This is a genomic window from Comamonas antarctica, assembly GCF_013363755.1.
Taxonomy (GTDB): domain Bacteria; phylum Pseudomonadota; class Gammaproteobacteria; order Burkholderiales; family Burkholderiaceae_C; genus Comamonas; species Comamonas antarctica.
In genome coordinates this window covers 3447840-3504311 of record NZ_CP054840.1, presented here as the reverse complement: position 1 = coordinate 3504311, position 56472 = coordinate 3447840, and the positions used below count along the sequence as shown (strand labels likewise).

Annotated in this window: 51 protein-coding genes (2 of these 51 running past the window's edge); 28 read left to right on the top strand and 23 right to left on the bottom strand. The window is 66.1% G+C overall.

Annotated features, from left to right (window positions below):
- The 3 genes in view from HUK68_RS16255 to ilvA are tightly spaced (at most 13 nt apart) and all read right to left on the bottom strand, a layout consistent with a single transcriptional unit that may run on beyond the window.
- Window positions 1-437 carry the 5' portion of a histidine phosphatase family protein gene (locus tag HUK68_RS16255; RefSeq protein WP_175505133.1) on the bottom strand. Its footprint begins 109 nt before the window's first position, so 437 of the gene's 546 nt are visible here — the first part of the coding sequence; it begins with the start codon at window positions 435-437; its stop codon lies beyond the left edge, outside the window.
- A complete protein-coding gene (gene cobS / locus HUK68_RS16250; RefSeq protein ID WP_175505132.1) occupies window positions 434-1246 on the bottom strand; it encodes an adenosylcobinamide-GDP ribazoletransferase in 813 nt (270 codons plus the stop codon). Before cobS ends, HUK68_RS16255 begins: the two co-directional genes overlap by 4 nt.
- 13 nt (window positions 1247-1259) lie before the next feature.
- Window positions 1260-2813 carry a threonine ammonia-lyase, biosynthetic gene (ilvA, locus tag HUK68_RS16245; protein WP_175505131.1) on the bottom strand — a complete coding sequence of 518 codons (1554 nt, stop codon included), beginning with the start codon at window positions 2811-2813 and terminating at the stop codon, window positions 1260-1262.
- A 352-nt stretch (window positions 2814-3165) separates the two neighbouring features.
- Between ilvA and HUK68_RS16240 the strand changes: the two genes are divergently transcribed.
- The gene (locus HUK68_RS16240) at window positions 3166-3615 is read left to right on the top strand and encodes an OsmC family protein (RefSeq protein WP_175505130.1); all 450 of its coding nucleotides are present in this window, start codon (window positions 3166-3168) and stop codon (window positions 3613-3615) included.
- An 8-nt stretch (window positions 3616-3623) separates the two neighbouring features.
- Here the strand turns inward: HUK68_RS16240 and coq7 are convergent, their stop codons facing one another.
- Complete coding sequence (coq7, locus tag HUK68_RS16235) at window positions 3624-4241, bottom strand: 2-polyprenyl-3-methyl-6-methoxy-1,4-benzoquinone monooxygenase (protein ID WP_175505129.1); 618 nt, start codon at window positions 4239-4241, stop codon at window positions 3624-3626.
- A 302-nt stretch (window positions 4242-4543) separates the two neighbouring features.
- On the opposite strand from coq7, the gene HUK68_RS16230 reads away from it, so the two are divergent.
- Together HUK68_RS16230 and HUK68_RS16225 are read left to right on the top strand one after the other, a co-directional pair.
- The gene (locus HUK68_RS16230) at window positions 4544-5608 is read left to right on the top strand and encodes a porin (RefSeq protein ID WP_175505128.1); all 1065 of its coding nucleotides are present in this window, start codon (window positions 4544-4546) and stop codon (window positions 5606-5608) included.
- 220 nt (window positions 5609-5828) lie between these two features.
- Window positions 5829-6938 carry a porin gene (locus HUK68_RS16225; protein WP_175505127.1) on the top strand — a complete coding sequence of 370 codons (1110 nt, stop codon included), beginning with the start codon at window positions 5829-5831 and terminating at the stop codon, window positions 6936-6938.
- A gap of 116 nt (window positions 6939-7054) precedes the next feature.
- Here HUK68_RS16225 and HUK68_RS16220 read toward each other — a convergent pair whose 3' ends face one another.
- Window positions 7055-7900, bottom strand: coding sequence for a MurR/RpiR family transcriptional regulator (locus tag HUK68_RS16220; RefSeq protein ID WP_175505126.1), 846 nt, complete (start codon window positions 7898-7900; stop codon window positions 7055-7057).
- A 162-nt stretch (window positions 7901-8062) separates the two neighbouring features.
- Here HUK68_RS16220 and tal point away from each other — a divergent pair, with 162 nt between their 5' ends.
- Both tal and pgi read left to right on the top strand, forming a co-directional pair.
- Window positions 8063-9016, top strand: coding sequence for a transaldolase (gene tal, locus HUK68_RS16215; protein ID WP_175505125.1), 954 nt, complete (start codon window positions 8063-8065; stop codon window positions 9014-9016).
- Between the two features lies 1 nt (window position 9017).
- Window positions 9018-10628 (top strand): glucose-6-phosphate isomerase, encoded by a 1611-nt coding sequence (gene pgi, locus HUK68_RS16210; protein ID WP_175505124.1) that lies wholly within the window; start codon window positions 9018-9020, stop codon window positions 10626-10628.
- A gap of 110 nt (window positions 10629-10738) precedes the next feature.
- Here the strand turns inward: pgi and groL are convergent, their stop codons facing one another.
- From groL to HUK68_RS16190, 4 genes are all read right to left on the bottom strand, one after another.
- Window positions 10739-12394, bottom strand: coding sequence for a chaperonin GroEL (gene groL / locus HUK68_RS16205; RefSeq protein WP_175505123.1), 1656 nt, complete (start codon window positions 12392-12394; stop codon window positions 10739-10741).
- Between the two features lie 45 nt (window positions 12395-12439).
- Window positions 12440-12730, bottom strand: a complete 291-nt coding sequence (groES, locus tag HUK68_RS16200) for a co-chaperone GroES (protein ID WP_175505122.1) — start codon at window positions 12728-12730, stop codon at window positions 12440-12442.
- 211 nt (window positions 12731-12941) lie between these two features.
- Window positions 12942-15353, bottom strand: coding sequence for a DUF3772 domain-containing protein (locus HUK68_RS16195; protein WP_175505121.1), 2412 nt, complete (start codon window positions 15351-15353; stop codon window positions 12942-12944).
- A gap of 137 nt (window positions 15354-15490) precedes the next feature.
- Complete coding sequence (locus HUK68_RS16190) at window positions 15491-15919, bottom strand: YbaN family protein (RefSeq protein WP_244146189.1); 429 nt, start codon at window positions 15917-15919, stop codon at window positions 15491-15493.
- 348 nt (window positions 15920-16267) lie between these two features.
- Here HUK68_RS16190 and HUK68_RS16185 point away from each other — a divergent pair, with 348 nt between their 5' ends.
- On the top strand, window positions 16268-18442 hold the full coding sequence (locus HUK68_RS16185; protein ID WP_175505120.1) for a TonB-dependent receptor: 2175 nt from the start codon (window positions 16268-16270) through the stop codon (window positions 18440-18442).
- 8 nt (window positions 18443-18450) lie between these two features.
- The gene (locus tag HUK68_RS16180; RefSeq protein ID WP_175505119.1) at window positions 18451-19710 is read left to right on the top strand and encodes a PepSY-associated TM helix domain-containing protein; all 1260 of its coding nucleotides are present in this window, start codon (window positions 18451-18453) and stop codon (window positions 19708-19710) included.
- Between the two features lie 37 nt (window positions 19711-19747).
- Here the strand turns inward: HUK68_RS16180 and HUK68_RS16175 are convergent, their stop codons facing one another.
- Window positions 19748-20665 (bottom strand): LysR family transcriptional regulator, encoded by a 918-nt coding sequence (locus HUK68_RS16175; RefSeq protein WP_208458704.1) that lies wholly within the window; start codon window positions 20663-20665, stop codon window positions 19748-19750.
- 157 nt (window positions 20666-20822) lie between these two features.
- Here HUK68_RS16175 and HUK68_RS16170 point away from each other — a divergent pair, with 157 nt between their 5' ends.
- From HUK68_RS16170 to hglS, 3 genes are read left to right on the top strand one after another with little or no spacing between them, the layout of a single operon-like run.
- The gene (locus tag HUK68_RS16170; RefSeq protein WP_175505118.1) at window positions 20823-21809 is read left to right on the top strand and encodes a Bug family tripartite tricarboxylate transporter substrate binding protein; all 987 of its coding nucleotides are present in this window, start codon (window positions 20823-20825) and stop codon (window positions 21807-21809) included.
- A complete protein-coding gene (locus HUK68_RS16165) occupies window positions 21806-23230 on the top strand; it encodes an FAD-binding oxidoreductase (protein WP_175505117.1) in 1425 nt (474 codons plus the stop codon). Before HUK68_RS16170 ends, HUK68_RS16165 begins: the two co-directional genes overlap by 4 nt.
- A 32-nt stretch (window positions 23231-23262) precedes the next feature.
- Window positions 23263-24645 (top strand): 2-oxoadipate dioxygenase/decarboxylase HglS, encoded by a 1383-nt coding sequence (gene hglS, locus HUK68_RS16160; protein WP_175505116.1) that lies wholly within the window; start codon window positions 23263-23265, stop codon window positions 24643-24645.
- A gap of 77 nt (window positions 24646-24722) precedes the next feature.
- Here hglS and HUK68_RS16155 read toward each other — a convergent pair whose 3' ends face one another.
- The 8 genes from HUK68_RS16155 to metK form a co-directional block, all read right to left on the bottom strand.
- Window positions 24723-24902 (bottom strand): hypothetical protein, encoded by a 180-nt coding sequence (locus HUK68_RS16155; protein WP_175505115.1) that lies wholly within the window; start codon window positions 24900-24902, stop codon window positions 24723-24725.
- 171 nt (window positions 24903-25073) lie between these two features.
- Window positions 25074-25562: a GNAT family N-acetyltransferase gene (locus tag HUK68_RS16150; protein WP_175505114.1), complete on the bottom strand. Its 489-nt coding sequence runs from the start codon at window positions 25560-25562 to the stop codon at window positions 25074-25076.
- A gap of 40 nt (window positions 25563-25602) precedes the next feature.
- The gene (locus HUK68_RS16145; RefSeq protein WP_175505113.1) at window positions 25603-26682 is read right to left on the bottom strand and encodes a bifunctional nicotinamide-nucleotide adenylyltransferase/Nudix hydroxylase; all 1080 of its coding nucleotides are present in this window, start codon (window positions 26680-26682) and stop codon (window positions 25603-25605) included.
- Window positions 26683-26754: 72 nt separating this feature from the next.
- Window positions 26755-28455 (bottom strand): NAD+ synthase, encoded by a 1701-nt coding sequence (locus HUK68_RS16140; protein WP_175505112.1) that lies wholly within the window; start codon window positions 28453-28455, stop codon window positions 26755-26757.
- A 17-nt stretch (window positions 28456-28472) separates the two neighbouring features.
- Window positions 28473-29687 (bottom strand): nicotinate phosphoribosyltransferase, encoded by a 1215-nt coding sequence (gene pncB, locus HUK68_RS16135; RefSeq protein ID WP_175505111.1) that lies wholly within the window; start codon window positions 29685-29687, stop codon window positions 28473-28475.
- A gap of 7 nt (window positions 29688-29694) precedes the next feature.
- The gene (locus HUK68_RS16130) at window positions 29695-30528 is read right to left on the bottom strand and encodes a cysteine hydrolase family protein (RefSeq protein WP_175505110.1); all 834 of its coding nucleotides are present in this window, start codon (window positions 30526-30528) and stop codon (window positions 29695-29697) included.
- Window positions 30529-30618: 90 nt separating this feature from the next.
- Window positions 30619-30804 (bottom strand): DUF1328 domain-containing protein, encoded by a 186-nt coding sequence (locus tag HUK68_RS16125; protein ID WP_175505109.1) that lies wholly within the window; start codon window positions 30802-30804, stop codon window positions 30619-30621.
- A gap of 194 nt (window positions 30805-30998) precedes the next feature.
- The gene (gene metK, locus HUK68_RS16120) at window positions 30999-32183 is read right to left on the bottom strand and encodes a methionine adenosyltransferase (RefSeq protein WP_175505108.1); all 1185 of its coding nucleotides are present in this window, start codon (window positions 32181-32183) and stop codon (window positions 30999-31001) included.
- 129 nt (window positions 32184-32312) lie between these two features.
- Here metK and HUK68_RS16115 point away from each other — a divergent pair, with 129 nt between their 5' ends.
- On the top strand, window positions 32313-33185 hold the full coding sequence (locus tag HUK68_RS16115; RefSeq protein ID WP_175505107.1) for a lysophospholipid acyltransferase family protein: 873 nt from the start codon (window positions 32313-32315) through the stop codon (window positions 33183-33185).
- Entirely contained in the window at window positions 33182-34051 is an 870-nt protein-coding gene (locus HUK68_RS16110; RefSeq protein WP_175505106.1) for a lysophospholipid acyltransferase family protein, read from the top strand. The genes HUK68_RS16115 and HUK68_RS16110 overlap by 4 nt, the downstream gene beginning before the upstream one ends.
- Here the strand turns inward: HUK68_RS16110 and HUK68_RS16105 are convergent, their stop codons facing one another.
- Window positions 34052-34984, bottom strand: a complete 933-nt coding sequence (locus HUK68_RS16105) for an alpha/beta hydrolase (RefSeq protein WP_175505105.1) — start codon at window positions 34982-34984, stop codon at window positions 34052-34054.
- 51 nt (window positions 34985-35035) lie between these two features.
- On the bottom strand, window positions 35036-35776 hold the full coding sequence (yihA, locus tag HUK68_RS16100; RefSeq protein ID WP_175505104.1) for a ribosome biogenesis GTP-binding protein YihA/YsxC: 741 nt from the start codon (window positions 35774-35776) through the stop codon (window positions 35036-35038).
- Between the two features lie 73 nt (window positions 35777-35849).
- On the opposite strand from yihA, the gene HUK68_RS16095 reads away from it, so the two are divergent.
- From HUK68_RS16095 to msrQ, 5 genes are all read left to right on the top strand, one after another.
- Window positions 35850-36491: a c-type cytochrome gene (locus HUK68_RS16095; RefSeq protein ID WP_175505103.1), complete on the top strand. Its 642-nt coding sequence runs from the start codon at window positions 35850-35852 to the stop codon at window positions 36489-36491.
- A 130-nt stretch (window positions 36492-36621) separates the two neighbouring features.
- Window positions 36622-38793: a cytochrome c biogenesis protein ResB gene (locus HUK68_RS16090; RefSeq protein ID WP_175505102.1), complete on the top strand. Its 2172-nt coding sequence runs from the start codon at window positions 36622-36624 to the stop codon at window positions 38791-38793.
- Window positions 38790-40136, top strand: coding sequence for a c-type cytochrome biogenesis protein CcsB (ccsB, locus tag HUK68_RS16085; protein WP_175505101.1), 1347 nt, complete (start codon window positions 38790-38792; stop codon window positions 40134-40136). The genes HUK68_RS16090 and ccsB overlap by 4 nt, the downstream gene beginning before the upstream one ends.
- A 142-nt stretch (window positions 40137-40278) precedes the next feature.
- Window positions 40279-41274 carry a protein-methionine-sulfoxide reductase catalytic subunit MsrP gene (gene msrP / locus HUK68_RS16080; protein WP_175505100.1) on the top strand — a complete coding sequence of 332 codons (996 nt, stop codon included), beginning with the start codon at window positions 40279-40281 and terminating at the stop codon, window positions 41272-41274.
- Window positions 41275-41285: 11 nt separating this feature from the next.
- Window positions 41286-41918, top strand: coding sequence for a protein-methionine-sulfoxide reductase heme-binding subunit MsrQ (msrQ, locus tag HUK68_RS16075; RefSeq protein WP_175505871.1), 633 nt, complete (start codon window positions 41286-41288; stop codon window positions 41916-41918).
- Here the strand turns inward: msrQ and HUK68_RS16070 are convergent, their stop codons facing one another.
- Complete coding sequence (locus HUK68_RS16070) at window positions 41919-42746, bottom strand: oxygen-binding di-iron domain-containing protein (RefSeq protein WP_175505099.1); 828 nt, start codon at window positions 42744-42746, stop codon at window positions 41919-41921.
- Between the two features lie 87 nt (window positions 42747-42833).
- Complete coding sequence (gene lptM / locus HUK68_RS16065) at window positions 42834-43049, bottom strand: LPS translocon maturation chaperone LptM (protein ID WP_175505098.1); 216 nt, start codon at window positions 43047-43049, stop codon at window positions 42834-42836.
- A 12-nt stretch (window positions 43050-43061) separates the two neighbouring features.
- Here lptM and cyaY point away from each other — a divergent pair, with 12 nt between their 5' ends.
- A complete protein-coding gene (gene cyaY / locus HUK68_RS16060; protein WP_175505097.1) occupies window positions 43062-43397 on the top strand; it encodes an iron donor protein CyaY in 336 nt (111 codons plus the stop codon).
- A gap of 54 nt (window positions 43398-43451) precedes the next feature.
- Here cyaY and HUK68_RS16055 read toward each other — a convergent pair whose 3' ends face one another.
- A complete protein-coding gene (locus HUK68_RS16055) occupies window positions 43452-45842 on the bottom strand; it encodes a penicillin-binding protein 1A (protein ID WP_175505096.1) in 2391 nt (796 codons plus the stop codon).
- 277 nt (window positions 45843-46119) lie between these two features.
- Here HUK68_RS16055 and HUK68_RS16050 point away from each other — a divergent pair, with 277 nt between their 5' ends.
- From HUK68_RS16050 to HUK68_RS16005, 10 genes are all read left to right on the top strand, one after another.
- The gene (locus tag HUK68_RS16050; protein WP_175505095.1) at window positions 46120-47199 is read left to right on the top strand and encodes a pilus assembly protein PilM; all 1080 of its coding nucleotides are present in this window, start codon (window positions 46120-46122) and stop codon (window positions 47197-47199) included.
- Entirely contained in the window at window positions 47196-47804 is a 609-nt protein-coding gene (locus HUK68_RS16045; protein ID WP_175505094.1) for a PilN domain-containing protein, read from the top strand. Before HUK68_RS16050 ends, HUK68_RS16045 begins: the two co-directional genes overlap by 4 nt.
- Window positions 47805-47806: 2 nt before the next feature.
- Entirely contained in the window at window positions 47807-48481 is a 675-nt protein-coding gene (locus tag HUK68_RS16040) for a type IV pilus inner membrane component PilO (protein ID WP_175505093.1), read from the top strand.
- A complete protein-coding gene (locus tag HUK68_RS16035) occupies window positions 48481-49026 on the top strand; it encodes a pilus assembly protein PilP (RefSeq protein ID WP_175505092.1) in 546 nt (181 codons plus the stop codon). Before HUK68_RS16040 ends, HUK68_RS16035 begins: the two co-directional genes overlap by 1 nt.
- Complete coding sequence (locus HUK68_RS16030) at window positions 49026-51161, top strand: type IV pilus secretin PilQ (protein ID WP_390887759.1); 2136 nt, start codon at window positions 49026-49028, stop codon at window positions 51159-51161. The genes HUK68_RS16035 and HUK68_RS16030 overlap by 1 nt, the downstream gene beginning before the upstream one ends.
- Window positions 51162-51184: 23 nt before the next feature.
- Window positions 51185-52786 (top strand): Ig-like domain-containing protein, encoded by a 1602-nt coding sequence (locus HUK68_RS16025; RefSeq protein ID WP_175505090.1) that lies wholly within the window; start codon window positions 51185-51187, stop codon window positions 52784-52786.
- Window positions 52787-52896: 110 nt separating this feature from the next.
- Window positions 52897-53451 carry a shikimate kinase gene (locus HUK68_RS16020; protein WP_175505089.1) on the top strand — a complete coding sequence of 185 codons (555 nt, stop codon included), beginning with the start codon at window positions 52897-52899 and terminating at the stop codon, window positions 53449-53451.
- Between the two features lie 101 nt (window positions 53452-53552).
- The gene (gene aroB / locus HUK68_RS16015) at window positions 53553-54671 is read left to right on the top strand and encodes a 3-dehydroquinate synthase (protein WP_175505088.1); all 1119 of its coding nucleotides are present in this window, start codon (window positions 53553-53555) and stop codon (window positions 54669-54671) included.
- Window position 54672: 1 nt separating this feature from the next.
- Complete coding sequence (locus HUK68_RS16010) at window positions 54673-55929, top strand: deoxyguanosinetriphosphate triphosphohydrolase (protein WP_175505870.1); 1257 nt, start codon at window positions 54673-54675, stop codon at window positions 55927-55929.
- A 124-nt stretch (window positions 55930-56053) separates the two neighbouring features.
- Window positions 56054-56472: the 5' portion of a DUF1415 domain-containing protein gene (locus HUK68_RS16005; RefSeq protein WP_175505087.1), read on the top strand. Its footprint extends 199 nt past the window's final position; the window shows 419 of its 618 coding nt (coding positions 1-419); it begins with the start codon at window positions 56054-56056; its stop codon lies beyond the right edge, outside the window.

Sequence of the window (56472 nt, the reverse complement as noted above, 5' to 3'; positions counted from 1 at the left end):
GCATGGGTGATCCACACCATGTCTCCTGGCAGGCCGGCGATTCCCCCCAGTGCGGCCTGCACCCGTTGCAGCATCGCCGATAGCGGCTCGCCGCCGCCGGGCGCATGGCCGTGCAGGTCGCCAGCCCAGGCATCGACCTCGGTGCGCGCCAAGCTCTCCCAGGGCCGGCCTTCCCAGGCGCCGAAATCCATTTCCTGCAGGCGTGCGTCCGGCAGGCTGCGCAGTTCGGGCCGCAGGGCCTGCAAGGCCTGCGCCAGTTGGGCGCAGCGGCGCAGCGGCGAATGCCGCACGCGTGCCTGCGCCGGCAGGGCCTCGGCCAGCGCCTGTGCCGCCCGCTGCGTGGCCAGCGCGTCCGCCTCGACGTCGAGCCGGCCGTAACAGAGGCCGGGCGCCACCAGCGGCGCGGCATGCCGCACCAGCCACAGCCGCGGTGTCATGCGGCGCTGCGCAGCACGCCAATGGCCGCGCCCAGATAGAACGCAATTTCGCAGACCTGCTGGGTCGCGCCCAGGCAGTCGCCGGTAAAGCCCTGCAGGCGCCGCGCAAACCAGCGCGCCATCCACAGCGCCGCGAGCGCGCTGCCCAGCAGGCCCAGGGCAAGCGCCCCCGGCGGCTGGAGCCCGGCGTAAAGCGCGAGCGGCGCCACGCACCACAGGCCGGCCGCGGCCAGCGCGCGCGCCGTGATGCGCTCCGCCAGCGGCTTGCTCTTGGAGCGTGCGGTGTCGCCGACATGCGCCAGCGTGCGCACCAGGCACAGCGGCCAAAAGCGCGAGACCACGTGCGCGAGCGCCAGGGCGGCCGCGGCCGCGGCCAGGCTGTGGCTGCCCAGCACGGCCAGCAGGCTGATCTTGGCCAGCAGCGCCAGCACCAGCGCCAGCGCGCCATAGGCGCCTAGGCGCGAGTCCTTCATGATGTCGAGCGCGCGCTCGCGCTCGGCGCTGCCGCCCAGGCCATCGGCCACATCGGCGAGGCCGTCCTCATGGAATCCACCCGTCATCCACGCCGTGGCCGCGCAGCACAGCACGGCGGCCGCGAGCGGCGCGAACGGGCTGGGCGCGAGCGCCGCATGCGCTGCCGCATAGCTCCCCGCACCGGCGGCCCCCACGATCCAGCCGATGCCGGGAAAATGCGCGGCGCTGGCGCGCAGCATGTCCGGGCTGAAGCCGACCCAGGCCGCGAGCCGCCCGGTCACCGGAATGCGGGTGAAGAACTGCAGGGCCAGCAGATAGTGGCGCAGGGCTTGCATGCCGCGCGCCGGCCTACTGCAGGAAGAGCCGGTAGGCGGGATTGTGCGTTTCCTCGACCCAGGGGTAGCCCACCGAGGCCAGGAAGGCGTCGAAGGCCTGCGCATCCTCGGCCGGCACCTGCATGCCGACCAGGATGCGGCCATAGTCCGCGCCCTGGTTGCGGTAATGGAACAGCGAGATGTTCCAGGTCGGCGCCATCATGCTCAGGAACTTGAACAGCGCGCCCGGGCGCTCGGGGAACACGAAGCGCAGCAGGCGCTCATCCTGCGCCAGCGGCGAATGGCCGCCCACCATATGGCGCAGGTGCTCCTTGGCCATCTCGTCGAAGGTCAGGTCCAGCGCATCGAAGCCGTTCTTCTGGAAGTTCTTGGCGATCTTCTCCGACTCGCCCTTGGCCGCCGTGGTCAGGCCGACGAACACATGCGCGCGCTGCTGGTGGCTGATGCGGTAGTTGAACTCGGTCACGTTGCGCTGGCCGCCGGGCAGCCGGCCCACGACCTCGCAAAAGCGCTTGAAGCTGCCGCGCTCCTCGGGAATGGTCACCGCGAACAGCGCCTCGCGCTCCTCGCCGACCTCGGCACGCTCGGCGACGAAGCGCAGCCGGTCGAAATTCATGTTCGCGCCGCAGAGGATGGCGGCATAGGTCTCGCCCTTGGTCTTGTGCGTCGCGACGTACTGCTTGATCGCGGCCACGGCCAGCGCGCCCGAAGGCTCGACGATGGCGCGGGTGTCGACGAACACGTCTTTGATCGCGGCGCAGACCGCGTCGGTATCGACCACCACATATTCGTCGACCAGGTCGCGTGCGATGCGGAAGGTTTCCTCGCCCACCAGCTTCACCGCCGTGCCGTCGGAAAACAGCCCGACGTCGCTCAATTCCACGCGTTCTCCGGTCTGCACCGACTGCGCCATCGCATCCGAGTCGCGCGTCTGCACGCCGATCACCTTGATGTCGGGGCGCACCGCCTTGAGATAGTTCGCCACGCCCGAGATCAGGCCGCCGCCGCCAATGGCGACAAACACCGCATCGAGGCGCTGGCTGCCGAGCTTTTGCAGCTGGCTCAACATTTCCATCGCAATCGTGCCCTGGCCCGCAATGACGTCCGGGTCGTCGAACGGGTGCACGAAGGTCAGGCCCTGCTCCTGCTGCAGTTGCAGCGAGTGCTTGTAGGCATCGGAATAGCTTTCGCCGGCCAGCACCACCTCGCCGCCGAGCGCCTGCACGGCATCGATCTTGACCTGGGGCGTGGTGGTGGGCATCACGATCACCGCGCGGCAGCCGAGCTTGCGCGCGCTCATCGCCACGCCCTGGGCATGGTTGCCGGCCGAGGCACAGATCACGCCGCGCTGCAACTGCTCCTGGCTCAGGTGCGCCATCTTGTTATAGGCGCCGCGCAGCTTGAAGCTGAACACCGGCTGCTGGTCTTCGCGCTTGAACAGCACCTTGTTGTGCAGGCGCCGGCTCAGGTTCCTGGCAGGCTGCAGCTCCGATTCCACGGCCACGTCATAGACGCGGGCGGTCAGGATGCGGGTGAGATAGTCGGCGGGAGTCAGGTGTTTCGTCATGGTCGGCAAAGAGGCAGGCCCGCGGGGAGGTCGGGCCGCCATCATAGGCTTTAGCGCGCGCCGGGGTGCGCGGTCGGACACTGCTGTTCCACTGGCGCCGACGGGGTAGCAGATGGAAAAAGGCAAAAAAAGCCCCAGGCGGTAAGGCCTGGGGCTGAATCCACCATTAGAGGAGGTGGAGGAGACAAAGGGTGCGATGCAGAAAGAATGTCCTGCGGTCCGCCTGAAAAATACAATCACATCAGGTAACGCTTGACGCAATTGTAGCGCAAATCATGCTGCGTTGCAGCAAAATGAGGGTTTACCGGGATGGCGATGCCATTTCGCAACAGTTAATACAAAAGGAAACGACATGGAATGCACAGTGAGTTGGACCGGCGCCAGCGGAACCCGGTCCGGCATGGGCTTTGTGGCCGAGACCGGTAGCGGCCATATCCTGGCCATGGACGGCGCTCCGGATGAAAAGAATCCCGCCAACGGCGGCCGCAATCTTGCGCCGCGCCCCATGGAGGCGCTGCTGGCCGGCACCGGCGGCTGCACCGCCTATGACGTGGTGCTGATTCTCAAGCGCGGCCGCCACGACGTGCGCGGCTGCAGCGTCAAGCTCAGTTCGGAGCGCGCGGACACCGACCCCAAGGTGTTCACCAGGATCCACATGCAGTTCACCGTGACCGGCAAGGGCGTGCCAGCCGGCGCCGTGGAGCGCGCCATCGCCATGAGCCACGAGAAATACTGCTCGGCCAGCATCATGCTGGGCAAGACCGCCGAGATCACGACGGGCTTCGAGATCATCGAAGCCTGAGGCGGGCCTCAGATGTAATGCGCAGTTGTCGTCATGACCTTGGCGGCCGCGCGCATTAGCTGCTGCACCGGCGCGGGCAGCAGCACGGCGCCGGCTTCGAGCGCGTCGGCCGCATGCCGCTCCTCGTCTTCCTTCATGCGCTGCACCACGGCGCGCGAAGCCAGGTCCTGGTCGGGCAGGCGGCCCAGGTGGCTGCCCAGGTGCGCCGATACCTGGTTTTCGGTTTCGACCACAAAGCCCAGGCTGACCTTGTCGCTGACCTTGGCTGCAGCCACGCCGATGGCAAACGCGCCCGCGAACCACAGGGGATTGAGCAGGCTGGGGCGCTGGCCCAGGGCATCGAGCCGGCTGCGGCACCAGGCGAGGTGGTCGGTTTCCTCGCGCGCCGCCTCGATCAGGTGGGCGCGCAGATGGTCGTCGCGCGTGACCATGGCCTGGGCGCTGTAGAGCGCCTGGGCACAGACCTCGCCCACATGGTTGACGCGCATCAGCGCGCCGGACAGGCGCTGCTCGGCCTCGCTCATCGGCGCTTCGGCCAGGCCCTGCGCGGGCGATGGCTGAGAGGCCGCAGGGCGGGCAAACAGGGTGCGGAGCGCAGCGTCCGCTGCCATCAAGATCTTGTCCATAGCGTTAAAAACTTCTGCCTGACGAAAAGCGTGGGTTGGCGGGTGCCGGACCGCGCGCCCCCAGGGCCGAATGGGGTCCTCGTGCATGGATTGTGCCGCGCATTGAAGCGGTGTTGCAACCTAGCAACGAAATCCTCGAATCCGGCCGCTTGTGGGTGAATTGCTTTGCGCATCCGGCGGTGGTCTGTTGCAATAGCAAAAGCTTCCCCACCAGGAGGTTGGCGCGGGTAACCGGCGAATCCAGGGTTTGAACCTGCTTTTCTGCCCCCGACGCCCTCTGTTAAACCTTGGAGTAATTCGCAATGAAAAAATCCCTGATTGCCCTGGCCGTGTTGGCTGCTTCCGGCGCTGCAATGGCTCAATCTTCCGTGTCCCTGTTCGGTATCATCGACACCGGCATCGGCTACATTGACAACGCTACCCCCGCCAACGGCAACAAGTGGGGCGTCGGCACCAGCGGCAACGCTACCAGCCGCATCGGTTTCCGCGGCGTGGAAGACCTGGGTGGTGGCCTGAAGGCTGGCTTCTGGCTCGAAGGCGAAGTGTTCGGCGACGACGGCAATGCCGGCGGCCTGAACTTCCGTCGCCGTTCGACCGTGGGCCTGGAAGGCAACTTCGGTGAAGTGCGCCTGGGCCGCGACCAAGTCGCCGGCTACAACAAGACCAGCTCGTACGACCTGTTCGGTCAAACCGGTGTCGGCCAGTTCATGGGCTGGCGCAACTGGGACGGCGCTGTCAACACCGGCAACGTCGGCGACGAAAACGGCATCCGCGCGAACAACCTGGTCAGCTACTACACCCCCAACTTCAGCGGCTTCAAGGCTGGCATCAGCTACGGCTTCGACGAAGTGCAAGGCGAGTCCAACGCCGGCCGTTACATCGGCGGCAACGTTTCCTATGACAACGGCCCCTTCAGCGTGGCCCTGTCGTATGACCGCCTGGAAATCTCCCAGCCCGCACGTGGCCTGGGCGACCGTGACAACGTCACGCTGGCTGGTTCGTACAACTTCGGCGTGGCCAAGCTGATCGGTATCGCTCAACAGCAACAGTACTCGTACGACGCTGGCGGCGCTGACCGCAAGTTCAACAACTACGCCCTGGGTGTTGCTGCACCTGTCGGCGGCGCTGGCGAAGTCAAGCTGCAATACGCTCGCTACGACCAGAAGGCCACCAGCGGCGAAGCCGACCAGCTGTCGCTGGGCTATGTCCACAACCTGTCGAAGCGCACTGCTGTGTACGGCACCGTTGCTTACCTGAAGAACAAGGACGGCTCGTCGCTGGGTCTGCAGTCCAAGGGTATCAACACCACCGCTGCTGTGAACCAAAAGCAAACCGGCGTGCAAGTCGGCGTGCGCCACTCGTTCTAATGACGGGCTGAGTCCGCTCAGCTTTTCTTAGAAAATAAAAAAGCCAGTCTTCGGACTGGCTTTTTTTTGCCTTTTTCATGCCAAGGGATTGCACTAGCTAGGGAAAATCCGGCAGGGAAAACCTGTGTTGTGATGCTGCACTGGTATCTAGTCGTAATAAAAGTGGCTCCATAAAATGGACTTCCCAGCCACATTTTTATTCATAAAGAGAGACAGCAGCATGCAAAAATCGTTTGTGAAAAGTGCCATTGCCTTGGCCGCCCTGGTGGTTTCTGCGCCCGCGGTATTTGCACAGCAAGGCGGCAGCAGTGTACAGATTTACGGTATTGTCGATGCTGCATTGCGTCATACCAATAATGAAGGCGCGGGCGGTAATTCCTCGCTGACCAAAATGATTGGCGGGGGCATGTCGCAAAGCCGCTGGGGTATCAATGTGACCGAGGACCTGGGCGGCGGCCTGAAGGCCATTGCCAACCTGGAAAACCGTTTCCTCACCGACTCCGGTAATTCGGCCACGACCAATTACTGGCAACAGTCGTGGGTGGGCATGCAGGGCGGCTTCGGGCGCCTGACCATGGGGCGCCAGTACAACGTCCTGTTCGACCTGGTGACCTCGACCTATTCGTCGTTCCCGTATTCGCCCTACATGGAAGCCTACAAGCCGGAAATCGGCATGTCGCTGGGCGCGCGCGCCAACAACATGCTCAAGTACATGGCCGAGGTCGGTGCGTTCCGTGGCGCATTGCAGTATTCGTTCGATGAGAAGGACGGCAATCCCGCCAACGCGCGCACCGCAGGCGGCTATCTGCGCTACTCGGCCAACGGCATTTCCGCCGGCGTGGGCTACCAGAACTACCAGCTGCCGCAAGGCTCGACCATCGAGGCCTGGACCCTGGGCGGCTCCTACCGCATGAACGCGCTGTACCTGAACGTCGGCTATGGCGAGAACAAGATCGACGGCACGCCGGGTGCGATCGATTCGGCGGTCATCGCCAACATGTGGAGCGGCGACACCAACGGCGGCTTCACGCGCGGCCAGGCCAACAAGCGCCAGATGGCCAAGATCGGTTTCGGCTACCAGTTCACGCCGCAGATCAATGCCGGCCTGCACTACTACTATGCCAAGCAGTCGGGCAGCCCGGCGTCGGCCGACAACGGCAATACCAACTTCATCGTCGGCGTGATCGATTACGCGTTCTCCAAGCGCACCGATGCGTATTTCGGCATCGATTACACCAAGATCCGGGACGGTGAGAATGTCGTTCTGGATCCCGTGAGCCGGGCACGCGATCGCACGGGTATTACCGTGGGTCTGCGCCACCGCTTCTAAATAAAAAATCCCCGCGAGGGGATTTACATGATTACCCTTCAATCAGGGTACATATCCGCAGGGCGCAGGGTTCGACGGCTTGTCCATCGAATATCTGCGCCCTGTTTTACTGGTATTCAGGTATATCGCTTGGCATGCAGGCTGTCTTTCATTTGCTGTAAGACGGGTTGCAATGGCTCGCCGATGCGCAGCGCCACGCAGGTGGCCAGCACATCGATGATCAGCAGGTGCATCAGCCGCGAGACCATCGGACTGTAGCGGTCGTAGCCCTCGGGATGGTCGGCAGCCAGCACGATGTCGCAGGCATGGGCCAGCGGCGAACCGCTGGCGGTGATCGCGATGGTCGTGGCGCCGCGCTGGCGCGCAATGCCGGCGGCGTCCATCAGATCGCGCGTGCGGCCCGAGTTCGAGATGATCAGCGCGCAGTCGCCGGGCCCGAGCAGGGTGGCGCTCATCACCTGGATATGGCCGTCGCTGCTCGCCAGGCTGGTCACGCCCAGGCGGAAGAACTTGTGCTGCGCATCCTGCGCGACGATGCCGGAGTTGCCGGCGCCATAGAATTCAATGCGCCGGCCCTGTTGCCAGCTGCTGACCACGGCCAGCGCCGCGCGCTCCAGATCCGCCACTTTCGCGGCATTGCGGTATTGCAGGAAGGCTGCGACTGCGTTGTCGACGACCTTGACCAGCACGTCGCCGGTCTTGTCATCGCTGTCGACGCTGCGGTGGATGAAGGGCACGCCTTCGTTGGCGTTGTTGGCCAGCTTTACCTTGAAGTCGGCCAGGCCGTCATAGCCCATGCTGCGGCAAAAGCGCACCACCGTGGGTTTGCTGACATGCGCACGCTCGGCCAGCAGCCGCACGGGCAGCTGGGCAAAGGCCTGCGGGTCGGCCAGCACGAGGCGCGCCACGCGCTGTTCGGCGGGGGCCAGCGACGGCAGGGAGGCGGTGATGCGATCTAACATGGGAATCCTGGTGGCAAAGGCGCGGGAGCAGCGCCAATGTAACCGCAGTTGCGGGCGCCGCAGCAGCGTGCGCCTACACTGCGCATTTGCAGCGCATGCGCTTGTAAGATAACAAGGCTTCGGCATCCTGCGAGATGGGTGCTTTTCAAGATGGGACAGGTCATGAGTCAGCTCGACGCGCTTCGACAGTTCACCACCGTGGTGGCGGACACCGGCGATTTTCGCCAGATTGCACAATACTTGCCGCAGGATGCGACCACCAACCCGTCGCTGATCCTCAAGGCGGTGCAGATGCCCGAGTATGCGCCGCTGCTCAAGGCCACCGTGGTCCAGCGCCGGGGGCGACCGCTGGACGAGGTCATGGACCGCTTGCTGGTGCGCTTTGGCTGCGAGATCCTGGCGCTGGTGCCCGGACGCGTATCCACCGAAGTCGATGCACGCCTGTCGTTCGACACCGAGGCCACGGTGACACGTGCCGAGCGCATCATCGAGCTGTACCAGGCCGAGGGCGTGGACATCAGCCGCGTGCTGATCAAGATCGCCGCGACCTGGGAGGGCATCGAGGCCGCGCGCCGGCTCGAGCAGCGCGGCATCCATACCAATCTGACCTTGATGTTCTCGCTGTGCCAGGCCGTGGCCTGCGGCCAGGCGAAGGTGCAGCTGGTTTCGCCGTTCGTCGGACGCATCTACGACTGGTACAAGAAGCAGGCCGGCGCCTCCTGGGACGAAGCCGCGATGGCCGGCGCCAACGACCCTGGCGTGCGCTCGGTGCGCGCCATCTACGCGCATTACAAGCGCTTTGGCATCGCCACCGAAGTCATGGGCGCGAGCTTTCGCAATCTGGGCCAGATCACCGCGCTGGCGGGTTGCGATCTGTTGACGATCGCCCCCGACCTACTGGGCCAGCTGGCGGCCAGCGAGGCGCCGCTGGAGCGGGCACTGGCGCCCGAGGCGGTGCAGGCGCTCGACCTGCCCGCACTGCACTATGACGAAGCGGGTTTTCGCTTTGCGCTCAACGAGGATGCAATGGCCACCGAGAAGCTGGCCGAAGGCATACGCGCGTTTGTGGCCGATACGCTGAAGCTCGAATCCTTGATGCAGAAGGCGGCTGCCTAGGATGAGCGAGCTGTGCCATGAAACCGCCGCCTGGCGGGCGCTCGAGCGCCACTACCGGGAGGAAATGGCGGATTTCGATATCGCCGCCGGTTTTGCGGCCGATCCCGGCCGCCTTGCCGCATTGAGCCAGCAGGCGCCGCATGTGTTTGCCGATCTGTCCAAGAACCGCGTCACGCCGCGTACCGAGCAGCTGCTCGTGGCGCTGGCGCAGGAATGCGGCGTTGCAGACCGGCGCGACCAGATGTTCGCGGGGGCGCCGATCAATACCTCCGAGGCGCGTGCCGTCATGCACTGGCTGCTGCGCATGCCGCGCGACGGCGGCCTGCTGCGCGAGCAGGGCGTGGTGACCGCGATGGCCGCGCCGGTGCGCGAAGCCCTGGATGCGGTGCACGTGACGCTGGATGCGATGCTGGAGCTGGCCGCGCAGGTGCGCGCCCGGCCGGAGATCACCGACATCGTCAACATCGGTATCGGCGGCTCGCATCTGGGACCTGAAGTCGTGGTCAATGCGCTCGAGGACTGGTGCGATCCCGGCAAGCGCTTTCATTTCGTCTCGAATGTCGACGGCCATGAGCTGGGCCATGTGCTGTCGCGCGTGCGCCCGCAAAGCACGTTGTTCCTGGTGGCCTCGAAGTCGTTCACCACGGCCGAGACCATGCTCAATGCGCATTCGGCGCGCGCCTGGTTCCTGGCGCAGGGCGGGTCCGAGGACGCGGGTGCGGCATGCCGCATTGCCGACCATTTCATCGCGCTCACGACCAACGTCGCCGCGGCCGCCGAATTTGGCATCGAGCGCACGCTGGGGTTCTGGGACTGGGTGGGCGGGCGCTACTCGCTGTGGTCGGCCATCGGCCTGCCGATCGCGATTGCCGTCGGTCCCGCGCATTTCCGCGCGCTGCTGGCGGGCGCGCATGCGATGGACACGCATTTCGTCACCGCACCGCTGGCGCGCAACCTGCCGGTGCGCCTGGGCCTGATCGACATCTGGTACCGCAACTTCCATGGCTACGGCAGCCGCTGCATCGCGCCCTACAGCCATGGGCTGCGGCGGCTCACGGCCTACCTGCAGCAGCTGGAAATGGAGAGCAATGGCAAGCAGGTCGACGCGCAGGGGCGGCGCCTTACCGCAGCAACTTCGGCCGTGGTGTGGGGCGAGCCCGGCACCAACGGCCAGCATGCGTTCTTCCAGATGCTGCACCAGGGTCCGGACGTGATTCCGGTGGAGTTCATCGCCATGCGCGGCGGCGGCAAGTACCTGGGCGCGCACCAGCAAAGCCTGCTGATCAACGCCGTGGCCCAGGCGCAGGCGCTGATGGTCGGGCGGCGCGAGGAATGCAGCGAGAAGTACTGCCCGGGCAACCGGCCCAGCAGCTTCTTGCTGCTGCAGCAGCTCGACCCGGCATCGCTGGGCGCGCTGATCGCGCTCTATGAACACCGGGTGTTCGTCACGGGCGCGGTCTGGGGCATCAACAGCTTCGACCAGTGGGGCGTCGAGCTGGGCAAGAACCTGGCGCGTGACCTGGCCGCGCGCCAGGACCGCGGCGATTGGCAGGATGTCGACGCGTCGACCGCGGGCCTGATGCGGCGCCTGATCGCGGCCGATCTGCCTTAGCGCCGCCTTGCTGCGCACATGAAAAAACCCGCAGGCCTTTCGGTCTGCGGGTTTTTTCTGGCTGAGGCTGGCAGGCCTTGCGGCCTGCGGGACAGCGGGGACCTGGGCAATTACATGCCCATGCCGCCCATGCCACCCATGCCGCCCATGCCGCCACCCATGCCGCCCATGTCGGGCGCTGCGTCGGCCTTGGGAGCGTCGGCAATCATGCACTCGGTGGTCAGCAGCAGGGCTGCGACGGAAGCGGCGTTCTGCAGCGCAGTGCGTGTGACCTTCGTGGGATCCAGGATACCCATTTCAATCATGTCGCCGTAGGTGTCGTTGGCGGCGTTGAAGCCGAAGTTGCCCTGGCCCTTGAGCACGGCATCGACCACGACCGACGGTTCGCCACCGGCGTTCGACACGATTTCGCGCAGGGGCGCTTCGACAGCCTTCAGGATCAGCTTGATGCCGGCGTCCTGGTCGGCGTTGTCGCCGGTCAGTTGGCCCACAGCCTGCTTGGCGCGCAGCAGTGCCACGCCGCCGCCGGCCACGATGCCTTCTTCCACAGCGGCACGGGTAGCGTGCAGTGCGTCTTCGACACGTGCCTTCTTTTCCTTCATTTCGACTTCGGTGGCAGCGCCGACCTTGATCACGGCAACGCCGCCGGCCAGCTTGGCCACGCGCTCTTGCAGCTTTTCACGGTCGTAGTCCGAAGTGGCTTCTTCGATCTGGATACGGATCTGCTTGACGCGGGCTTCGATTTCAGCAGCCTGGCCAGCACCGTCGATGATGATGGTGTTTTCCTTGCCGATTTCAACGCGCTGCGCCTGGCCCAGGTCTTCCAGCGTGACCTTGTCCAGGGTCAGGCCGACTTCTTCGGCAATGACCTTGCCGCCCGTCAGGATGGCGATGTCTTCCAGCATGGCCTTGCGGCGGTCGCCGAAGCCAGGTGCCTTGACAGCCACGACCTTCAGGATGCCGCGGATGGTGTTGACCACCAGGGTCGCGAGGGCTTCGCCTTCGACGTCTTCGGCAATGATCAGCAGGGGACGGCCAGCCTTGGCGACTTGCTCCAGCGTGGGCAGCAGGTCACGGATGTTGCTGATCTTCTTGTCGAACAGCAGCACGAAGGGGTTGTCCAGGATGGCCGATTGCTTTTCCTGGTTGTTGATGAAGTAGGGCGACAGGTAGCCGCGGTCGAATTGCATGCCTTCGACGACTTCGAGTTCGTTGTCCAGGCTCTTGCCTTCTTCAACGGTGATCACGCCTTCCTTGCCGACCTTGTCCATTGCGTTGGCAATGATCTGGCCCACGGACTCGTCGGAGTTCGCGGAGATCGAGCCGACCTGGGCGATTTCCTTGGAAGTCGTCGTGGCCTTGGATTGCGACTTGAGCTGCTCGACCAGAACGGCCACGGCCTTGTCGATACCGCGCTTCAGGTCCATGGGGTTCAGGCCGGCGGCAACGTACTTCGAGCCTTCGCGCACGATGGCTTGCGCCAGCACGGTGGCGGTCGTGGTGCCGTCACCGGCGATGTCGTTGGTCTTGGAAGCCACTTCCTTCACGAGCTGGGCGCCCATGTTCTGCAGCTTGTCCTTGAGTTCGACTTCCTTGGCCACGGACACACCGTCCTTGGTCACGGTGGGGGCGCCGAACGAGCGCTCGAGCACCACGTTGCGGCCCTTGGGGCCCAGGGTCACCTTGACCGCGTTGGCCAGGATGTTCACGCCTTCAACCATGCGGGCGCGTGCTTCGCCACCGAAAACTACGTCTTTAGCTGCCATTTTGATTCTCCGAATTCGTTAACAGGAATGCTGGGAAGAGAAGATTTACTTCTCGACGACTGCGAACAGGTCGTCTTCCTTCATCACCAGCAGTTCGTCGCCATCGACCTTGACGGTCTGGCCGCTGTACTTGCCGAACAGAACGCGGTCGCCGACCTTGACGTTCAGGGCGATCAGTTCGCCCTTGTCGTTCTTCTTGCCCGGGCCGACGGCCAGGATCTCGCCCTGATCGGGCTTTTCGGCAGCGTTGTCGGGGATATAGATGCCCGAAGCAGTCTTGGTTTCGTTTTCCAGGCGCTTGACGATCACGCGATCGTGCAGAGGACGAAGTTGCATAACATCTCCAAATACATCAACAGGTTGAAACAACACTGCCAAGCCGGAGCTCGGCAGGAAATCATGGGGAACCGTTGCTGTTAGCACTCGGTCCCGCTGAGTGCTAATCATAAGGGGGTTTTTCGCAGTTTCAAGTGTTTTGCGCAAAGAGCCTGGGACTGGATGGGACAGCGGCCTATTGACCATCCGCGCCCTTCCTGCAAGACCAGGCTCAAGCCGCCCCCGGTGCCGGCGGCGGGCTGGCCATCATCATGGTCGGAACGGCCAGCGGCAGGCCGGCGGTCTTGAAGTCATCCAATATCGTGAACAGCAGGTCGCTGCGCACGCCGCTGGCCAGGCGCGGGCTGGAGACATAGGCAATGGCCTGGAAGATCAGGCTGCCGTTCTCTATGCCCTCGAGGCTCAGCGACGGCTCCGGCGTTTCCAGCACGCCGGGATGCGCACGGCACGCGGCCAGCATGAGTTCGCGCACCTGCTTGGCATCGGTCGACAGCGGCAGCGGCAGGCGGATCAGCACGCGGCCCTCGGCGGCGGTCAGCGTCATGTTGCGCACCGTCTTGGTGATGAACTCGGAGTTCGGCACGATGACGGTGGAGCGGTCGCCAAGCTGGATCTCGGTGGCGCGCACGTTGATGCGCTTGATGTCGCCTTCGGTCGTGCCCAGCACCACCCAGTCGCCGACCTTGACGGGCCGCTCGGCCAGCAGGATCAGCCCGGAAATGAAGTTCTGCACGATGGCCTGCAGGCCGAAGCCGATACCCACCGACAGGGCGCTGGCGATCCAGGCGATGCGGTTGATGCCTATGCCCATGGCCGACAGCCCGGCCGCGACCACCAGCACGATGCCCACGTAGTTGAGCAGCGTGGCCAGCGAGCTCTGCATGCCCGGCTCCATGGTGGTGGTGGGCAGGTAGCGTTCGCGCAGCCAGTTGCGGAACACGCGCAGGGCGACGAAACCGCCCACCAGCACCGCCAGCGCGCTGAAGATCGCCGCGGGCTTGATCTGGAATTCGCCGATGGTGAGGCCGGCGCTGATGCGGTCGGTCTGCTGCAGCACCTCCTCGGGCCGCGTGCCCAGCTGCGCGCCCAGCGCGATCAGCATGTAGAGGAACAGCAGCACGCGCGCCAGCGCCGACAGCACCACGGCCGCCTGGTCCAGCGTGGACGGCGCGAAGCCGAAGCTCTTTTGCAGGCGCTGGCCGAAGTCGCCGCGCGAGGAAACCAGCGCCATGAACAGGTCGTCGGCAAACTTGAACAGCACGTAGAAGCTCAGGCCGACGAGGCCGGTCCAGGCCAGCTGCATGGCCACCACGCTGGCCACGCTGATATAGCCGATGACCACCAGCAGCACCACGCCCACCAGCGACAGCGTGACCACCGTCAGCACCAGGCCCTCCCACAGCGGACGCGGCGCAGGCGGCTCTGCCGGGTCGCCGGGCTGCGGCTGGTTCAGGCGCGTGAGCATCGCGGCCATCAGCAGCACCAGCGCCAGCGCGGTGATGCCCTGGCACACGCGCAGCGCGGGCAGGCTGAGCTCGGAGATGGCGGCGACCTGCATGGGCACCCAGACCAGCACGCCGACCAGCGCCACCAGCCAGGGATAGGGCCGCAGCCGCAGCGCCAGCGCATCGGACAGCGGCGCCAGCCGCCATGAGGGCCGGGCATTGGCCAGCAGCGCGCGGCCCAGGCTGGTCACGAAGACGATGTACAGCACCGATTCGTCGACCAGCGCCACGAGCTTGCTCGACTGCGGGCCGAAGTCGGCGTGCGCGCGCAGCGTCTGCAAAAAGCCCTGCAGCGCCAGCGCCACCACGGCCATGTTGACGGCGACGATGGCAATGACCAGCAAGGAGCGCCGCAGCCGCCCGCCGGGCAGCACGCGCTGCGCCAGGCGCGCCAGGCCGCGTTCGGCCAGCAGGTCGCCGACGGTGACCGCCAGCAGCGCCAGCACCAGCGCCAGCAGCACCGGGCCGCGGTGGCCGGGCACGGCCAGGCGCGCGGCCGCATCCTGCATTTCTTCGGCCATGGGCGCGAGCCGCGCACGATCGTCCGGCCAGGACTGACCCAGTTCGCGCCAGAATGCCGCGCTCAGCGGCGACGGTGCGCGGTCGGTGAGCTGCGCCTGCAGCTGGTCGCGTTCGCGCGTGCGCAGCGCCTCGCTGCGCTGCTTCGCATCGACCACGATCAGCCGGGCCAGGCGGATTTCCGCATCCACCGCATTGCGGTCGCGGATCAGCGTCTGGCGCTGGCGCTTGATGTCGGCGTCTTCGCTGGTGCCGGGCGCCGGGGCCGCGCCCAGTTCGCCCAGCCGCGCATTCAGGTCGTTGAGCTCGCCGGTGCGCGCATCGATGATGCGGTTGGCGCCGGCGTTCAGCGCGGCATAGCTGGACTGCAGCGCGCGCACGGCGTCATTTCCCTCGGCCGTCGCGGGCAGCGCGTCAAGCTGGCGGCGCAGCGACTCGACGTCGGGCAGCGGCTCCTCGGCGGCAGGCGCCGTGGCCGGGGTCTGTGTGCCAGTTGCAGCGGGCGCCGGTGCCGCGGCGGCAGGCGCCGCCTGGACGGCGGGCAGTGCGAGGCAGCACAGGAAGGCAAGGGCAAGGGTGCAGCGTTGGATCCAGCTCATCCGCAGCATCATAGGAGGCAGATGGGGTGCGTGATGGCTGAGCGGGGTGGCAGGCGGGACCTATTCCCTGATATCAACACGGGCATCTGGACAGGCCCGGTCGCGGGCCGGCACGCCGATGCGTTCCCGCCGCGCTTTCATGCCTCCGGGTCTGGCGCGGGTTCGGGCCGCAGCCAGAGCCAAGCCAGCACGCAAGCCATGCTCGCCAGCGCCAGCCCCGCCAGCCAGGGCCGGGTGCTGACAAAGACGATCAAGGCGCTGCTGGCGGCCATGCTCAGCGTCGCCATCCATTTGACGCGCCGGCTCACGCGTCCGCCATCATCCCAGTTGCGCAGCATAGGACCGAAGCTCGCATGCGCATAGAGCCAGGCATGCATGCGCGGCGAACTGCGCATCGCAGCCCAGGCCGCCATCAGGATGAACACCGTGGTCGGCATGCCCGGGACCACGGCGCCGATCATGCCCAGCAGCACGCACAGCGCGGAAAACGCCATCAGCAGGCAGCGCACGGGCCACGAGGGAACGCGATAGCCGGGGCGCACCGGTGTGGGAGTCGGGTCGGTCATGGTCAGGAAGCAGGAGGCCGCAGCACATTCCAGGCAACATCGCCGCTGCGGTGGCCAATCAGGTTCAATATATTCGCCAGCACCGATATTGTCCTGATTCTGCGTGCGCCGGGCCGTGAAAACGCCAACGGCCTACAAGCCGCTGGCTCTGCAGGCGCAGTGCACCGGCGGTCGCCGGGTCTTGTCGGGCCACATCGGGCCTCTCACTGAAAACCGGTAGATAACTTCATCGGCTGAAGCAAAAGTCAATAGCCAGCCGCAGACACCGTGCACAGTAAGGTTGCTTGTTACAGAAAGCAAATCAACCAATTATAAAATTTAACGCGAATCGTTTCCAATACCATTTCCATGAAAAAACCCTCGTTTGTCCTGCGCCCGACCGTTGGCGCCATTGCCCTGTGGGCGGTCGCCGCTGCTGCCAATGCCCAGACTGCCGCGCCCACGATGGAGACCGTGACCGTCGAAGCCAGCGCCGATGCATCTTCCGAAGGCCTGGCCAAACCGTTTGCGGGTGGACAGGTCGCGCGCGGCGGACGCGTGGGCCTGCTGGGCCAGCAGGACATCATGGACACGCCGTTCAACCAGACCAGCTATACCAGCACGCTGATCCGCGACCAGCAGGCCAAGAGCGTGGGCGAAGTGCTGCTCAATGATCCGTCGGTGCGCGGCGCGCGCGGTTTCGGCAACTTCCAGGAACTCTATGTGCTGCGCGGCCAGCCCATGTATTCGGACGACCTGGCCTACAACGGCCTTTACGGCCTGCTGCCGCGCCAGTATGTGGCGTCGGAATTCTTCGAGCGCGTCGAGGTGCTGCATGGCGCGAGCGCGTTTCTCAACGGCGCGGCCCCGGGCGGCAGCAACCTCGGCGGTTCGATCAATCTGATGCCAAAGCGCGCGGGCAACGAGCCTTTGAGCCGGGTCGATCTGGGCGTGCAGTCGGGCGGTCAGGGGTCTGCCGCGGTAGACCTGTCGCGCCGTTTCGGCCCGGACAACAACACTGGCGTGCGCCTCAACGCCGTGCGCCGCGATGGCGGCACCGCCATTGACGGCGAAGACCGCAGCCTGACGGCGTTGGGCCTCGGCCTGGACTGGCGCAGCCGCGATGTACGCGTGTCGGCCGACCTCGGCTACCAGAAGGACAAGCTCAAGGCCGCGCGCCCCAGCGTCACGCCAACGACCTTCATCCCTGCCGTACCCGACAACAAGACCAATTACGCCCAGCCCTGGACCTATTCCAATGCGGAAGACGTGTTTGCCACCGCGCGTGCCGAATGGGATCTGAACGACCAGATCACGGCCTGGGCCGCAGGCGGCCTCAAGCGTGGCAAGGAAGACAACTCGCTGACCACTCCGACGGTGCGCGATCCTTCGGGCGCCGCTACCACGACGCGTTTCGACACCAAGCGTGAGGACGACACGGCAACCGGTGAAATCGGCCTGCGTGGACGTTTCGTCACGGGTGCTGTCAAGCATCAGGTCGTGGCTTCGGCCTCGTGGTTCCGCCATGAGGAGCGCAATGCCTGGTCGTACAACTTCACCCAGGTGCCGATCAATATCTACAACCCCGTGGGATCGCCACCGCTGCCCAACACGACGGTCAGCCCGAACATGAACAATCCGCTGCGTTCAGCGGTGGACAACCTGCAAAGCTATGCGCTGGCCGATACGCTGTCGTTCTATGACGACCGCGTGCTGCTGACGCTGGGCCTGCGCCACCAGACCATCGAGCAGACGAGCTACAGCAATGCCACCGATCTGGAAACCGGCAGCTACAAGAAGTCGGCCACCACGCCGGTAGCCGGCCTGGTGTTCAAGGCCACGCCCGAAGTGTCGCTCTATGCGAACTATGTCGAAGGCCTGATCAAGGGTGATGTCGCCCCTGCCACGGCCGGCGGCCTGCCCGTGACCAATGCCGGCGAAGTGTTCTCGCCCTACAAGGCCAAGCAGAAGGAAGTCGGCGTGAAGTGGCAGCAGGGCGGCCTGGGTGCGACTGCCGCGCTCTACACGGTCGACAAGCCGGTCAGCTATGTGCAGAACAACGTCTATGGCCAGTTCGGCACCCAGCGCTACCGCGGCCTGGAGCTGAGCCTCTATGGCGAGGCCGTCAAGGGCCTGCGCCTGCTGGGCGGCATGAGCTTCACGGATGCCAAGTACCAGGAAACGCAAGGTGGCGTGGCCCAGGGCAACGATGTGATCGGCGTGCCGCGCCGCCAGCTGACGCTGGGCGGCGACTGGGACGTGCCCGGCGTGCAGGGCCTGGCATTGAACGCGCGCGTGATCTACACCGGCAGCCAATATGCCAATGCCGCCAATACGCTCAACGTCAAGGCTTGGACGCGTACCGACCTGGGCGTGCGCTACCTGATGGACATCGGCAACGACCGCCTGCTGACGCTGCGCGCGCGTGTCGACAATGTGTTCGACAAGCAGTACTGGGCGTCGGTCGGCGGCTATCCGGGCTCGAACTACCTGGTGCAGTCGGCACCGCGCACGTTCGCCATCAGCGCCAGCGTCGACTTCTGAGGCAGCGCATGCGTGAGTTCTGGACCGTCGTCCACCGCTGGCTGGGCCTGACCGCGGCATTGTTCCTGATCGTCGCCGGCGCGACCGGCGCGGTGATCTCGTGGGACCATGAGATCGACGAATGGCTCAATGCCGACATCATGCACACGCCGGGGCGCGGCGCGCTGCAAAGCCCGCTGGCGCTGGCCGCGGCCGTCGAGGCCGGCGACCCGCGCGTCGACGTGTCGTACATGACGCTGGGCCTGGAAGAGGGGCATGCGGCTTCCTTCCTGGTCCGGCCGAAGAAGGATCCGGCCACGGGCAAGCCCTATGTGCTGGGCTACAACAACGTGTTCGTCGACCCGGTGACGGCGAAGGTGACCGGCCAGCGCGACTCCAAGAGCATTGCGCTCAGCAAGCGCAACCTGATGTCGTGGCTGCGCCATCTGCATGAAAGCCTGCACATGCCGGCATTCTGGGGCAGCGACCGCTGGGGCTTCTGGCTGATGGGCGGCATTGCGCTGATGTGGCTGATCGACAGCTTCGTCGCGCTCTACCTCACGCTGCCGCGGCGCCTGGCCGCGCGCCGCGAGGCCAAGGCCGCGGCGCCCCGGCGCAGCTGGCTCAAGAGGTGGCAGCCGTCGTGGGTCGTGCGCTGGCGCTCGGGCGGCTACAAGCTCAACTTCGACCTGCACCGCGCGGGCGGCCTCTGGGTCTGGCTGATCATCATCGTGGTGTCGTTCACCTCGTTCTCGCTGAACCTCTACCGCGAGGTGTTCTATCCGGTGATGAGCCAGATCTCGACCACCACGCCTGGCCCCTACGAGACCATCAAGCCGGCGCCGTTCGGCAGCTTCATCGAACCGAAGATCTCGTTTGCCGCCGCCATCGATATCGCGCGCGCCGAAGGCCAGCGCCTGGGCTTCGAGTTCCCGCCGGCCGGCATCTGGTATGGCGGCGATTTCCCGTTCTACAACATCTCGTTCTTCGATCCGACCGACGAGATGGGGCCGGCCGGCATGGGCATGTCGAACATCTACGTGAGCGCCGACAACGGCGCGGTGCTGGGCATGCACCGGCCCTGGCATGGCACGGCCGCCGATGTGTTCGTGCAGCTGCAGCTGCCGCTGCATTCGGGCCGCATCCTGGGCCTGACCGGGCGCATCATGATGTCCATCATGGGCGTGTTCGTGGTGATGCTGTCGATCACCGGCATCGTGATCTGGGAGCGCAAGCGGCGCGCGCGCAAAGCCGTGGCCAGCACGCTGGCCGCCAGCGCGGCCGCCTGACAGAAAACCGCCTTCGGGCGGTTTTTTCATTGCAGGTTCAGGTCACGCTCGAAGCAATCGCGGCACTGGCCGCCGCCTGACCCTGGAGCCACTGGCGAAACGCCGTCAGCGGCGGATACCAGGTCTTGGATGCGGCGCAGGCCAGGTAATAGCTGCCCTGGCTGCGGCTGCGCACATCGAGCGCCGATACCAGCTCGCCGCGTTCGAGCTCGGCGCGGAACAGGAATTCCGGCAGCAGCGCCACGCCCAGCCCGGCCGAGGCCGCCTGGGTCACGGTGGCGAACTGGTCGATGCTGGTGCCACCCGCGAGCGGGCCCGCGACGCCCTGCGCGGCAAACCACTGCGCCCAGGCCTGCGGCCGCGAGGCCAGATGCAGCAGCGGCGCCTGCAGCAGGTCCTGCGGCGTTGAAAAACCGTATTGCGCCTTGAGGCCCTGGGAACAGGCGGGAAAGGTGGTTTCCGCGAACAGGAAATCCAGCTCCGCGCGCGGCCATTCGGGGGCGCCGTAATGGATGGCCGCATGCACGTCCTCGGCATCCATGTCGAAGGGTTCGAGCCGCGTGACGAGGTTCAGCGTCACGCCAGGGTGGCGGCGCACGAAGTCGGGCAGCAGCGGCGCGAGCCAGCGCGTGCCCATGGTCGGCAGGATGGCCAGCTTCAGCGTGCCCGTGCCCGGGCTGGCCTTGATGCGCAGCGTCGAGTTCGAGATATCGCGCAGCGCATGGCGGATTTCCTCGGCGTAGATCTCGCCCGCGGGCGTGAGCCGCACCGCCTGGCGCTCGCGCACGAACAGCGCCACGCCGACGATTTCCTCGAGCGCGCGGATCTGCCGGCTGATGGCGCTCTGCGTCAGGCTCAGCTCCTGCGCGGCGGTGGTGAACTTGTGCAGCCGCGCGCAGGCCTCGAAGGCCACGAGCAGCCCCATGGACGGGAGATATTTCCGTGAATTCATGATCGTGGGGAATGCGTTTGGCATTCTATCGAGGGGCACCGCACGCCGCCGTGGGTCCAGGCATTCCATTTGCGAATGCCTGGGTTCCAAACCATTGATTGACGTCAAGAAACCCGCTGCCCATGATGCCCGGCTTGACTACAACTAAAGAGACATGACCGTGCCCCAGATCCTTTCTCGCAAACAATTCCTCGGTTCGCTGGCGCTGCTTGGCGCCGCCATGGCCTTGCCGGCGCTGGCCGACACCTTCCCCAGCCGCCCGATCAAGCTGGTGGTGCCGTTCGCGCCGGGCGGCAACACCGATGTCGTGGCACGGCTGGCCGCGCAAGGCCTCACCGAAGCCCTGGGCCAGCCGGTGATCGTCGAGAACATTCCAGGGGCGAACGGCTCGATCGGCGCGAGCCGCGTGGCCACCTCGGCCAATGACGGCTACACGCTGCTGTTCGGCACCGCGGGCACGCAGGCCATCAACCCCAGCCTCTACAAGAACCAGAGCGAGAAGACGCTCGATGATTTCGAGTACGTGGCGCTGATCACCTCGATCCCCAACGTGCTGGTGGTCAACGAAACCAAGACGCCGGTGAAGTCGGTGGCCGAGCTGGTGGCGCATGCCAAGGAGCGCCGCACCGGCCTGAGCTATGGCTCGCCGGGCACGGGGTCGACCGTGCATCTGTCGGGCGAGCTGTTCAAGAGCGCGGCCGGCCTGGATCTGGTGCATGTGCCCTACAAGGGCAGCGCGCCGGCCCTCACCGACCTGATCGGTGGCCAGATCGACCTGATCTTCGAGAACGTCACGCCGGCACTGCCCTTCATCCAGGGCGGCAAGCTCAAGGCGCTGGCCGTGACCTCGGCCGAGCGCCTGCCGCTGCTGCCCAATGTGCCGACCATGAAGGAAAGCGGCTTTCCTGCGTTCGTGACCGCCACCTGGAACGGCGTGCTCGCGCCCAAGGGCACGCCGCGCGCCGTGGTGCAGAAGGTCGAGACCGCCTTGCTCAAGGTCGCGGCCAGCCCCGAGTTCAAGGCCCGCGTCGCGGCGCTGGGCGGCGAGCCGCGCCAGATGGGCTCGGCGGCGTTCCGTGACTACACGCGCACTGAATTCAAACACTGGGCGGGCATCGTGCAGGCCGCAAAACTGGAAAAGCAATGAGCAAGCCTGCTCCCGAGATCGTTGAAACGCTGGCCGCCATCGTTGGCGCCGGCAATGTGCTGACCGGCGACGACCTCGCCAGCTACGAGCAGGACTGGCGCGGCCGCGCCAGGGGCCGCGCGTTGTGCGTGGTGCGCCCGGGCACGACCGATGAGGTGGCGCGCGTGGTGCAGGCCTGCGCGGCCGCGCGCGTGTCCCTCGTGCCCCAGGGCGGCAACACCGGCCTGGTCGCAGGCTCGGTGCCCGACGCCTCGGGCGCCCAGGTGGTGCTGAGCCTGCGCCGCATGGCCGCGCTGCGTGCCATCGATGCGCAGAACATGACCATCACCGTCGAGGCGGGCTATATCCTGCAGGCGCTGCAGGACACGGCCGACCAGGCCGGCTTCCTGTTCCCGCTGAGCCTGGGCGCCGAGGGCAGCTGCACGATTGGCGGCAACCTGGCGACCAATGCCGGCGGCACCCAGGTGGTGCGCTACGGCAATGCGCGCGAACTGTGCCTGGGCCTGGAAGTGGTCACGGCGCAGGGCGAGGTCTGGGACGGGCTGTCGGGCCTGCGCAAGGACAACACCGGCTACGACCTGCGCGACCTCTATGTCGGCAGCGAAGGCACGCTGGGCGTGATCACCGCGGCCACGCTGCGCCTGTACCCCAAGCCCGCGGCCCAGCTCACGGCCTGGGTGGCGGTGGACTCGCTCGAGCAGGCCTGCACGCTGCTGGGCATGGCGCACCAGCACCTGGCCGCGGGCCTCACCGGCTTCGAGGTCATGAACCAGTTCGCGCTGGGCCTGGTCGACAAGCATTACCCGCATCTGCGGGTGCCGCTGTGGCAGCAGACCGCGTGGTGCGTGCTGATCGAGGTGTCGGACGCCGAATCCGAGGCGCATGCGCGCGGACTGTTCGAGCAGATGCTCGAAGCGGCGATGGAGCAGGGCGTGATTGCCGATGCCATCATTGCCGAGAACATGCGCCAGGCGCACGACCTCTGGCACATCCGCGAGAGCATCACGCTGGCGCAGGTCGAGGAGGGCTTCAACGTCAAGCATGACGTCTCGATTCCGATTTCGCTGATTCCCGAATTCGTGCGTGCCGCCGATGCCGCGCTGAGCGCCGCGTTCGAAGGCATACGCTTCGTCAACTTCGGCCATCTGGGCGACGGCAACCTGCACTACAACATCCAGGCGCCGCCGGGCATCGATGCCAAGGCCTTTGTCGCCCAGCATGAAGACCAGGTCAGCGCCATCGTCTACGACACCGTGAGCCAATACCGCGGCTCGATCTCGGCCGAGCATGGCATCGGCGAGCTCAAGCTGCACAAGCTGCCGCAGCACAAATCGGCGACGGCGCTGGCGCTGATGCGCAGCATCAAGACCGCGCTCGATCCGCACAACACCTTGAATCCGGGCCGCGTGCTGAGCGCCTGACCCGTCCATTGCCAAGCATTCCCACGACCACCATGTCTTCCCTTGTGAACTCCGACCAGATCCGCGCCCAGTTCTCCCAGTCCATGTCGGCGATGTACCGGCAGGAAGTGCCGCAATACGGCACGCTGCTGGACCTGGTCGCGGACATCAACCGCGCCACGCTGGAGCAGAACCCCGAACTGCGCCGCCAGCTCGAAGAAGCCGGCGAACTCGAACGCATCGATCTCGAGCGCCACGGCGCCATCCGCCTGGGCACGCCCGAGGAGCTGGCCACCATGCGCCGCGTCTTCCGCATCATGGGCATGCATCCGGTGGGTTACTACGACCTGTCGGTGGCCGGTGTTCCGGTGCATTCGACGGCCTTCCGGCCCATCGACGACGCCGCGCTGCGCGTCAACCCGTTCCGCGTGTTCACCTCGCTGCTGCGCCTGGAGCTGATCGCCGACCCGGAGCTGCGCGACCAGGCCCGGCAGATCCTCGCGCGCCGGCGCATCTTCACGCCGCGCGCGCTGGAGCTGACGCAGCTGGCCGAATCCGCGGGCGGCCTCGACGCGCCGCAAGCCGCCGAGTTCGTGCGCGAAGTCACGCAGACCTTCCGCTGGCATGCCGAGGCCACCGTGAGCCACGACACCCACCAGCAGCTCAACGCCGCGCACCGGCTGGTGGCCGATGTGGTGTCTTTCAAGGGCCCGCACATCAACCACCTGACCCCGCGCACGCTGGACATCGACGCGGCGCAGGCCGAGATGCCGCGCCGCGGCGTGGCCGCCAAGGATGTGGTCGAAGGGCCGCCGCGCCGGCGCCATCCCATCCTGCTGCGCCAGACCAGCTTCAAGGCGCTCGAAGAAGCCATCGTTTTTGCAGGCGACGGCACGCCGGGCGCGCATACCGCGCGCTTTGGCGAGATCGAGCAGCGCGGCGCGGCGTTGACCCGCGCCGGGCGCGCGCTCTATGACCGCCTGCTGGGCCAGGTGCGCTCGATGGCCAGCGCCGGCAGCACGGCCGGCGACTACCAGGCGCGGCTCGAAGCGGCGTTTGCCGAATTTCCCGACGACCTCGATGCGTTGCACGACCAGCAGCTGGCTTTCTTCCACTACCGCGTGCGCGATGCGGCGGCCTTTGACCAGGCCGCGGGCAGCGGTGCGGCGTTCGACCTGGCGGCATTGCGCCGCGCCGGCATCGTCGAGGCCCATCCCATCGTCTATGAGGACTTCCTGCCGGTGAGCGCGGCTGGCATCTTCCAGTCCAACCTGGGCGGCGCCGAGCAAAAAAGCTATGCGGCCAATGCCGCCCAGGAACTGTTCGAAGCCGCGCTGCAGGCGCCCGTGGCCGACGAGATCGCGCTGTATGCGCAGAGCCAGCAGGCTTCGATCGACGCGCTGCGCCAGCGCTACGCGGCGCTGCAACCGGCCTGAGTGCTCAGCGCGCGGGCGCAAAAAAGGGCTCCGCAGAGCCCTTTGTCAGCAGAGCCTCAGCCCTGATCTTGCCGGAATCAGCGTTGCTGCTTGCCGGAAGAAGGGTTGGATTGCTGCTGTTGCCCCGCGGAGGAGCTTTTGCCACCAGTCTGCTGGTTCTGGCCGCTTTGCTGCTCTTGCTGCTTTTGCGACTTGTTCGAAGCCTGGTTCTGGTTTTGATTCTTTTGGTTGCTGTCTTGGTTGTGTTGCTGAACCATAGTCATATCTCCAAAAAGTTAAACCGCTGACTGGACATCAATCAACGCCATTGCATGGTGCCCCCCTGGAAAACCCTGGGACGTAGGACTTGGCCGACCACAGGCGTTTTTTGGTTAGTGAGTGCAAGCTATGTTGCAGGTGGTTGAATGTCCTACAGCCACCACCCGGTCTCAATGCGCCGGCGCCGCAAGCCGGCGCAAGGCATCGCCCGTCAGGCGATAGCGCACCCACTCGCTTTGCGCCTCGGCGCCCAGGCTTTCATAGAAAGCAATCGACGGCGCATTCCAGTCCAGCACGCTCCACTCGAAACGGCCGCAGTCGTTGTCCAGCGCAATCCGGGCCAAGTGGCGCAGCAAGGCCTTGCCCGCGCCCGCGCCGCGCTGCTCGGGCGCGACATAGAGGTCCTCGAGGTAGAGGCCGTGCCGGCCCTGCCAGGTGGAATAGTTGAAGAAATACACCGCAAAGCCCACCGGCCGGTCGCCCGCCAGGCACATCAGGCCGTGTACCTTGGGCTCGGGGCAAAACAGCGTGCGCTGAATGTGCTCCGGCGTGGCCAGCACCTCGTGCTCGGCTTTCTCGTAGATCGCGAGATCGCGGATGAAGCGCAGGATCTGGTCGGTGTCTTCCAGGGCGGCGGGGCGGATATGCAGATCGGACATGAGGCAACAGGGGGAAACAGGCCGCGGCGCGGCCGGGAAATCAGACCGGCAGGCGGATGGCGCAGAAGCGCTCGAGGCAGCTCTGCACCACATGGAAGTGGTCTTCGAAAAAGCGCGTCTCGAGCGCCGGCACCTGCGCCAGCGGCACCCAGCGCGCGAGCGCCGCGTCATCGCCGCCCTGCACGGCAGGCAGTTGCGTGCGGTCGCCCAGGTCGAAAACATGCACATGGGTGATGGCGCGCCCGCGCAGGCTGCGGTCGGGGTGGTCGAACACCAGTACGCCCTGCAGCGCGGCGGCCAGCGTGGGCGCATCGATGGCGCAGGCGGTTTCCTCTTCCAGCTCGCGCAGGCAGGACTGCCACAAGGTATCGCGCGGCTCGACGAAGCCGCCGGGCAGCGCCCACAGGCCCTTGCCGGGTGCATGGCCGCGCTCGATCAGCAGCAGATGGCCGTTGCACAGGATGACCGCGTCGACCGTGACCAGCACGGGTGGATAAGGAGCGCTGGCCCAGGAGGCGTGGTAGTTGCGCAGCACCGCGGCTTCTTCCTGCATCGCGGCGTAATCGGGCGTGTCCATCCAGGATGCGAGGAAATCCAGCACCGGCGCGGGCAGTTGCGCCGCGAGCTGCGCCAGCACTTCGGCGCGCGGCGCGCCCGCGGCATTCCAGTAGATTTCGCGCAGCGGCGTGGCGTCGAACGCGCCCAGCCGCGGCAGGCTCAGCAGCTTCCAGCCGGGAAAACTCTGCAGGTAGCTGCTGCTCTGGTCCTTGAAATGGCCCACCAGCGCGATGTCCGCGCCCGGCGGCACCAGCGCCTGCACGCCCTGGCGCACGGCCTCGACCCAGCGCGCTTCGTTGTAGTGGTCGCGCACCGGAATGCAGTGCACGCGTGCGCGTTCGGCGGGCGCGAGCGAGGCCTGCACCATGCGGGCGCGTTCCTGCCAGGTGAACGGGTTCTTGGGGGTGCGCGCCTGGTGCGCGCTGCCCAGCACCACGACGACCTGCTGCGCCTGTGCCAGTGCCGCCTCCAGCAGCGCCATATGGCCGTTGTGCCAGGGCTGGAAGCGCCCGATCAGGACGGCGGTATGCGGCAATGGGGAGGGATCAGCGGAAATGGCCATGCTTGCTTGTTCTGACGCGGTCCAGGCCGCAATCCGCCATTTTCGGATAAAAAATCGGCGGGCCTTGTGGCTTCACGGGTAAAAAGCAGCTATCGGCATCTGCCTTCCGGTGCCGAAAGCGCGCGGGCGCACGCGCAGCATGGGCGGTGCCTGGCGGCGCTTGTATTCGCTGCGGTAGATCATGCGCTGCACCTTGTCCACCAGCGCCTGGCCGCCGGGTTCGAGCACCAGCGCGTCGACGAACTGGCGCGCGCTCGCATACTCCAGCCCCGACAGGTGCGGGCCTTCGATCAGCAGCTTGAGCACTTCGTCGAGCAAGGCATAGGGCGGCAGGCTGTCCTCGTCCTTCTGTCCCGGAGACAGTTCGGCCGATGGCGGCTTGTCGATGATGGCCTGCGGAATCAGCTCGCGTCCGGCGCAGGCATTGAGGTGGCGCGACAGCGCGAACACTTCGGTCTTGTAGATATCGCCGAGCAGGCCCAGGCCGCCATTGGTGTCGCCATAGAGCGTGCAGTAGCCGACCGAGACCTCGGACTTGTTGCCCGTGGTGAGCAGCAGGTGGCCGAAGGCATTGGAATATTCCATCAGTATCGTGCCGCGGATGCGCGCCTGCAGGTTCTCGAGCGGCAGGCCCTGCAGCGGCTGGCCGAAGCTGCGCTCGAAGCCCTGGGCATAGCCGTCCACAAGCTCGCCAATCGGGTGGCGGTGCAGCTGGATGCCCAGGTTTTCGCACAGCGCCACCGAATCATCGACCGAGCCGGCCGAGGAAAAGCCCGAGGGCATGGTCACGCCCACGACGTTGTCCGCACCCAGTGCTTCGGCCGCCAGCGCCAGCGTCAGCGCGCTGTCGATGCCGCCCGAGCTGCCGACCACGGCCTGCGTGAAGCCGCAGCGGCGCGCATAGTCGCGCAGGCCCAGCACGACCTGCTGGCGGTAGAACTCCATGGTCTGCAGGCCCTGCGCCGGCACGGGCGGCAGCGCCGCGCCATCGGTGCGCGAAAAGCGTCCATTGTCGAACACCAGCGTATTCACGCATTCCTGGAAACGCGGCGCCTCCAGCACCACGCCGCGCTCGGGCTCGACCGCGAACGAAGCGCCATCGAACACGATCTGGTCCTGCCCGCCGATCTGGTTGACGTACAGCAGCGGCAGCGCATGGCGGCTGGCCGCGGCACTGAACACCTGGTGGCGCAACTCGCGCTTGCCCAGATGGCTGGGGCTGGCGTTGATGCTGACCAGCAGGTCGGGCGCGGCATCGGCCATGCGCCGCAAGGGATTGGTGGCGTAGGCGGCGCCGCTGTCGTTCCAGCCGTCTTCGCAGATCAGGAAGCCGACCTGCATCTGGCCGATGCGCAGCACCTTGGCCACATCGGGGCCGGGCTCGAAATGCCGGCGCTCGTCGAAGATGTTGTAGGTCGGCAGCAGCTGCTTGTCATACTGCAGCCGCAGCTTGCCGCCCTGCAGCACCAGCAGGCTGTTGTAGAGCGGCTTGCCCGGCAGTTCCGAGCGCGTCGGCGCGCCGACCACCCAGTAGAGATCGGGGTAGTCGACCGAAGCGTGGCGCAGCTGCTCCAGGCCATCCTGCACGCGCTGCATGAAGGTCGGCTCGTCCAGCAGGTCGCCGGGGTAATAGCCGCACAGCGACAGCTCGCTGAACACCACCATGTGGGCGCCATCGTCCCTGGCCTGGCGGGCGGCGGCGCGCATGCGCTGCACATTGCCGTCGATATCGCCCACGGTGTAGTTGAGTTGGGCCAGGGTGATGCGCAGCATGGCAGTTTCCTTGCGGTTCAGTGGTTCGTCGGGGATGCGGGCACGGGGTCGGGAATGCCGAACACCTGGCGCAGATAGGCCAGATAGGTTTCATCGGTGCACAGCGTCTTGCCCGGGCTGTCCGAGATCTTGGCCACGGGCTGGCCGTTGGCATGGGTCAGCTTCATCACGATGTTCAGCGGCGTGAGGCCCATGTCGTTGGTCAGGCGCGTGCCGATGCCGAAGCCCAGCTGGATGCGGTCGGCAAAGCGGTGGTAGAGCGCCAGCGCGCTGTCGAGATCGAGCCCGTCGGAAAACACCAGGCGCTTGCTGTGCGCATCGATGCGCAGCCGCTGGTAGTGGGCCAGCGCCTTCTCGCCCCACGCGAACGGGTCGCCCGAGTCGTGGCGCAGGCCGTCGAACAGCTTGGCGAAATACAGGTCGAAATCCTTCAGGAAAGCCTCCATGCCGACGGTGTCCGTGAGCGCGATGCCCAGGTCGCCGCGGTATTCCTGCACCCAGTCCTCTAGCGCCGCGTTCTGGAAGTCGCGCAGCCGCACGCCCAGCGCCTGGTAACTTTGCAGGTACTCGTGCGCCATGGTGCCGATGGGCACGATCTGCAGGTCGCGTGCCAGCAGCACGTTGGACGTGCCCTTGAACCATTGCGGCGTCTCGGTGGCAAAGCGCTGCACCACCTCGCGCTGCCAGGCGCCGGAAAAGCGCCGGCGCACGCCGAAATCAAACATCTCGAACGGATGGCGGCGCTGGGCCGGGCCGGCCATTGCCTTGAGCTGCTCGACCTTGTGCGCGAGGCGCTCGCGGCCTTCGCGCAGCGCCGCCGCCGCGTCGAAGCGGCGGAAATACAGCTCGTTGACGATTGCCAGCACATAGATCTCGAACCCCATCACATGCACCTGCGGGCCGTGCGCCACGACATGCAGGGTGTCGCCCTCGGCGCGCGCCTCTATGAATGCGCGCTGGAAGCGGAAGATGCGCAGGAAGTCGATGAAATCGCTCTTGATGAAGCGCAGCGAGCCGAGGTAATCGAGCTCGTCCTTGGCGAAAGACAGCTGGCACAGCGCATCGAGTTCGGCCTCGACTTCGGGCAGCAGTTCGGCCAGCGGGAATGCCGGCGTGTTGCGGCAGACGAACTCGTAGTGCGCCTGGGTCTGCGGGTGGCGGTGCAGCATGGCCTGCCACATCGTGAACTTGTAGAGGTCGATGTCGAGCAGGCTGGAAATGATGGGTTGCATGGAAGGCTCAGTCGGCAAGCCGCAGCGTGTCGGTGGTGGCGAATTGCACGCCGCGGATGCGCATCGCGGCGAAGAAGTCCTGCTCGGCGGCCTCGAAGCCCGCGACCGGGCCCATGCAGTCGGTCAGCAGCACCAGCCGCTGCGCATGGTCCGCAGGCAGATGCTCGACCAGATGCTCGACGCTGGCGCGCACGCAGTGGCTGCTGGCCTCGCCGGCAATCACCAGCAGGTCGGATTGGGCCAGCCGCTGCAGCAGGGGACGGTTCAGCGCCGTGCCGGGGTCGTCAGGGTCGACGACTTCGGCCATCAGCGCGCTGTAATGCTCGGTGAACGGGTTCGTGCCCTTGAGCACATGCTGCATGGGGCGCTGGTGCGCGAGTTGCCAGGCGCCGCAGGCGGCGAGCAGGTCGGCATGGATGCCATGGCCCCAGCTGCCCAGCTCGCAATGCACGGGCCAGACCATCAGCGTATAGCGGCCCTGGCGCTCGAGCGCATCGAGATAGTCGAGCGTGCGCGCGAGATGGGCGGGCTGGCGCGGCATGAATTGCGCATCGCGCACCTGCGTGGCGGTGATGGGCGTGAACGGCGCCACCGCGCTGCCATCGGGCAGCTGCCAGAAATCGGGGTGGGCGATATCGAAGCGCTGATGCGAGTCCAGCGTGATGGTGATCGCATCGACATGCGCGGCTTCGCGGCGCAGCCAGTTCGCCAGCCGCTGCATGTGGCGGTGGGCGCCGGCAACCGCCAGGCTGGGCTTGGTCGAAGGGGGGAGGTATGCGGCGGGAAGATCGCAGAAATCGTTCTGCGGATCGATGGCCAGCAGTTGGACGGAAGAGGGCATGGGCAGCCAGCGCAAGGCAAAGGGCCAGTGTAGGCCCGCATCCGCGGCCTGCGCTGCAACCCGGGGCGGGACGCCCCGGGCAGGCGCGGGTTACTTCAGCGCCTTGCGTGCGGCGCCAACGCCCAGCACGGCCAGCACCACGAAGATCACTGCCAGCACCAGGAAGACGATGAACAGCAGCTTGGCGATGCCGGCGGCACCCGCGGCAACGCCGGTGAAGCCCAGCGCACCGGCCAGGAGCGAAATGATGGCGAAGATGATGGCGTACTTGAGCATGTTGTTTCCCTCGTTATCAGTGGTTGTCGGGCTCTGCGCCGACGGGACAGTGCTACGTTATCCGCGGCGCCCCGGCCCGCTTGTGGGCCGGCCGATGCTGATGGCGTAGGAACCGTCCTGCCATGAAAAAGGCCTGCGCGCAGGCAGGCCTTGGCAAGGGTTGCGGGCAGGCGCGGCCGCCTGCCGCGCGCGCTTCAGCGCAGTCCGGCGGCAGCGCGCAGCAGTGCGGCCTTGTCGGTCTTTTCCCAGGTGAATTCGGGCTCTTCGCGGCCGAAGTGGCCATAGGCGGCGGTCTTGCTGTAGATCGGGCGCAGCAGGTCCAGCATCTGGATGATCCCCTTGGGACGCAGGTCGAAATGCTCGGCCACCAGCTTGGCGATCTGGTCGTCGGGAATCACGCCCGTGCCTTCGGTATAGACCGTGATGTTCATCGGGCGGGCGACGCCGATCGCATACGCGACCTGGATCTGGCACTGGCGCGCCAGGCCCGCGGCCACGATGTTCTTTGCCACGTAGCGCGCGGCGTAGGCGGCCGAACGGTCGACCTTGGTTGGGTCCTTGCCCGAGAACGCGCCGCCGCCATGCGGGCAGGCGCCGCCGTAGGTGTCGACGATGATCTTGCGGCCGGTCAGGCCGCAATCGCCTTGCGGGCCGCCCACGACGAAGCGGCCCGTGGGGTTGATCAGGTACTTGGTGTCCTGCAGCCACGCGCTGGGCAGCACCGGCTTGATGATTTCCTCGATGATGGCTTCGGTGAAGCTGGCCTTCATCCGGGTCGCGGTTTCCGACTGGTCGGGGCTGTGCTGCGTCGACAGCACCACGGTGTCGATGCTGTGCGGCTTGCCGTCGACATAGCGCATCGTCACCTGGCTCTTGGCGTCGGGGCGCAGGAACGGCAGGCGGCCGTCCTTGCGCAGCTGGGCCTGGCGCTCGACCAGGCGGTGCGCGTAATAGATCGGCGCGGGCATCAGCTCGGGCGTCTCGTCGCAGGCGTAGCCGAACATCAGGCCCTGGTCGCCGGCGCCGGTGTTGAGCTCGTCGTCGCTGGCGTGGTCCACGCCCTGGGCGATGTCCTGGCTCTGCTTGTCATAGGCGACGAGCACGGCGCAACCCTTGTGGTCGATGCCGTATTCGGTGTTGTCGTAGCCGATGCGCTTGATGGTGTCGCGCGCCACCTGGATGTAGTCGACATTCGCGCCGGTCGTGATTTCGCCGGCGAGAACCACCAGGCCGGTGTTGGTCAGCGTCTCGGCTGCCACACGGGAATGGGGGTCTTGGGTGAAAATGGCATCCAGGATCGCGTCGGAGATCTGGTCGGCCACCTTGTCGGGGTGTCCTTCAGAGACAGATTCCGAAGTGAAAAGAAAATCGTTCGCCATTGAATAAACTCCTGTGTTCCAGCATTTGGGGCGTTGCCCAAGCTGACGGAGCTCCGGCGAACGCTTTAGCAGAGTTGTTTAACGTCGCCCTGCAAGTTGCTCATTTAACTCAGCGACCCTTCTATTTTAATGCCAAGCCTGTTTCGTTTGTTCTCGTTGCTGCCTTTGTGGCTTTTGCATGGTGTGGGTGCGGTGCTGGGGTGGGTGGTATTCCTGGCCTCGGGCACCTACCGCCGGCGTTTCCTGGCCAATGCGCGCCAGGCGGGCTACCGCTTCGCCGACGTGCGCGCGGCCGTGGGCCATGCGGGTCGCATGGTGGCCGAGCTGCCGCGCCTGTGGCTGCGTCCCGAGCCGCCGCACTGCGAGATGATCGAACCCGAGCGCGTCGAACGGCCCTGGGCGCAGGGGCGGGGCATTGTCTTCCTGACACCGCACCTGGGCTGCTTCGAGCTGTCGGTGCAGGCCGCCGCGCACCGCTGGCACGCGCAGTTCGGCCCGATCACCATCCTCTACCGCCCGGCGCGCCAGGCCTGGCTGGCCCGCCTCATGGAGACCGCGCGCAACCGCCCTGGCGTGCAGGCCGTGCCCACCAACCTGTCGGGCGTGCGCCAGATGATCAAGGCGCTGCGCCGCGGCGAGGCCGTGGGCCTGCTGCCCGACCAGGTCCCGCCCGAGGGGCAGGGGCTGTGGTCGCCGTTTTTCGGGCGTGACGCCTACACCATGACGCTGGCCGCGCGGCTGGTGCAGCAGACCGGCGCGATCGTCGTCATCGCGCGCTGCGAGCGCCGCTCCTGGGGGCGCGGCTATACGATGCATTTCGAGGAGTTGCCCTTGCCTTTGTCAGATTCGCTGGAAACCGCTGTGCTGCAGCTCAACCAGGCCATGGAGCAGACCATCCGCCGCAGCCCGTCGCAATACCTCTGGGGCTATGCGCGCTACAAGCAGCCGCGTGCCGAGCAGGCCGCCAGCGCGGCGTCCACTGGCGGGCAGGTGGCCCCATGAGCGCGCGCTTCGGTATCTGGCTGATGGCCATGCTCGGGCGCCTGCCGCTGCGCTGGCTGCGCGCGCTGGGCTGGTTGCTCGGGCGGCTGCTGTTCGTGGTGGCCGTGCCGCGCCGGCGCATTGCGCTGCGCAATCTCGAGCTGTGTTTTCCCGATCTGTCACCCGAGCGGCGCAAGGCGCTGGCGCAGCAGAATTTCGTCGTGTTCTGCCAAGCCTGGCTGGACCGCGGCTGGCTCTGGTCGGCGCCCGAATCGGTGGTGCGCTCGCGCGTGAAGCTCGAAGGCGCGCTGCACGAACTCGATGGCAACACGCCGATCATCGTGTTCGCGCCGCATTTCTACGGCATGGATGCGGGCGGGCTGACATTGCCGCTGCACATGACGCGCGCCTTCACCTCGATCTTCTCGACCCATCCCAATCCCGATATCGACGACTGGTTCATGACCGGGCGCCAGCGCTTTGGCGACGTGCGCATGCTCAACCGCGCCGATGGCGTCAAGCCCATCATCTCCAGCCTGCGCCACGGCGGGCTGCTGTACCTGCTGCCCGACATGGACTTCGGCAGGAACGATTCGGTGTTCGTGCCCTTCTTCGGCGTTCCGGCGGCGACCATTCCCTCGCTGTCGCGTTTCGCGCGCCTGGGCCGGGCCAAGGTCATAGGCATGTACACGCGGCTCACGCCCGAAGGCTATGTCGCCCAGCTCACCCCGGCCTGGCAGGACTTCCCCACGGACGACGCGGTGGCCGACACGGCGCGCATGAACCGCGAACTCGAGCACTGGATCAACACCATGCCGGAGCAGTATTACTGGGTGCACAAGCGCTTCAAGACCCGGCCCGAGGGCGAACCCTCCGTCTACCGGTGATCAAGCCGTCAAGTCTTCGCTGCTGAACTGCTGCTGCACGAAATGCTCCAGCTCGTCGATGACGCGCGCCGGACGCTCGTGCACCACCCAGTGCGAGGTGTTGCGCAGATGCTGGATCTGCAGCCGCGGCACCCATTCCTCGAGGCCTTCGAGCAGCCCCGGACGCAGCGCCGGGTCGTTCATGCCCCAGAGCATCAGCGTCGGCACCTCGACCCGCAGCGCAGAGGCCGGCAGCTGCAGCGTGGCCAGATGGTCAGGTGCGCCGGGTGCGGGCGGAAAAAGCGGGCTGGCGCCGTAGTAATGGCAGGGGCCCTGCATGCCCAGCGCCCAGTGTTCGCGGTAGCGCTGCTGCAGCGCAGGCGTGAGCCAGGCCGGCAGCTGGCCATCGGCCTGCGCAAAGAAGCCCAGCGCGCGGCGCCACCCATGTTCGGCCAGCAGCACCGGCGCATCGGCGCGGCGCAGGAAGCGCATGTAGTCGCTGGCCTGGCGCTGCTCGGCGTGTTCGCGCAGTTCGCGCAAAAACGCCCCCGCGTGGGGGGCGTTGAGGATCATCAGCCGCTGCATGCCTTCGGGGTGCTGGCTGGCCACGCTCCACGCCACGGCCCCGCCCCAGTCATGCGCGACCAGGCAGGCCAGCGGCGCCTGCGGGCTCTCGGCCTCGATCAGCGCGCGGATGTCTTCGACCAGATGCCTGGCGTGGTAGGCGGTCACCTCGGCGGGACTGCTCGATCCGCCGTAGCCGCGCAGATTCGGCGCCACGCAGCGGAAACCGCCGTTCTCGGGCGCGGCAAAGTGGGTGAGCAATTCATCCCAGATGAACGCGCCTTCGGGAAACCCGTGCAGGAACATCAGCACGGGCCGGCCGGGCGTGCCCGCGGCGCGGCAGCGCAGCGTGATGCCGTGGGGCAGGACATGGTCGCAGGTCTGGATCATGGAACTACTCTCTCGGTAGCTCCCGGCACCTGACGGGACCGGTGCTGGAAGCTAGGTGGCCTGGGGTTCGCCAGCGCTGTCCGCGGCTGCGGACGGCACTGCGGGCGTGGCCGCCGCCGGTTCTGCGGGATGCGACCAACGCCATAGTAGCTGAGCCACGTCCTCCACACCCTGTTTCTTCAGTGCCGAGAACAACATTGCCTCGCCGCCGCCGGCCTGCAGTCGCGCAATGGACAGCGCCTTGGCCTGTTCGGCGCGCGTCAGCTTGTCGGCCTTGGTCAGCAGGATCAGGAACTTGAGGCCGTCCTCGACGCGCGGGCGCACGGCTTCGAGCAGCGCTTCGTCGAGCTCGGTCAGGCCCAGGCGCGGATCGCACAGCAGCACGATGCCGGTGAGGCTGCTGCGGCTGATCAGGTAGTTGACCATGACCTGTTGCCAGCGCAGCTTGTCCGAGCGCGACACTGCGGCATAGCCATAGCCGGGCAGGTCGGCCAGCACCGCATCGGTGACGCCCTGGCGGCCCAGCGAGAACAGGTTGATGTGCTGCGTGCGGCCCGGTTTCTTCGACGCGAACGCGAGCTGCTTTTGCTGCGTCAGGGTATTGATGCAGGTGGATTTCCCGGCGTTGGAGCGGCCGACGAAGGCGATCTCGGGAACGTCGATCGGGGGCAGGTGGTGCAGCTGTGCGGCGGTGGTCAGGAAGCGTGCGGTATGCATCCAGCCCATGGCGAGCTTGCCGTCAATGGCGGGGGAAGGCTTGCCCGCAGCCGGTGCGGGAGAGGAGTTCGTCATGGGGGGGTATCAATGCTTGGGGGCCTCATTGTAGAATTGGGCGGTTCAGTGCACCTAACAACAGACCCTCGATATGAAGTTGCTCGCCTCTATGCTGATGGCTGCCTTTCTGGCAGCACCCGTTCTCCCGGCCATTGCGGCAGGCGAAACGCCCGCGGCGCCGCAGGCAAACGTCAAGCTTGATCTAACGCAAGGCGCTGCGCGCTTTGCTGAGGTATGCGTAGCATGCCACGGAGCGGATGGCAACTCGACCATTGTGGCTAATCCCGCGCTGGCCCAACAGCATCCGGAGTACCTCGTCAAGCAATTGCGCGACTTCAAGAGCGGTGCGCGCAAGGACCCGGTCATGCAGGGCTTTGCCTCGATGCTGTCTGATCAGGAAATGCAGAACATCGCCGGCTGGCTGGCCTCGCAGAAGTCCAAGGGCGGCTTTGCCAAGGACAAGGAACTGGTGGCACTGGGCGAGCGCATCTTCCGCGGCGGCATCCAGGACCGCAACATTGCCGCCTGCGCCGGCTGCCACAGCCCGAACGGCGCCGGCCTGCCCGTGCAGTACCCGCGCCTCGCCGGCCAGCACGCTGACTACACTATTAAACAACTGGTAGAGTTCCGGGATGGCAAGCGTGGCAACAGTCTGCCGATGACGCAGGTGGCGGCCAAGCTCAACGACCGTGAAATCAAGGCGGTTGCGGACTACATCGCCGGCCTGCGCTGAACGATTGATTGAATCCTTGTGGCCTGCTGCGCAAGGAACCAAACGCCGATAACAAAACCCAATAGGGGCGGGTCCATCCTTTGCTGTGATGGCCCCGCCTTTTTGCTTCCGGGCTTTGCATTCTTTTCCCATGTCAGATACCACTCACCGCGCGACTTCCTCCTTTCGATCCCGGGCCTGGCGCGCGGCCGTCGAGTTGCTGTCGTCGATGCGCTTTGCCATTGCATTGCTCACCATCATCTGCATTGCCTCGGTGATCGGCACCGTGCTCAAGCAGCACGAGCCGGCCGTCAACTACGTGAACCAGTTCGGCCCGTTCTGGTCGCAGCTGTTTCTCGCGCTCAAGCTCAACGCGGTCTACAGCGCCTGGTGGTTCCTGCTGATCCTGGCCTTCCTCGTGGTCAGCACCAGCCTGTGCGTGGCGCGCCATACGCCCAAATACCTGGCCGACCTGCGCAGCTACAAGGAAAACATCCGCGAGAAAAGCCTCGAAGCGTTCCGCCACCGGGCCCAGGCCGAGGTCCGCGGCACGCCACGCGAAGCGGCCGAGCGCCTGGGCAAGCTGCTGGCCACGGGCGGCTGGAAAGTCCGCCTGCAGCAGCGCGATACCGCTGGGGGCGAAGGCTGGATGGTGGCCGCCAAGGCCGGCGCGGCGCACAAGCTGGGCTATATCGCGGCGCACAGCGCCATCGTGCTGATCTGCCTGGGCGGGCTGTTCGACGGCGACCTGATCGTGCGCGCGCAGATGCTGTTTGGCGACAAGACGCCCTACACCGGCGGCGGCCGCGTGTCGGATGTCGCGCCCGAACACCGCCTGTCCGAACGCAACCCCACCTTCCGCGGCAATCTGATGGTGGCCGAGGGCACGCAGTCGAGCACTGCCATCCTGAACCAGTCCGATGGCGTGCTGCTGCAGGAGCTGCCGTTCGCCGTCGAGCTGAAGAAATTCATCGTCGAGTACTACTCGACCGGCATGCCCAAGCTGTTCGCCAGCGAAGTGATCATTCACGACAAGCACACCGGCGAGCAGACCGCCGAGCGCATCGAAGTCAACCATCCCGCGCATTACAAGGGCGTGGAGATCTACCAGTCGAGCTTCGATGATGGCGGCTCGTCGGTGAAGATGCGCGCCGTGCCCATGGACGGCACGGGCACGCCCTTCATGGTCGAGGGCACCATTGGCGGCAGCAGCGAATTCACGCGCGCCGGCGTGGGCCGCGGCGACCCGCAGGACACGCTGACGCTGGAATACACCGCCTTGCGCACCATCAACGTCGAGAACTTCGGCGCATCCAAGGGGGCCATGGATTCGGGCACCGATGTGCGCAAGGTCGACCTGAAGGCGGCCATCGATGCGCGCCTGGGCGCGGGCCACAAGACCACGACCGAAAAGGAGCTGCGCAACATCGGCCCGAGCATCGGCTACAAGCTGCGCGATGCCTCGGGCCAGGCGCGCGAATACCAGAACTACATGCTGCCGGTCGACACCGGCGACGGCAACCCGGTGTACCTGCTGGGCGTGCGCGAGAACCCGGCCGACGCCTTCCGCTTCCTGCGCGTGCCGGCCGATGCCGAAGGCTCGATGGACACCTTCCTGCGCCTGCGCACCGCGCTGGCCGATCCCGCGCTGCGCGAGCAGGCCGCGCGCCGCTATGTGGCCACGGCCGTGGATGCCGCGCGCCCCGACCTGCGCGAGCCGCTGATGCAGTCGGCGCTGCGCGCGCTCGAGATGTATGCGGGCACGACGGACGAGGCCGGTGTGAAGATCGGCGGCCTGCAGGCAGTCTCGCGCTTCATGGAGCAGAACGTGCCCGAGGCCGAGCGCGCGCGCGCCGGCGAGGTGCTGGTGCGCATCCTCAATGGCGTGCTGTTCGAGATGGCCCAGGCGCTGCGCGAGAAAAACGGCCTCAAGCCCATGGAAAACGATGCGCAGACGCTGGCGTTCATGACGCAGGCCGTGTTCTCGCTGAGCGATGCCCAGTTCTATCCCGCGCCCATGACCTTCATGCTCGACGATTTCACGCATGTGCAAGCCAGCGTTTTCCAGGTCACGCGCGGGCCCGGCAAGAACGTAGTCTATCTGGGCTGCCTGTTCCTGATCCTGGGCATCTTTGCCATGCTCTATGTGCGTGACCGGCGCCTGTGGATCTGGCTGGCCCCGGCCGGCGAAGGCGCAAGCCACGCCACCATGGCGCAATCCACCAACCGCCAGACCATGGAAGGCGACAAGGATTTCGCCCTGCTGACTGAAAAACTCATTGGGGCGAAGCCGATCGCGCGCCGCCCGGGAGCCGACAAATGACGACCGCCACGACCGATTCCTCCGAGACCATCACCCTGCATTCGGGGTATTTTTCACGCCGCAACGGGTTTGACTGGCTGTTTGCCGTGATCGTCGCGGCCGGCGGGCTGTTCGCGCTGCAGCGCTATGGCGACTACATGGATGTCTACGAGAAAGCCATCCTGCTGGGCACGATCCCGGCCGTGATCTGGCTGGGCTGGTTCTGGCGCCCGCTGCGCACGCTGCTGCTGGCCGTGGGCGCGTTCTCGCTGCTGGCGCTGGGCCTGTACCAGGTGGACGGCGCGGGCGATCTGGCGCGCGCCGAGACGGTGTTCGGCCTCAAGTACTTCCTGTCGAGCCAGTCGGCCATCCTCTGGATGAGCATGCTGTTCTTCATGAGCACCATCTTCTACTGGATAGGCATGTTCACCAGTCCGCAAGAGAAGACCATGGCGCTGCTGGGCTCGCGCATCGCGTGGGTGGCGATCGCGATGGCGCTGATCGGCACCATGGTGCGCTGGTACGAGAGCTATCTGCTCGGCCCGGACATCGGCCACATTCCCGTCAGCAATCTCTACGAAGTGTTCGTGATGTTCTGCTGGATGACCGCGGCTTTCTACCTCTACTACGAGGAGAACTACGACACGCGCGCGCTGGGCGCGTTCGTGATGCTGGTGGTGAGCGCGGCCGTGGGTTTCCTGCTCTGGTACACGCTGGTGCGCGAGGCGCACGAGATCCAGCCGCTGGTGCCGGCGCTCAAGAGCTGGTGGATGAAGCTGCATGTGCCGGCCAACTTCATCGGCTACGGCACGTTCGCGCTCGCGGCCATGGTGGCGTTTGCCTACCTGATCAAGCAGCAGGCCGGCGAGACGCGCTGGTACAAGCTCGCGCCGCTGTGGCTGCTGGGCATCGTGCTGTGCTTCGAGCCCATCGTGTTCCGCCAGGGCGCGACCGACAACGGCAGCAGCTACTGGACGGTCTATTTCGGCATCTCGGCGCTGATCGTGGCCGGCATCCTGCTGGCGCGCAAGCACATCGCCGCGCGCCTGCCCTCGTTCGAGATCCTCGACGACGTGATGTACAAGTCGATTGCCGTGGGCTTTGCGTTCTTCACCATCGCCACCGTGCTCGGCGCGCTGTGGGCCGCCGAGGCCTGGGGCGGCTACTGGAGCTGGGACCCGAAGGAGACCTGGGCATTGATCGTCTGGCTCAACTACGCGGCCTGGCTGCACATGCGCCTGGTCAAGGGCCTGCGCGGCACGGTCTCGGCCTGGTGGGCGCTGACCGGCCTGGGCGTGACCACCTTTGCCTTCCTGGGCGTCAACATGTTCCTGAGCGGCCTGCACAGCTACGGAGAACTGTAGTCCTGGGCCGCGAAACACAACAGAGCGCCCCTGCCCGGGCGCTTTTTTGTTGCCAGCGCGGTTGAACCATCCACAATCGGAACGGATCAGACAGGTTGGGCCGGGCGTTGCGCGGCCATGGGATTTCCTCCAAGGAGCTGCAATGCTGATACGTACCGGCCATAACGGTTTTGTCCACCCCCAGGGCAGCGAGATCACGCCCCAGTCCGCCTACGAAGGGCGCCGCCGCATGCTGCGCACGCTGGCCGCGGGCGCCGCCGGTGCCACGCTCGCCGGCTGGGCGGCGCGCGATGCGCGCGCGGCCGTCGAGCGCCCGGGCAAGCTGGCCGCGCTGCCGGGCGCGCCCAGCCAGGTGGCGGGCGCGAACACGATGGAAGCGCCCACTTCCTATGCCGATGCCTCGCAGTACAACAACTACTACGAGTTCGGCCTCGACAAGGCCGACCCGGCGCGCAACGCGCACACGCTCAAGACCACGCCCTGGAGCATCAAGGTCGAGGGCCTGGTGGCCAAGCCAAGGACGTTCGGACTGGAGGAGCTGCTCAAGCTCAGCGCGCAGGAAGAGCGCATCTACCGCCTGCGCTGCGTCGAGGGCTGGTCGATGGTCATTCCCTGGGTCGGCTATTCGCTGGCGCAGCTGCTGCGCCAGGTCCAGCCGCTGGGCAGCGCGAAGTACGTCGAGTTCGTGACGCTGGCCGACAAGAACCAGATGCCGGGCCTGCGCAGCAGCGTGCTCGACTGGCCCTACACCGAGGGGCTGCGCCTCGACGAGGCGATGCACCCGCTGACGCTGCTGGCCTTCGGCATGTATGGCGAGGTGCTGCCGCCGCAAAACGGCGCGCCGGTGCGCCTGGTTGTGCCCTGGAAGTACGGCTTCAAGAGTGCCAAGAGCATTGTTGCCATCCGCCTCACCGACAAGCAGCCGGGCACGGCCTGGAACAAGGCCGCGCGCAACGAGTACGGCTTCTATTCGAACGTGAACCCCGACGTGCCGCATCCGCGCTGGAGCCAGGCCACCGAGCGGCGCATCGGCGAGGGCGGGCTGTTTGCCAAGAAGCGCAAGACGCTGCTGTTCAATGGCTATGGCGATCAGGTGGCCTCGATGTATGCAGGCATGGATTTGAAGCAACAATTTTGAACGCCCCGCCGATGCGCGCCGCGGCGCCGCGCTGGAAAGCCGCCTTCATGCACCCCGCAGCCAAGCCGCTGCTGTTCGTGCTGTGCCTGCTGCCGTTTGCGCAGCTGCTGTATGGCGCGGTGTTCGATACGCTGGGCGCGAACCCGGCCGAGGCGCTGCTGCGCGCCACGGGCGACTGGACGCTGCGCTTCCTGTGCGTGGCATTGGCCGTGACGCCCGCTCGCGTGCTGCTGGGCCTGCCGGCGCTGGCGCGCTTTCGGCGCATGCTGGGGCTCTACGTGTTCTTCTATGCGCTGCTGCACCTGCTGTGCTATTCGGTCTTCGACCAGGGGCTGGACCTGGCCGAGATCTGGCGCGACACGCTGGAGCGCCCGTTCATCCTGGTCGGCATGCTGGCCTTCGTGCTGCTCACGGCGCTGGCCGCGACCTCGCCGCACCGCATGACCCGGCTGCTGGGCGCACGCCGCTGGCAGCGGCTGCACCGCAGCGTGTATGCGGTGGCGGGCCTGGCGCTGCTGCATTTCTTCTGGATGCGCGCGGGCAAGAACAATTTTGCCGAGGTACTGGTCTACACCGCCATCATCGCGCTGCTGCTGGGCTGGCGCGCGCAGCGCGCGATCCGCAAGCGCCGCGCGGCGGCATGATCACCCGTTGACGGCACGCAGCGGCGCACGCGTCAGGCGCGACACCGGGTCGATCAGTGCCGTCGAGACCTGGTAGGCACGCTGGTCGAACAGGTCGATGCCGCAGGCCAGGTGCTCGAGCCAGTCGAAGAACGCGTCGATGGCCGCTCGGCCCTGGATGGGCGCGCCATGCTGGGGCACGAGCATGGCGATGTCGAGCGGGCGCACCATCTGCAGCCACAGCCGCAGAATCTTGTTCGACACCATGTAGCGCCGGTGGAAGCCCTCCATGTGTGCGATGTGCGGTGCCAGGTCGGTGACCGGCACCGCGGCCTGCGCGCCGCTGAGCATGGACGCGCCCAGGTCGCCGGTGAACAGGATGCGGCTCACCGGGTCGTAGAAATGGAAATTGCCCTCGGAGTGCAGGAAATGCGCGGGCAGCAGCAGCAACTCGTTGCGGCCCAGCGGCAGGCGCCCGCCCGCGTCGGGTACGCCGATGATGCGCGCGTCGGTCTTGCCGGCCTTGGTGAAATGCGGCACGAAGCGTTCCCACACGCGCGAGATCACGAGCCGCGCCTGGGTGCTGCTCATCCAGCGGTCGAGCGAGGCAATGATGTCCGGGTCGGCATGCGAGGCAATCACATATGACAGCCGCGCCGGCGCGAAGTGGCGCACCATGCCCATGAACAGTTCGTTGAAGGCCAGGTTGCCGCCCGGATCGATGATCGCGCCGGTATCGCCGTCGACGATCAGGAACTGGTTGGCCTGCACGGCCTGGCCGTCTTCCTCGATCAGGTCGCAGAACATCAGGCAGGCGTGCTGCCGGTCGCGGTAGAGCTCAATCGGCATGGCAGGCCATCCAGCGAAAAAGTCCACTGTAGGTGCTGCCGCAGCACGCCTTCTTGACCTGGATCAGCCAGTCACGCCAGCGCGCCGTCAGCGGGCGTTGGCGGGCAACAGCGGCGCGGGGTCGCTGGTTTCCGGCGCGTCGTCGAAAATCGGCGGACGCAGCGTCTGAGGCAGCGTTGCACGCTGCGCCGCCTCGGGCGCGGTCGGCAGATAGAGCGGTCCGCGCTGGCCGCAGGCCAGCAGCGACGCCGCACTCAGCGCAAGGGCAAAAGACCTGACTAGAATTTGGGAAGCTCTCAACATATGCAAATTGTAATGAACGACCTTGAATTCCTGGACTGCGCTGAAAAACTGCTGCTGGCGGTGGAGCAGGGCTGCGACCGCATCAACGATGACACCGATGCCGACATCGACGCCCAGCGCGTGGGCGGCATGGTCACGCTGTCGTTTCCCAACCGCAGCCAGATTGTGATCAACCTGCAGAAACCTCTGCACGAAGTGTGGCTGGCGGCCAAGGCCGGCGGATTCCACTTCCGCTACGATACCGGCCAGTCCTGCTGGCTCGACACCAAGGGCGAGGGCGAGTTCTTTGCCTGCCTGAGCCGCTATGCGTCGGAACAGTCCGGGCTGCAACTGACTTTCAGCGCCTGAACGGCCGCCGGCAAGACAGCAAAAAGCCCCTCGCGAGGGGCTTTTTGCATGGCGTCAGTTCCGGAACAGGTCGAGGATGCGGTTGCGTTCCTCGGCGGCCGGCGGTGGCGCCTCGCCGGTGTCGGTGGCGCCGCCGCCGTCGGACATGCCCAGGCTGGCCACGCCCGCATTGCGCGCGAACTCCTCATAGAACCATTCGCCGCCGACGTTGACCACGCCCGGCGGCACGGGCAGTTCGGCCACGGGCACGCCCTTGAGCGCGTGCTGCATGAAGTCGATCCAGATCGGCAGGCTCAGCCCGCCGCCGGTCTCGCGCGAGCCCAGGTTGCGCGGCGTGTCGTAGCCGATCCAGGTCACCGCCGCCAGCGTCGGCTGGAAGCCGCCGAACCAGGCATCGACCGAGTCGTTGGTGGTGCCGGTCTTGCCGTAGAGGTCGGGGCGCTTGAGCGTCGCCTGGGCGCGCGCCGCGGTGCCGACGCGGGCCACGTCCTGCAGCATGCTGTCCATGATGAAGGCATTGCGTGCCGGGATCGCCTCGGGCATCTGTTCGAGCGGCTTGGGCACGAATTCGGACAGCACGCGGCCCTTGTGGTCGGTGATGCGCGTGATCAGCCACGGGTTCACGCGGCGTCCGCCGTTGGCGAACACCGAGTAGCCCGCCACCATCTGCATCGGCGTGACCGAGCCCGCGCCCAGCGCCATGGTCAGGTAGGCCGGGTGCTTGTCGGCTTCGAAGCCGAAACGCGTGACCCATTCCTGGCCGTACTTGGGGCCGATCGCCTGCAGCAGGCGGATCGAGATCATGTTCTTCGACTTGTTCAGGCCGGTGCGCATGCTCATCGGGCCGTCATAGCGCGAGTCGTAGTTCTTCGGCTCCCAGGGCTGGCCGCCGGTGGTGCCGGCGCTGAAGAAGATCGGCGCGTCGTTGATCATCGTCGCCGGCGAGAAGCCTTTTTCCAGCGCCGCCGAGTAGATGAAGGGCTTGAAGCTCGAACCCGGCTGGCGCCAGGCCTGCGTCACGTGGTTGAACTTGTTCTTGCCGAAGTCGAAGCCGCCGACCAGTGCGCGGATCGCGCCGGTACGCGGGTCGAGTGCGACAAACGCGCCCTCGACCTCGGGCAGCTGGGTGATCTCCCAGGTGTTCTTCGGTGTCTTGACCACGCGGATCACGGCGCCGGCGCGCAGCTTGGTATTGGGCGGTGCCTTGTCGCTGAGGCCCGACTGGGCGGGCTTGAGGCCGTCGCCGGTGATCTCGAACTTCTCGCCGTCGGCACGCGTCGCGACGATCTTGCGCGGCGTGGCGTCCAGCACCACGGCGGACATCACGTTGCCGTTGTCGGGGTGGTTGGCCAGCACGTCATCGATGGCGTTCTCGCGCTCCTCCGGGTCCTGCGGCAGCGCGATGAAGCGCTCGGGGCCGCGGTAGTGCTGGCGGCGCTCGTAGTCCATGATGCCCTTGCGCAGCGCGGTGTAGGCCGCGTCCTGTTCACCCGCGTTGAGCGTGGTGTAGACATTGATGCCGCGCGTGTAGGCTTCGTTGCCGTACTGGGCGAAGATCAGCTGGCGCGCCATTTCAGCCACGTACTCGGCATGCACGCGGGTGTTGTTGCTGCCCGAGCTGATCTTGAGTTCTTCCTGCTTGGCCTGCTGGGCCTGTGCGGCGGTGATGAACCCGTTTTCCTCCATGCGTTCGATGATATAGAGCTGGCGCGCGCGTGCGCGCTTGGGGTTGCTGATCGGGTTGTACGCCGACGGCGCCTTGGGCAGGCCGGCCAGCATCGCGGCCTCGGCCACCGAGATGTCCTTGAGCGGCTTGCCGAAGTAGGCTTCGGACGCGGCCGCGAAACCATAGGCGCGGTTGCCCAGGTAGATCTGGTTCATGTAGATCTCGAGGATCTGGTTCTTCGTCAGCAGGTGCTCGAGCTTGAAGGTCAGCAGCACTTCGTAGATCTTGCGCGTGAAGGTCTTTTCCGAGGACAGATAGACGTTGCGCGCGACCTGCATGGTGATCGTCGACGCGCCCTGGCTCTTGCCGCCCGCGCCCAGGTTGGCCAGCACGGCGCGCGCAATGCCCTTGTAGTCGACGCCGCCGTGCTCGAAGAAGCGCGTGTCTTCGATGGCCAGCACCGCATCGGTCATGACCTTGGGAATTTCCTGGATCGGCGTCAGCGTGCGCCGCTCCTCGCCGAACTCGCCCAGCAGCGCGCCTTCGGCCGAATACACGCGCAGCGGCAGCTTGGGACGGTAGTCGGCGAGCTCGGAGACGTCGGGCAGGTTGGGATACGCCATGGCCAGCGCCACCGCCACCGTCAGCAGCACGCCTGCGGCCACCGCCACGGCCAAGCCGACCAATCCGAACAGGAGCTTGGTCAACCAGTGGTGGGGGGCGCGGGGCGGGGCCGAACGGGACGAGGAAGGCTTGTCGGTTTTTTCAGGAGTCGGCATGGCGCAGCAGAAGGAGAGGAACAGGCATTATAAAAATCAGCGCGAACCGGGTGCCGCGCAGCAACACAATGCCATCGGAGAGAGAAATGCCAGGCCAGGACCGGCGTGCGCCAAGTGTCCGCGAAGTCTCGATTCCTTCGCAGGCAAACGTCTTATTTAGGCCACGTAAAGCGGATACAGTTGCTACAACTATATTGGTTGGACGAGGGTCTTGCTGATAGCATCAAAGAGGAATGTGAGACTTTGTTGCATTTCATTACAGGCTCGGGAGGGCACGTTGATCACTGTAGGTTCCCTGTTCAATCGCCAGCCTGCATCCTTGCTGGGTATTGACATCAGCTCATCGAGCATCAAGCTGGTAGAACTTGGACGCGAGCCTTCTGGGATGCTGGTGCTCGAGCGTTGCTGCATCGAGCCGCTCGAGCGGGGCTGGATCGTCGACGGCAACATCGAGAAGTTCGACGAGGTGGCCGAGGCCCTGCGCCGCCTGGTGAAGAAAAGCGGCACGCGCAGCAAGAACGTGGCGATGGCGCTGCCGCCTTCGGCGGTCATCACCAAGAGGATCTCGCTGCCCGGCGAAATGAGCGAGCAGGAACTCGAAGTGCAAGTCGAGTCCGAAGCCAATCAGTACATTCCCTTCTCGCTCGATGAGGTGAGCCTCGACTTCTGCGTCATCGGCCCCACGGCCAACTCGCCCGGCGATGTCGATGTGCTGATCGCGGCTTCCCGGCGCGAGAAGGTCCAGGACCGCCAGGGCCTGGCCGAAGCGGCCGGGCTGACTCCGGTCATCGTCGACATCGAATCGCATTGCGCGCGCCTGGCCGCGCGGCGGCTGATCGAGAAGCTGCCGCAACGGGGCGAGGACGCGCTGGTGGCGCTGTTCGAGGTCGGCGCGCTGACCACCAGCATGCAGGTGCTGCGCAACGAAGAGGTCCTGTACGAGCGCGACCAGGCGTTTGGCGGCGCGCAGCTGACGCAGCTGATCGCGCGCCAGTACGGCTTCTCCCAGGAGGAAGCCGAGAGCAAGAAGCGCAACGCCGATCTTCCCGAGGACTACCCCACCGTGGTGCTCAAGCCGTTTGTCGAAAGCATGACCCAGGAGGTTGCGCGCGCGCTGCAATTCTTCTTCACCAGCACGCCTTACAACCGGGTCGACCATATCCTGCTCGCCGGCGGCTCGGCGCCGCTGCCCGGGCTGGTCGAGGCCATCACCCAGCACACCGGCCTTGCCTGCAGCCTGGTGAATCCGTTCGATGGCATGCAGATGGGCGGCAATATCCGGCTCAAGAAAATGGCGCGCGAGGCGCCTTCCTATCTGACCGCCTGCGGCCTGGCCCTGCGAAGGTTCCTGCAGTGATACTGATCAACCTACTTCCCCACCGCGAGGCGGCACGCAAGCGCCGCAAGCAGCTGTTCCAGACCACGATGCTGCTGTCTTTCATGGCGGGCCTGGTCATTGCGGGCCTGATCTATACGCTGCTGCAGAACCTCATCACCGCCCAGCAGGAAAAGAACAGCCTGCTGCATGCCGAGATCAAGGTGCTGGAAAAGCAGATCGGGGAGATCGCCGGCCTGGAAAAAGAGATCACCGCGCTGCGCGCGCGCCAGAAGGCCGTCGAGGACCTGCAATCCGACCGCAACCTGCCGGTGCACCTGCTGCATGAACTGGTGGTGCAGTTGCCCGACGGCGTCTATGTGACCAGCCTCAAACAGGAAGGACAGGTCGTCAGCATGCAAGGCATGGCCCAGTCCAATGAGCGGGTTTCCGAGATGCTGCGCAACCTGTCCGAGAACACTCCCTGGTTCTCCAAGCCGGAACTCACCGAGATCGTCGCCACCAACCTGGCGTTGACGCCCAGGGACCAGCGCCGCGTGGCCTCGTTCAACCTGCGTTTCCAGCTGATGCGCACCAGCGAGCTGCAAGCCAAGGACAACGCTGCGCCCGCCGCGGGCGGGAGATGACAATGCCCAAGAAACCGCGCCAAGGCCCCGACTTCGCCCGGCTCCAGGCCGACCTGCGCAAGCAGTTCACCAACCTGCATCCGAACGACCCCTCGCAGTGGCCGATCGTGCCGCGCACGCTGCTGTGCATTGCCATCGCGGTCGGCGTGGCCGCCGTGCTGTGGTTCGTGCTGCTCAGCGATTACCGCGACGAACTGCAGCGCGAGCAGGACCAGGAAGCGACGCTGCGCCAGGATTTCCAGACCAAGCTGGCCAAGGCCGTGAGCCTGGATGCGCTCAAGCAGCAGCGCGAGCAGGTCCAGCAGTATGTGATCCAGCTGGAAAAACAGCTGCCCAGCAAAGCCGAAATGGCCGCGTTGCTGTCCGATATCAACCAGGCCGGGCTGGGGCGCAGCCTGCAGTTCGAGCTGTTCCGTCCGGGGCAGATGGTGGTCAGGGACTACTACGCCGAACTGCCCATCGCGGTCAAGGTCACGGGCAGCTACCACGACATCGGCGCGTTCGCGTCGGACATCGCGCATCTGTCGCGCATCGTCACGCTCAACAACATCGCGATCGCGCCGGTCAGCAAGGACGGCGGCGGCACCCTGGCCATGGACGCGACGGCGCGCACCTTCCGCTACCTCGATGCCGAAGAGATCGAGACGCAGAAGCGCGCCGCCGCGGGGAAGAAATGATGCAGCAACGATCATTGATCCTGGCGCTGGGCCTGTGCACCGCGCTGCTGGTCGGCTGTTCGAATCCCGAGCACGAGGAATTGCAGCAGTGGATGGCGCAGCAGCGCGCGCAGGCCCGGCCGCGCATCACGCCGATTGCCGAACCCAAGCAGTTCCAGCCCCAGACCTACACGGCCGACGGCGGCGTCGATCCGTTCGACCCGGGCAAGCTCACGCAGGCACTGCGCCGCGATTCGGCGCAGCAGGGCGCGCGTTCGGGAATCATCCAGTCCGAACTCAACCGCCGCAAGGAGCCGCTCGAAGCCATGCCGCTCGATGCGATGGCCATGGTCGGCAGCCTGCAAAAGCAGGGCCAGCCGACGGCACTGATCAAGGTCGATCAACTGCTCTACCAGGTGCGCGTCGGCAATTACCTGGGCCAGAACTATGGAAAAGTGCTGCGCATCACGGAAAACTCCGTCCAGCTGCGTGAAATCATCCAGGACGTGACCGGCGAATGGATAGAGCGCAACACCGAACTGGTGCTGCAGGAGACACAGAAATGATGAAAAACAACCGCGCCGTGCTGGCGCAGTGCCGGCGCGCCGTCGTCGCGGCGGCGCTACTGCTGTCGACCAGCGTTTTTGCCCAGGGAGCGATCCAGTCCGTCACGGGATCGCTGCAGGATGGCAGCGAAGTGCTGCGCATCGAGCTGTCGCAACCGCTTTCGGCGCCGCCCGCGGGCTTTGCCATCCAGTCGCCGGCGCGCATCGCGCTGGACTTTCCGGGCACGCAGAATGCCACGGGGCAGACGCAACTCGAACTCAACCAGGGCAACCTGCGCTCGGTCAATGTGGTCGAGGCCGGCGGGCGCTCGCGCGTGGTGATCAATCTCAAGGCCGCGACCTCCTACAAGACCGACATCCAGGGCAACAACCTGTATGTGATCCTCGCGCCCGTGCCGACGGCGGCCACCTTGCAGGCGGTGGCCGAGCCGCGCGTGTTCGCCAATAGGACCGCCGCCAGCGACGTGCAGCCGATCCGCGACGTGGACTTCCGCCGCGGCGCGGACAGTGCCGGGCGCATCGTGGTCGGCCTGGCAAGCAACCAGGTGGCGGTGGACCTGCGCCAGGAAGGCCGGGTGCTGGTCGCCGACTTCCTGCGCTCCTCGCTGCCCGAAGGCCTGCGCCGCAGGCTCGACGTCACCGACTTCGGCACGCCGGTGCAGACCATCACCACCTCCGAGGCCGGCGGCCGCGTGCGCATGCGCATCGAGCCCACCGGGGAGTGGGAGCACAGCGCCTACCAGAGCGACAACCAGTTCGTCATCGAGGTGCGGCAGAAGAAGGTCGACACGACCAAGCTGAGCCAGGGCCCGGGCTTCACCGGCGAGAAGCTGTCGCTGAATTTCCAGAGCATCGAGGTGCGCTCGCTGCTGCAGGTCATTGCCGACTTCACCAATTTCAACATCGTCACCTCCGACACCGTCACCGGCTCGCTGACGCTGCGCCTCAAGGACGTGCCCTGGGACCAGGCGCTGCAGATCATCATGGATGCCAAGGGCCTGGGCATGCGCAAGTCGGGCTCGGTGCTGTGGATCGCGCCCAAGGATGAAATCGACGCGCGCATCAAGAAGGACTTCGAGGCGACCCTGGCCATCCAGAAGCTCGAGCCGCTGCGCACGCAGGGCTTCCAGCTCAACTACGCCAAGGCCACCGCCATGATCGCGCAGATCGCGAGCAATGCGGGCGGCGGCACCGGTTCGACCACGCGCTTCCTGTCGGAACGCGGCTCGGCCATTGCCGAACCGCGCACCAACCAGCTGTTCGTGACCGATACCGCAAGCAAGCTCGAAGAAGTGAAGAACCTGCTGGCAACGCTGGACATTCCGGTGCGCCAGGTGCTGATCGAGGCACGCATCGTCGAAGCCCGCGACACCTTCGGCCGTTCGCTGGGCGTGAAGCTCGGCGGTGGCGACCTGCGCGCGCAGAACGGCGGCAATGGCGGCTATTCGATCGGCGGCGGCAACCGCATCGGTTTCGGCACCAGCTACGCCAACTCCACCGCCACCGCGGGCGCGGGCGGCACCGTGGACACCTCGGGCACCTTCGTGAACCTGCCGGCCTCGCTGTCCAACGTGCAGTCGGCCGGCACGTTCGCGCTGTCGATCTTCAACTCGGCCGCCAACCGTTTCCTCACGCTGGAGCTGTCGGCCATGGAAGCCGACGGCAAGGGCAAGGTGGTGTCGAGCCCGCGGCTGATCACCGCCGACCAGACCAAGGCCTTGATCGAGCAGGGCACGGAGTACCCGTATTCGGTCACGGCGCCCAACGGCGCGACCACGATTGCCTTCAAGAAGGCCGTGCTCAAGCTTGAAGTCACGCCGCAGATCACGCCCGAGGGCAACATCATTCTGGACCTCGACGTCAACAAGGACAGCCGCGGCGAGACCACCAGCCAGGGCGTGGCCATCGACACCAAGCATATCCAGACCCAGGTGCTGGTCGAGAACGGCGGCACGGTGGTGATCGGCGGCATCTTCGAGATGGAAGAGACCAACAACGAGACCAAGGTGCCGCTGCTGGGCGACATGCCCGTCGTCGGCAACCTGTTCAAGAGCCGCACGCGCGAGACGTCGAAGCGGGAAATGCTGGTGTTCATCACGCCCAAGATGCTGATGCAGAACCCGACGGCGCGCTGATTTTTAATCGAGAGACAAGAAAAATGAAGATCCACAACTGTGTATTGGCGATCGTGATGAGCGCGGCCCTTGCGGCCTGCGGCGGAGGAGGGGGGAGCGCGGGCACGCCGGGATTTGGCGGCGGGACCGGAACGGATACGGGCGGCGGCACGGACACCGGAACCGGTGGCGGCACGGTCACGCCGGCCAGCTATGTGATGCAATTGCAGTTGCAGAACAGCGCCGGGGCCGATATCGCCAGCAACTCGTTTGCGGCTTCCGACACGGTGAAGCTGCTGGCGACGCTCAAGACCTCGGCCGGTGCGGCCGCACCCAATGAAGTCGTGACCTTTGCCGAAAGCGGCAGCGGCCTGCTGCAGTTCACGCCCACCGCGGCCACGGCGCTGACCAATGCCAGCGGGCAGGCGGTGATGGAAATCAAGGCCAAGGCGCTCGATGCGCTGGGTGCGACCACCGTGAGTGCGACAGCCACCGTGGCGGGAACGGCCTATGCCGCATCGCGCAACCTGGCGGTCACGGGCGCCGTGGTCGAGGGAGTGGATCCGCAGACGCTGGCGAAGGGCGTGAACTTTGTTGCGGCAGTGCCCGCCGACAAATCCATCGTGATCGCGGGTGCGGGTGGCAATGGCCGCTCCGAAACCGCCATCCTGCAATACAAGGTGGTGGATGGAACTGGCGCTGCCGTGCCTGGCGTGCGCGTGACTTTCGAAGCCATTCCGGCCAATGTGGTCACCCTCAACAGCACGACCGGAACCACGGATGCGAGCGGCCTTGTGGCCGCGTCAGTGTCTTCCAAGACGACGCCGACTTCTGTGGTGGTGAAAGCCACTGTGGCTGGTGCGGCGCTGCTCACCCAGTCCGACACGCTGACCGTGACCACAGGCACTGCGGTGCCCGCTGCGTTCGACCTTTCGGCCAGCAAGCATGTGCTCAACCTGAACCTCTCGGGCGATTCAAGCACCATCCGGATTGCTGTGGCAGATGCCAATGGCAATCCCGTGGCCGATGGTTTTCCGGTGGTGGCGACAACGACCTATGGCCGGGTGGGCTCATCCGACCGCGGTGGCTGCACGACGGTAAATGGCATCTGCGAGGTCGAGTACCAAGTGCAGAACCCGCGTCCCGCGGATGGCGTGCGCATTCCCATTGTGGTGACCGGACAGGCATATTCCGCGCTCCAGGGTCGGGATATAACGATCTCCGACACCATCTATCTCAACGCCACCAGCGTGAGCTGGGTCAACCTCTTCCCCGTTGGCAGCAATACTCCAGTCACCAGCTTCCCTTTGCCTGAGTTCGATGGCACTTGCAAGGCAATGTGGACCGGTGAGCTGGGCACCAACGCCGGTTTCGCTGCGCCTGCTGGCGCGACCCTGGCGGTCGAATCGACGTCGCCGGTGCTCACGGCCGCCGTGACCTCGGGTGTGCCAGTGATGGATTCGCCCAATACCCGGGCGCCCGACGCGACGTCACCCAATTCGCGCACGCGTACGGTGCTGAGCTTCACCTTGAACAATGCCACGGCGAACGGCACGGCCAACCTGCTGTTCACGGTCACGGCCGGCACCTCGGTGCAACAGTTCGCGGCAACCGTTCCCTACCGCGCCTGCACGCCAGCCACTTGACGTGCAAACGCTTCATTGCGTCCTGTCCCCGCCACTTGCGCTAAGCTCGGCGGCGGCGACTTCACGGCACAACTGACAAATCCGCCTCCGGGCGGATTTTTTCCATCCCCATGTATACATTGATCGGCCTTCCGGGCAGCGGAAAAACCACCATCGGCAGGCAACTGGCGCAGCTCTGGGGCATGGGTTTCGTCGACTCCGACCATGTGATCGAGCAGCGCCTGGGCTGCAGCATCGCGGCGTATTTCGCGGCGCACGGCGAGGCTGCGTTCCGCGACGTGGAGCAGCAGGTCATCGACGAGATCACGGCCGCGCCGCAACCGCTGCTGCTGTCCACGGGCGGCGGCGTGGTGCTGCGCGAGGCCAACCGGCTGCATCTGCGCTCGCGCTCGACGGTGTTCTACCTGCAGGCCGCGCCCGAGGACATCGCGCGGCGGCTGCGCAACGACACCACGCGGCCGCTGCTCAAGGGGCAGGACCCGGGCGTGCGGCTGCGCGAGCTGATGCAGCAGCGCCATGCGCTGTACCTGGCGACCGCGCATTACACGATCAAGACCGCGCGCCTGTCGGTGACCCAGGTGGTGCGCAAGCTGGCCATGCAGGCCGAGCTGGGCGAATACGACCTGCCCGCGCCGCACAGCGGCGCGATGTCCCCGCGGCCATAGCTGGTGCATACCGCTGCGGGGCGCTTGCGGCTACGATAGACCGCTTGGCCGGAACAGCCGCCGGCTGCCCCACGCTACTTTTTGAGAATGGACGGAACACAATGGATCTGCGCGCATTGGCGGCTTGCCAGCACCAGGTGGACATCGATTTGGGCGAGCGCTCCTACCCCATCGTGATCGGCAGCGGCCTGCTGGGCGACCCCGCGGTCTACGCCGGCCTGCCCAAGGCCCGCGCCGCGCTGATCGTCACCAACACCACCGTCGAGCCGCTCTACGCGGCGCGGCTCCAGGCGGCGCTCGCGCCGCATTACCCGCAGGTGCATCTCGTGGCCTTGCCCGATGGCGAGGCGCACAAGGACTGGCAGACGCTGAACCAGATCTTCGACACGCTGCTGGGCCAGGGCTGCGACCGCAAGACGGTGCTGTTCGCATTGGGCGGCGGCGTGGTCGGCGACATGACCGGATTTGCGGCGGCCTGCTACATGCGCGGCGTGCCCTTCGTGCAGGTGCCGACCACGCTGCTGTCGCAGGTCGACTCGTCGGTGGGCGGCAAGACGGCCATCAACCACCCGCTGGGCAAGAACATGATCGGCGCGTTCTACCAGCCGCAGCTGGTGGTCTGCGACATCGACACGCTGACCACGCTGCCGGCGCGCGAGCTCGCCGCGGGCCTGGCCGAGGTCATCAAATACGGCCCGATTGCCGACATGGAATTCCTGGGCTGGCTCGAGGACAACCTCGATGCGCTGCTGGCCGGCGACAAGGCGGCGCTCGCGCATGCGGTCAAGCGCAGCGTCGAGATCAAGGCCTGGGTCGTGAGCCAGGACGAGCGCGAGGGCGGCCTGCGCGCCGTGCTCAATTTCGGCCATACCTTCGGCCACGCGATGGAAGCCGGCATGGGCTATGGCGTCTGGCTGCATGGCGAGGGCGTGGCGGCCGGCATGGTCATGGCCGCGCGGCTGTCGCGCCGCCTGGGGCTGGTCGACGAGGAATTCGTGCAGCGCCTGATCCGCCTGATCGACCGCGCCGGCCTGCCCACGCGCGGCGCCATCATCGCCAGCCGCGACAACGCCGGCCACTACCTGCAGCACATGCGCGTCGACAAGAAGGCCGAAGGCGGCGAGATCCGCTTCGTGCTGATTGCCGAGCCGGGCAAGGCCGTGGTGCGCTCGGCGCCCGACAGCCTGGTGCGTGAAATCATCGATGTCTGCTGCCGCTGAAATGGGGCCCCCACGCTCGCCCACTGCGTGTGGCTCGCTGCCCCCCGAGGGGGCTAGTTTTGCCTTGGGGCGGCCCGGCGGCAAAACTGACCAAGGGCTGGCTCGCTGGGCCAGCCAACCGGCGCAGACGCGCGGGCGGCTGCATGCCGAGGCGCCTGCGCCCACGCGCTCCGACCACCAGCGCGACCGCGACCGCATCGTGCATTCGTCGGCCTTCCGGCGCCTGGTCTACAAGACCCAGGTGTTCCTGAACCACGAGGGCGACCTGTTTCGCACGCGGCTCACGCATTCGCTCGAAGTCGCCCAGCTCGGGCGCTCGATTGCGCGCTCGCTGCGGCTCAACGAGGATCTGGTCGAGGCCATCTGCCTCGCGCATGACCTGGGCCACACGCCGTTCGGCCATGCGGGCCAGGATGCGCTCAACGCGTGCATGCGCGAGTGGGGCGGTTTCGAGCACAACCTGCAAAGCCTGCGCGTGGTCGACCGGCTCGAGGAGCGCTATCCCGGCTTTGACGGACTGAACCTGACGTTCGAGACGCGCGAAGGCATTCTCAAGCACTGCTCGCGCGCGAACGCCGAGCGCATCGAGCAGCGCGAGCCCGGCGGCATTGCCCAGCGTTTCCTGCGCGGCGAGCAACCCTCGCTCGAGGCCCAGCTGTGCAATCTGGCCGACGAGATTGCCTACAACGCCCATGACGTCGACGACGGCGTGCGTTCCGGCCTGATCGACATGGAGCAGTTGATGGCCGTGCCGCTGTTCGCGCGCTACCACGCGCTGACGCTGGCCCAGTACCCGGACATCGCCTTGCTGCCACACGGCCCGCGCCGGCTGCTGTACGACACCATCCGGCGCATGCTCAGCGACCAGGTCTATGACGTGGTGGCCGCGACGCAGGCGCGGCTGGCCGAAGCCGATCCGGCCGATGCACAGGCCGTGCGCAGCGCGCCGCCGCTGGTGGGTTTCAGCGCCGCGATGCGCGCCGAATCGACGCAGCTCAAGCGCTTCCTGTTCCAGAACCTCTACCGCCATCCGCAGGTGGTGCAGACCACCGAGCTGGCGCAGACCGTGGTGCGCGAGCTGTTTGCGATCTATCTGGCACGCCCGCAGGAAATGAAGCCGCGCTTCGCCGAGCGCGCGCAGGAGGCGGGCGACGCCACGGCGCTGGCGCGCGTGGCCTGCGACTTCGTTGCCGGCATGACCGACCGCTACGCCGCGCGCGAACATGCGCGGCTCACGGGGCGGCAGCTGCTGGCCTGAGCGATTGCCCGTCGCGCTGCGCCGGCAGGCCGGGATCGCTAAAATCCAGCACCCCCCACAATGCTCCCGCATGGCTGCGCACAGCGCGCGCCCAGGCTGGCGCCTGCACGATAAGGCTTCTTCCATGTCCGAATTCTCCTCCGCGCCTGACCTGCAGGCCTACCCCGCCGACCAGGTGATCGAAGACACGCGGCGCTGGCTGGAAAAGGCGGTCATCGGCTTGAACCTGTGCCCCTTTGCCAAGGCCGTGCATGTCAAGGACCAGATCCATTACGTGGTCAGCGAAGCCACCGATGCGCGCGGCGTGGCCGAACAGTTGCAGCAAGAGCTCGAAGCCCTGGCCGAGATCTCGCCCGAAAAGCGCGACACCACGCTGCTGATCGTGCCGCATGCGCTGCAGGACTTCCTCGACTTCAACGACTTCCTCGAGCTCGCCGACGAACTGGTCGAGGCCATGGACCTGGGCGGCATCCTGCAGGTGGCCTCGTTCCATCCGCAGTTCCAGTTCGAGGGCACGGAGGTCGACGACGTCACCAACTGCAC

Excerpts from the sequence above, each read along its gene's own strand:
- HUK68_RS16240 (WP_175505130.1), top strand. The coding sequence starts at position 3,166 with ATGGAATGCACAGTGAGTTGGACCGGCGCCAGCGGAACCCGGTCCGGC.
- HUK68_RS16105 (WP_175505105.1), bottom strand. The coding sequence starts at position 34,984 with ATGATCCAGACCTGCGACCATGTCCTGCCCCACGGCATCACGCTGCGC.
- HUK68_RS16110 (WP_175505106.1), top strand. The coding sequence starts at position 33,182 with ATGAGCGCGCGCTTCGGTATCTGGCTGATGGCCATGCTCGGGCGCCTG.
- yihA (WP_175505104.1), bottom strand. The coding sequence starts at position 35,776 with ATGACGAACTCCTCTCCCGCACCGGCTGCGGGCAAGCCTTCCCCCGCC.
- coq7 (WP_175505129.1), bottom strand. The coding sequence starts at position 4,241 with ATGGACAAGATCTTGATGGCAGCGGACGCTGCGCTCCGCACCCTGTTT.
- HUK68_RS16040 (WP_175505093.1), top strand. The coding sequence starts at position 47,807 with ATGCCCAAGAAACCGCGCCAAGGCCCCGACTTCGCCCGGCTCCAGGCC.
- HUK68_RS16185 (WP_175505120.1), top strand. The coding sequence starts at position 16,268 with ATGAAAAAACCCTCGTTTGTCCTGCGCCCGACCGTTGGCGCCATTGCC.
- HUK68_RS16230 (WP_175505128.1), top strand. The coding sequence starts at position 4,544 with ATGAAAAAATCCCTGATTGCCCTGGCCGTGTTGGCTGCTTCCGGCGCT.
- HUK68_RS16115 (WP_175505107.1), top strand. The coding sequence starts at position 32,313 with ATGCCAAGCCTGTTTCGTTTGTTCTCGTTGCTGCCTTTGTGGCTTTTG.
- HUK68_RS16025 (WP_175505090.1), top strand. The coding sequence starts at position 51,185 with ATGAAGATCCACAACTGTGTATTGGCGATCGTGATGAGCGCGGCCCTT.
- pncB (WP_175505111.1), bottom strand. The coding sequence starts at position 29,687 with ATGCAACCCATCATTTCCAGCCTGCTCGACATCGACCTCTACAAGTTC.
- ccsB (WP_175505101.1), top strand. The coding sequence starts at position 38,790 with ATGACGACCGCCACGACCGATTCCTCCGAGACCATCACCCTGCATTCG.
- HUK68_RS16035 (WP_175505092.1), top strand. The coding sequence starts at position 48,481 with ATGCAGCAACGATCATTGATCCTGGCGCTGGGCCTGTGCACCGCGCTG.
- HUK68_RS16125 (WP_175505109.1), bottom strand. The coding sequence starts at position 30,804 with ATGCTCAAGTACGCCATCATCTTCGCCATCATTTCGCTCCTGGCCGGT.
- HUK68_RS16140 (WP_175505112.1), bottom strand. The coding sequence starts at position 28,455 with ATGCTGCGCATCACCCTGGCCCAACTCAACTACACCGTGGGCGATATC.
- groL (WP_175505123.1), bottom strand. The coding sequence starts at position 12,394 with ATGGCAGCTAAAGACGTAGTTTTCGGTGGCGAAGCACGCGCCCGCATG.
- metK (WP_175505108.1), bottom strand. The coding sequence starts at position 32,183 with ATGGCGAACGATTTTCTTTTCACTTCGGAATCTGTCTCTGAAGGACAC.
- HUK68_RS16070 (WP_175505099.1), bottom strand. The coding sequence starts at position 42,746 with ATGCCGATTGAGCTCTACCGCGACCGGCAGCACGCCTGCCTGATGTTC.
- HUK68_RS16055 (WP_175505096.1), bottom strand. The coding sequence starts at position 45,842 with ATGCCGACTCCTGAAAAAACCGACAAGCCTTCCTCGTCCCGTTCGGCC.
- HUK68_RS16155 (WP_175505115.1), bottom strand. The coding sequence starts at position 24,902 with ATGGTTCAGCAACACAACCAAGACAGCAACCAAAAGAATCAAAACCAG.
- HUK68_RS16220 (WP_175505126.1), bottom strand. The coding sequence starts at position 7,900 with ATGTTAGATCGCATCACCGCCTCCCTGCCGTCGCTGGCCCCCGCCGAA.
- HUK68_RS16130 (WP_175505110.1), bottom strand. The coding sequence starts at position 30,528 with ATGCCCTCTTCCGTCCAACTGCTGGCCATCGATCCGCAGAACGATTTC.
- HUK68_RS16195 (WP_175505121.1), bottom strand. The coding sequence starts at position 15,353 with ATGAGCTGGATCCAACGCTGCACCCTTGCCCTTGCCTTCCTGTGCTGC.
- HUK68_RS16225 (WP_175505127.1), top strand. The coding sequence starts at position 5,829 with ATGCAAAAATCGTTTGTGAAAAGTGCCATTGCCTTGGCCGCCCTGGTG.
- HUK68_RS16095 (WP_175505103.1), top strand. The coding sequence starts at position 35,850 with ATGAAGTTGCTCGCCTCTATGCTGATGGCTGCCTTTCTGGCAGCACCC.
- lptM (WP_175505098.1), bottom strand. The coding sequence starts at position 43,049 with ATGTTGAGAGCTTCCCAAATTCTAGTCAGGTCTTTTGCCCTTGCGCTG.
- HUK68_RS16020 (WP_175505089.1), top strand. The coding sequence starts at position 52,897 with ATGTATACATTGATCGGCCTTCCGGGCAGCGGAAAAACCACCATCGGC.
- HUK68_RS16030 (WP_390887759.1), top strand. The coding sequence starts at position 49,026 with ATGAAAAACAACCGCGCCGTGCTGGCGCAGTGCCGGCGCGCCGTCGTC.
- HUK68_RS16165 (WP_175505117.1), top strand. The coding sequence starts at position 21,806 with ATGAGCAAGCCTGCTCCCGAGATCGTTGAAACGCTGGCCGCCATCGTT.
- HUK68_RS16190 (WP_244146189.1), bottom strand. The coding sequence starts at position 15,919 with ATGACCGACCCGACTCCCACACCGGTGCGCCCCGGCTATCGCGTTCCC.
- ilvA (WP_175505131.1), bottom strand. The coding sequence starts at position 2,813 with ATGACGAAACACCTGACTCCCGCCGACTATCTCACCCGCATCCTGACC.
- cobS (WP_175505132.1), bottom strand. The coding sequence starts at position 1,246 with ATGCAAGCCCTGCGCCACTATCTGCTGGCCCTGCAGTTCTTCACCCGC.
- groES (WP_175505122.1), bottom strand. The coding sequence starts at position 12,730 with ATGCAACTTCGTCCTCTGCACGATCGCGTGATCGTCAAGCGCCTGGAA.
- tal (WP_175505125.1), top strand. The coding sequence starts at position 8,063 with ATGAGTCAGCTCGACGCGCTTCGACAGTTCACCACCGTGGTGGCGGAC.
- msrQ (WP_175505871.1), top strand. The coding sequence starts at position 41,286 with ATGCGCGCCGCGGCGCCGCGCTGGAAAGCCGCCTTCATGCACCCCGCA.
- HUK68_RS16145 (WP_175505113.1), bottom strand. The coding sequence starts at position 26,682 with ATGGCCATTTCCGCTGATCCCTCCCCATTGCCGCATACCGCCGTCCTG.
- aroB (WP_175505088.1), top strand. The coding sequence starts at position 53,553 with ATGGATCTGCGCGCATTGGCGGCTTGCCAGCACCAGGTGGACATCGAT.
- hglS (WP_175505116.1), top strand. The coding sequence starts at position 23,263 with ATGTCTTCCCTTGTGAACTCCGACCAGATCCGCGCCCAGTTCTCCCAG.
- HUK68_RS16150 (WP_175505114.1), bottom strand. The coding sequence starts at position 25,562 with ATGTCCGATCTGCATATCCGCCCCGCCGCCCTGGAAGACACCGACCAG.
- HUK68_RS16010 (WP_175505870.1), top strand. The coding sequence starts at position 54,673 with ATGGGGCCCCCACGCTCGCCCACTGCGTGTGGCTCGCTGCCCCCCGAG.
- msrP (WP_175505100.1), top strand. The coding sequence starts at position 40,279 with ATGCTGATACGTACCGGCCATAACGGTTTTGTCCACCCCCAGGGCAGC.
- cyaY (WP_175505097.1), top strand. The coding sequence starts at position 43,062 with ATGAACGACCTTGAATTCCTGGACTGCGCTGAAAAACTGCTGCTGGCG.
- pgi (WP_175505124.1), top strand. The coding sequence starts at position 9,018 with ATGAGCGAGCTGTGCCATGAAACCGCCGCCTGGCGGGCGCTCGAGCGC.
- HUK68_RS16180 (WP_175505119.1), top strand. The coding sequence starts at position 18,451 with ATGCGTGAGTTCTGGACCGTCGTCCACCGCTGGCTGGGCCTGACCGCG.
- HUK68_RS16090 (WP_175505102.1), top strand. The coding sequence starts at position 36,622 with ATGTCAGATACCACTCACCGCGCGACTTCCTCCTTTCGATCCCGGGCC.